Annotated in this window: 62 protein-coding genes (1 of these 62 only partly in view); 44 read left to right on the plus strand and 18 right to left on the minus strand. The window is 46.7% G+C overall.

Going from position 1 to position 57,671, the window contains the following annotated elements; genetic code table 11:
* Window positions 1-267: 267 nt before the first annotated feature.
* Together OLM33_05840 and OLM33_05845 are read left to right on the plus strand one after the other, a co-directional pair.
* Window positions 268-513: a glutathione S-transferase N-terminal domain-containing protein gene (locus tag OLM33_05840; protein MCW1713191.1), complete on the plus strand. Its 246-nt coding sequence runs from the start codon at window positions 268-270 to the stop codon at window positions 511-513.
* Between the two features lie 32 nt (window positions 514-545).
* On the plus strand, window positions 546-1,904 hold the full coding sequence (locus OLM33_05845; protein ID MCW1713192.1) for a glucose-6-phosphate isomerase: 1,359 nt from the start codon (window positions 546-548) through the stop codon (window positions 1,902-1,904).
* 133 nt (window positions 1,905-2,037) lie between these two features.
* Here the strand turns inward: OLM33_05845 and OLM33_05850 are convergent, their stop codons facing one another.
* Window positions 2,038-2,226 (minus strand): hypothetical protein, encoded by a 189-nt coding sequence (locus tag OLM33_05850; protein MCW1713193.1) that lies wholly within the window; start codon window positions 2,224-2,226, stop codon window positions 2,038-2,040.
* 240 nt (window positions 2,227-2,466) lie between these two features.
* On the opposite strand from OLM33_05850, the gene OLM33_05855 reads away from it, so the two are divergent.
* From OLM33_05855 to OLM33_05895, 9 genes are all read left to right on the plus strand, one after another.
* Window positions 2,467-3,930, plus strand: a complete 1,464-nt coding sequence (locus OLM33_05855) for a sodium:solute symporter family protein (GenBank protein MCW1713194.1) — start codon at window positions 2,467-2,469, stop codon at window positions 3,928-3,930.
* Window positions 3,908-5,278: an ATP-binding protein gene (locus OLM33_05860; protein ID MCW1713195.1), complete on the plus strand. Its 1,371-nt coding sequence runs from the start codon at window positions 3,908-3,910 to the stop codon at window positions 5,276-5,278. Before OLM33_05855 ends, OLM33_05860 begins: the two co-directional genes overlap by 23 nt.
* On the plus strand, window positions 5,259-6,614 hold the full coding sequence (locus OLM33_05865) for a sigma-54 dependent transcriptional regulator (protein MCW1713196.1): 1,356 nt from the start codon (window positions 5,259-5,261) through the stop codon (window positions 6,612-6,614). Before OLM33_05860 ends, OLM33_05865 begins: the two co-directional genes overlap by 20 nt.
* A complete protein-coding gene (locus OLM33_05870) occupies window positions 6,607-7,848 on the plus strand; it encodes a hypothetical protein (protein MCW1713197.1) in 1,242 nt (413 codons plus the stop codon). Before OLM33_05865 ends, OLM33_05870 begins: the two co-directional genes overlap by 8 nt.
* 283 nt (window positions 7,849-8,131) lie before the next feature.
* Window positions 8,132-9,337 (plus strand): divalent metal cation transporter, encoded by a 1,206-nt coding sequence (locus OLM33_05875; protein ID MCW1713198.1) that lies wholly within the window; start codon window positions 8,132-8,134, stop codon window positions 9,335-9,337.
* Window positions 9,338-9,401: 64 nt separating this feature from the next.
* On the plus strand, window positions 9,402-10,139 hold the full coding sequence (gene pxpB / locus OLM33_05880; protein ID MCW1713199.1) for a 5-oxoprolinase subunit PxpB: 738 nt from the start codon (window positions 9,402-9,404) through the stop codon (window positions 10,137-10,139).
* A 2-nt stretch (window positions 10,140-10,141) separates the two neighbouring features.
* Entirely contained in the window at window positions 10,142-11,212 is a 1,071-nt protein-coding gene (locus OLM33_05885; protein ID MCW1713200.1) for a biotin-dependent carboxyltransferase family protein, read from the plus strand.
* A 16-nt stretch (window positions 11,213-11,228) separates the two neighbouring features.
* Window positions 11,229-12,002 (plus strand): LamB/YcsF family protein, encoded by a 774-nt coding sequence (locus OLM33_05890; protein MCW1713201.1) that lies wholly within the window; start codon window positions 11,229-11,231, stop codon window positions 12,000-12,002.
* Complete coding sequence (locus OLM33_05895) at window positions 11,999-12,808, plus strand: putative hydro-lyase (GenBank protein MCW1713202.1); 810 nt, start codon at window positions 11,999-12,001, stop codon at window positions 12,806-12,808. The genes OLM33_05890 and OLM33_05895 overlap by 4 nt, the downstream gene beginning before the upstream one ends.
* An 86-nt stretch (window positions 12,809-12,894) precedes the next feature.
* On the opposite strand, the gene OLM33_05900 is transcribed toward OLM33_05895, so the two are convergent.
* From OLM33_05900 to OLM33_05910, 3 genes are read right to left on the minus strand one after another with little or no spacing between them, the layout of a single operon-like run.
* The gene (locus OLM33_05900; protein ID MCW1713203.1) at window positions 12,895-13,455 is read right to left on the minus strand and encodes a hypothetical protein; all 561 of its coding nucleotides are present in this window, start codon (window positions 13,453-13,455) and stop codon (window positions 12,895-12,897) included.
* Window positions 13,452-14,642 (minus strand): knotted carbamoyltransferase YgeW, encoded by a 1,191-nt coding sequence (ygeW, locus tag OLM33_05905; protein ID MCW1713204.1) that lies wholly within the window; start codon window positions 14,640-14,642, stop codon window positions 13,452-13,454. Before ygeW ends, OLM33_05900 begins: the two co-directional genes overlap by 4 nt.
* A gap of 44 nt (window positions 14,643-14,686) precedes the next feature.
* Complete coding sequence (locus OLM33_05910; GenBank protein ID MCW1713205.1) at window positions 14,687-15,889, minus strand: YgeY family selenium metabolism-linked hydrolase; 1,203 nt, start codon at window positions 15,887-15,889, stop codon at window positions 14,687-14,689.
* Between the two features lie 686 nt (window positions 15,890-16,575).
* Between OLM33_05910 and ygfK the strand changes: the two genes are divergently transcribed.
* Window positions 16,576-19,563, plus strand: a complete 2,988-nt coding sequence (gene ygfK, locus OLM33_05915) for a putative selenate reductase subunit YgfK (protein MCW1713206.1) — start codon at window positions 16,576-16,578, stop codon at window positions 19,561-19,563.
* A 12-nt stretch (window positions 19,564-19,575) separates the two neighbouring features.
* Window positions 19,576-22,134: a selenium-dependent xanthine dehydrogenase gene (gene xdh / locus OLM33_05920; protein MCW1713207.1), complete on the plus strand. Its 2,559-nt coding sequence runs from the start codon at window positions 19,576-19,578 to the stop codon at window positions 22,132-22,134.
* A gap of 96 nt (window positions 22,135-22,230) precedes the next feature.
* Here the strand turns inward: xdh and OLM33_05925 are convergent, their stop codons facing one another.
* The 4 genes from OLM33_05925 to OLM33_05940 all read right to left on the minus strand — a co-directional run bounded on the left by OLM33_05925 (window position 22,231) and on the right by OLM33_05940 (window position 25,884).
* Window positions 22,231-23,445 (minus strand): hypothetical protein, encoded by a 1,215-nt coding sequence (locus tag OLM33_05925; GenBank protein MCW1713208.1) that lies wholly within the window; start codon window positions 23,443-23,445, stop codon window positions 22,231-22,233.
* Window positions 23,446-23,468: 23 nt separating this feature from the next.
* The gene (locus tag OLM33_05930; protein ID MCW1713209.1) at window positions 23,469-23,915 is read right to left on the minus strand and encodes a hypothetical protein; all 447 of its coding nucleotides are present in this window, start codon (window positions 23,913-23,915) and stop codon (window positions 23,469-23,471) included.
* Window positions 23,916-24,216: 301 nt separating this feature from the next.
* Window positions 24,217-25,422 carry a hypothetical protein gene (locus tag OLM33_05935; GenBank protein ID MCW1713210.1) on the minus strand — a complete coding sequence of 402 codons (1,206 nt, stop codon included), beginning with the start codon at window positions 25,420-25,422 and terminating at the stop codon, window positions 24,217-24,219.
* 21 nt (window positions 25,423-25,443) lie between these two features.
* The gene (locus tag OLM33_05940; GenBank protein MCW1713211.1) at window positions 25,444-25,884 is read right to left on the minus strand and encodes a hypothetical protein; all 441 of its coding nucleotides are present in this window, start codon (window positions 25,882-25,884) and stop codon (window positions 25,444-25,446) included.
* A 164-nt stretch (window positions 25,885-26,048) separates the two neighbouring features.
* On the opposite strand from OLM33_05940, the gene OLM33_05945 reads away from it, so the two are divergent.
* The gene (locus OLM33_05945; protein MCW1713212.1) at window positions 26,049-26,945 is read left to right on the plus strand and encodes a proline iminopeptidase-family hydrolase; all 897 of its coding nucleotides are present in this window, start codon (window positions 26,049-26,051) and stop codon (window positions 26,943-26,945) included.
* A gap of 41 nt (window positions 26,946-26,986) precedes the next feature.
* Here the strand turns inward: OLM33_05945 and OLM33_05950 are convergent, their stop codons facing one another.
* The 9 genes from OLM33_05950 to OLM33_05990 form a co-directional block, all read right to left on the minus strand.
* The gene (locus OLM33_05950) at window positions 26,987-28,153 is read right to left on the minus strand and encodes a GGDEF domain-containing protein (protein MCW1713213.1); all 1,167 of its coding nucleotides are present in this window, start codon (window positions 28,151-28,153) and stop codon (window positions 26,987-26,989) included.
* A 344-nt stretch (window positions 28,154-28,497) separates the two neighbouring features.
* Window positions 28,498-29,520: a hypothetical protein gene (locus tag OLM33_05955; GenBank protein MCW1713214.1), complete on the minus strand. Its 1,023-nt coding sequence runs from the start codon at window positions 29,518-29,520 to the stop codon at window positions 28,498-28,500.
* The gene (locus OLM33_05960) at window positions 29,517-30,068 is read right to left on the minus strand and encodes a hypothetical protein (GenBank protein ID MCW1713215.1); all 552 of its coding nucleotides are present in this window, start codon (window positions 30,066-30,068) and stop codon (window positions 29,517-29,519) included. The genes OLM33_05955 and OLM33_05960 overlap by 4 nt, the downstream gene beginning before the upstream one ends.
* 179 nt (window positions 30,069-30,247) lie before the next feature.
* Window positions 30,248-30,436 carry a hypothetical protein gene (locus tag OLM33_05965; GenBank protein MCW1713216.1) on the minus strand — a complete coding sequence of 63 codons (189 nt, stop codon included), beginning with the start codon at window positions 30,434-30,436 and terminating at the stop codon, window positions 30,248-30,250.
* Window positions 30,437-30,499: 63 nt separating this feature from the next.
* Window positions 30,500-30,799, minus strand: a complete 300-nt coding sequence (locus tag OLM33_05970) for a hypothetical protein (protein MCW1713217.1) — start codon at window positions 30,797-30,799, stop codon at window positions 30,500-30,502.
* A 14-nt stretch (window positions 30,800-30,813) separates the two neighbouring features.
* Entirely contained in the window at window positions 30,814-31,965 is a 1,152-nt protein-coding gene (locus OLM33_05975; protein ID MCW1713218.1) for a DUF4236 domain-containing protein, read from the minus strand.
* A gap of 14 nt (window positions 31,966-31,979) precedes the next feature.
* Window positions 31,980-32,234, minus strand: a complete 255-nt coding sequence (locus tag OLM33_05980; protein MCW1713219.1) for a hypothetical protein — start codon at window positions 32,232-32,234, stop codon at window positions 31,980-31,982.
* Between the two features lie 38 nt (window positions 32,235-32,272).
* Window positions 32,273-33,181 carry a hypothetical protein gene (locus OLM33_05985; GenBank protein ID MCW1713220.1) on the minus strand — a complete coding sequence of 303 codons (909 nt, stop codon included), beginning with the start codon at window positions 33,179-33,181 and terminating at the stop codon, window positions 32,273-32,275.
* 47 nt (window positions 33,182-33,228) lie between these two features.
* Window positions 33,229-33,783 (minus strand): S24 family peptidase, encoded by a 555-nt coding sequence (locus tag OLM33_05990; GenBank protein MCW1713221.1) that lies wholly within the window; start codon window positions 33,781-33,783, stop codon window positions 33,229-33,231.
* 309 nt (window positions 33,784-34,092) lie between these two features.
* On the opposite strand from OLM33_05990, the gene OLM33_05995 reads away from it, so the two are divergent.
* Window positions 34,093-34,344: a helix-turn-helix transcriptional regulator gene (locus OLM33_05995; protein ID MCW1713222.1), complete on the plus strand. Its 252-nt coding sequence runs from the start codon at window positions 34,093-34,095 to the stop codon at window positions 34,342-34,344.
* Window positions 34,345-34,385: 41 nt separating this feature from the next.
* The gene (locus OLM33_06000) at window positions 34,386-34,565 is read left to right on the plus strand and encodes a hypothetical protein (GenBank protein MCW1713223.1); all 180 of its coding nucleotides are present in this window, start codon (window positions 34,386-34,388) and stop codon (window positions 34,563-34,565) included.
* A 215-nt stretch (window positions 34,566-34,780) separates the two neighbouring features.
* Here the strand turns inward: OLM33_06000 and OLM33_06005 are convergent, their stop codons facing one another.
* The gene (locus tag OLM33_06005) at window positions 34,781-35,797 is read right to left on the minus strand and encodes a hypothetical protein (GenBank protein MCW1713224.1); all 1,017 of its coding nucleotides are present in this window, start codon (window positions 35,795-35,797) and stop codon (window positions 34,781-34,783) included.
* 134 nt (window positions 35,798-35,931) lie between these two features.
* On the opposite strand from OLM33_06005, the gene OLM33_06010 reads away from it, so the two are divergent.
* From OLM33_06010 to OLM33_06145, 28 genes are all read left to right on the plus strand, one after another.
* Entirely contained in the window at window positions 35,932-36,672 is a 741-nt protein-coding gene (locus OLM33_06010; GenBank protein MCW1713225.1) for a phage regulatory protein/antirepressor Ant, read from the plus strand.
* A gap of 32 nt (window positions 36,673-36,704) precedes the next feature.
* The gene (locus OLM33_06015) at window positions 36,705-36,977 is read left to right on the plus strand and encodes a hypothetical protein (GenBank protein ID MCW1713226.1); all 273 of its coding nucleotides are present in this window, start codon (window positions 36,705-36,707) and stop codon (window positions 36,975-36,977) included.
* Complete coding sequence (locus OLM33_06020; GenBank protein ID MCW1713227.1) at window positions 36,978-37,103, plus strand: hypothetical protein; 126 nt, start codon at window positions 36,978-36,980, stop codon at window positions 37,101-37,103.
* On the plus strand, window positions 37,103-37,252 hold the full coding sequence (locus tag OLM33_06025) for a hypothetical protein (protein ID MCW1713228.1): 150 nt from the start codon (window positions 37,103-37,105) through the stop codon (window positions 37,250-37,252). Before OLM33_06020 ends, OLM33_06025 begins: the two co-directional genes overlap by 1 nt.
* A complete protein-coding gene (locus tag OLM33_06030) occupies window positions 37,242-37,526 on the plus strand; it encodes a hypothetical protein (protein MCW1713229.1) in 285 nt (94 codons plus the stop codon). Before OLM33_06025 ends, OLM33_06030 begins: the two co-directional genes overlap by 11 nt.
* 2 nt (window positions 37,527-37,528) lie before the next feature.
* Window positions 37,529-37,726: a hypothetical protein gene (locus OLM33_06035; GenBank protein ID MCW1713230.1), complete on the plus strand. Its 198-nt coding sequence runs from the start codon at window positions 37,529-37,531 to the stop codon at window positions 37,724-37,726.
* 318 nt (window positions 37,727-38,044) lie between these two features.
* Window positions 38,045-38,425 carry a DUF5664 domain-containing protein gene (locus tag OLM33_06040; GenBank protein ID MCW1713231.1) on the plus strand — a complete coding sequence of 127 codons (381 nt, stop codon included), beginning with the start codon at window positions 38,045-38,047 and terminating at the stop codon, window positions 38,423-38,425.
* Entirely contained in the window at window positions 38,403-39,278 is an 876-nt protein-coding gene (locus OLM33_06045; protein MCW1713232.1) for a helix-turn-helix domain-containing protein, read from the plus strand. The genes OLM33_06040 and OLM33_06045 overlap by 23 nt, the downstream gene beginning before the upstream one ends.
* A gap of 172 nt (window positions 39,279-39,450) precedes the next feature.
* Window positions 39,451-39,987, plus strand: a complete 537-nt coding sequence (locus tag OLM33_06050; GenBank protein ID MCW1713233.1) for a hypothetical protein — start codon at window positions 39,451-39,453, stop codon at window positions 39,985-39,987.
* A 13-nt stretch (window positions 39,988-40,000) separates the two neighbouring features.
* Complete coding sequence (locus OLM33_06055; GenBank protein ID MCW1713234.1) at window positions 40,001-40,513, plus strand: hypothetical protein; 513 nt, start codon at window positions 40,001-40,003, stop codon at window positions 40,511-40,513.
* Window positions 40,514-40,725: 212 nt separating this feature from the next.
* The gene (locus OLM33_06060; protein MCW1713235.1) at window positions 40,726-41,565 is read left to right on the plus strand and encodes a DUF4747 family protein; all 840 of its coding nucleotides are present in this window, start codon (window positions 40,726-40,728) and stop codon (window positions 41,563-41,565) included.
* Window positions 41,566-41,625: 60 nt separating this feature from the next.
* A complete protein-coding gene (locus OLM33_06065) occupies window positions 41,626-42,159 on the plus strand; it encodes a hypothetical protein (protein ID MCW1713236.1) in 534 nt (177 codons plus the stop codon).
* Between the two features lie 186 nt (window positions 42,160-42,345).
* A complete protein-coding gene (locus OLM33_06070; GenBank protein ID MCW1713237.1) occupies window positions 42,346-43,161 on the plus strand; it encodes a site-specific DNA-methyltransferase in 816 nt (271 codons plus the stop codon).
* On the plus strand, window positions 43,091-43,717 hold the full coding sequence (locus OLM33_06075) for a tyrosine-type recombinase/integrase (GenBank protein MCW1713238.1): 627 nt from the start codon (window positions 43,091-43,093) through the stop codon (window positions 43,715-43,717). Before OLM33_06070 ends, OLM33_06075 begins: the two co-directional genes overlap by 71 nt.
* Window positions 43,718-44,049: 332 nt before the next feature.
* A complete protein-coding gene (locus OLM33_06080) occupies window positions 44,050-44,655 on the plus strand; it encodes a hypothetical protein (GenBank protein MCW1713239.1) in 606 nt (201 codons plus the stop codon).
* Window positions 44,624-46,381 (plus strand): phage terminase large subunit family protein, encoded by a 1,758-nt coding sequence (locus OLM33_06085; GenBank protein ID MCW1713240.1) that lies wholly within the window; start codon window positions 44,624-44,626, stop codon window positions 46,379-46,381. The genes OLM33_06080 and OLM33_06085 overlap by 32 nt, the downstream gene beginning before the upstream one ends.
* Window positions 46,382-46,403: 22 nt before the next feature.
* Complete coding sequence (locus OLM33_06090; GenBank protein MCW1713241.1) at window positions 46,404-46,613, plus strand: hypothetical protein; 210 nt, start codon at window positions 46,404-46,406, stop codon at window positions 46,611-46,613.
* A complete protein-coding gene (locus OLM33_06095) occupies window positions 46,610-48,070 on the plus strand; it encodes a phage portal protein (protein ID MCW1713242.1) in 1,461 nt (486 codons plus the stop codon). The genes OLM33_06090 and OLM33_06095 overlap by 4 nt, the downstream gene beginning before the upstream one ends.
* On the plus strand, window positions 48,042-50,117 hold the full coding sequence (locus OLM33_06100; protein MCW1713243.1) for an HK97 family phage prohead protease: 2,076 nt from the start codon (window positions 48,042-48,044) through the stop codon (window positions 50,115-50,117). The genes OLM33_06095 and OLM33_06100 overlap by 29 nt, the downstream gene beginning before the upstream one ends.
* Window positions 50,118-50,132: 15 nt before the next feature.
* Window positions 50,133-50,639, plus strand: a complete 507-nt coding sequence (locus OLM33_06105; protein ID MCW1713244.1) for a DUF2190 family protein — start codon at window positions 50,133-50,135, stop codon at window positions 50,637-50,639.
* A gap of 21 nt (window positions 50,640-50,660) precedes the next feature.
* The gene (locus OLM33_06110) at window positions 50,661-51,287 is read left to right on the plus strand and encodes a hypothetical protein (GenBank protein MCW1713245.1); all 627 of its coding nucleotides are present in this window, start codon (window positions 50,661-50,663) and stop codon (window positions 51,285-51,287) included.
* Window positions 51,280-51,687, plus strand: a complete 408-nt coding sequence (locus tag OLM33_06115) for an HK97 gp10 family phage protein (protein MCW1713246.1) — start codon at window positions 51,280-51,282, stop codon at window positions 51,685-51,687. The genes OLM33_06110 and OLM33_06115 overlap by 8 nt, the downstream gene beginning before the upstream one ends.
* Window positions 51,684-52,049, plus strand: a complete 366-nt coding sequence (locus OLM33_06120; protein ID MCW1713247.1) for a hypothetical protein — start codon at window positions 51,684-51,686, stop codon at window positions 52,047-52,049. Before OLM33_06115 ends, OLM33_06120 begins: the two co-directional genes overlap by 4 nt.
* Window positions 52,050-52,066: 17 nt before the next feature.
* Window positions 52,067-52,816 (plus strand): phage tail protein, encoded by a 750-nt coding sequence (locus OLM33_06125; GenBank protein ID MCW1713248.1) that lies wholly within the window; start codon window positions 52,067-52,069, stop codon window positions 52,814-52,816.
* Between the two features lie 2 nt (window positions 52,817-52,818).
* The gene (locus OLM33_06130) at window positions 52,819-53,172 is read left to right on the plus strand and encodes a hypothetical protein (GenBank protein ID MCW1713249.1); all 354 of its coding nucleotides are present in this window, start codon (window positions 52,819-52,821) and stop codon (window positions 53,170-53,172) included.
* Window positions 53,173-53,551: 379 nt separating this feature from the next.
* The gene (locus tag OLM33_06135) at window positions 53,552-56,155 is read left to right on the plus strand and encodes a phage tail tape measure protein (protein MCW1713250.1); all 2,604 of its coding nucleotides are present in this window, start codon (window positions 53,552-53,554) and stop codon (window positions 56,153-56,155) included.
* A complete protein-coding gene (locus tag OLM33_06140) occupies window positions 56,152-56,556 on the plus strand; it encodes a hypothetical protein (GenBank protein MCW1713251.1) in 405 nt (134 codons plus the stop codon). Before OLM33_06135 ends, OLM33_06140 begins: the two co-directional genes overlap by 4 nt.
* Before the next feature lie 2 nt (window positions 56,557-56,558).
* A protein-coding gene (locus OLM33_06145; protein MCW1713252.1) for a hypothetical protein crosses the window boundary here: on the plus strand, window positions 56,559-57,671 show its 5' end (the start). The gene runs 1,836 nt beyond the window's last position; 1,113 of the gene's 2,949 nt are visible here — the first part of the coding sequence; it begins with the start codon at window positions 56,559-56,561; its stop codon lies beyond the right edge, outside the window.

The raw sequence follows: 57,671 nt of genomic DNA on the forward strand, positions 1-57,671 counted from the left end.
ACGTACCTCCTCTAAAGTTTCTTTAAAAAAACTCTATTTTGTAAATTTATAAACAGACGCCGTTAAATCTATCTCAATTTGTGAATAATTGCAACATCTAAAAGCGGACAAAAACAAACCACCCAAAAGAGAAATAATGCAACAATGGTTCGGGATAATCTTCGGGGAAGGATTAAATTACCTTCCTCTTCTAAATAATCGGTGAGATTGGCGTTATAATTATTTGTAACGCTTTGGGGGCTAATATAAGAGAGGAAGTGTGAGAACATGGAAGTGAAAGTATTCTCTACAAATACCTGTCCTTGGTGTGATAAGGCGAAGGAGTATCTTTCGTCGCTCAACGTCGAATATGATGTGATAAACGTGGCCGGTGACAAGGCTGCCGCGATGGAGCTCGTCAAAAAGACGAGACAGATGGGAGTTCCTGTGATACAGGTCGGAGAAAAGTACATAGTAGGTTTTGATCAGCTTAAGATCAACGATGCGCTTAAAGAAGCCGGGCTGCTGAAATAAAGACAATACTGGCCCCAAAAGGGAGTGCTTTCATGGAAAAGCTGTCGATATCGTATAATTTCGGAGGGGCTTTGGGCTGCTGCGGCCCCTCTTTTGAGGATTTCAAAAAGAGAAACGAAGGAGCCTGTGCCGAAGCCGCCGAATGGCTTAAAGTGACCCCTTCAGTAACTGAAGGTCATGGATGGATGGACCTTCCGGAGACAGATACGACAGAGATCAAAAAAACTGCAGAATGGCTGAAAGGCTATGACTCGATCATCCATGTCGGCATAGGCGGCTCTGCACTGGGAAACCTGATGCTGAACCAGACCCTGCTTGGCGACTATTATAACCGTGGGGGGGCGAAGCCCAAATTCCATCTTGCCGACAACCCGGACCCGACAAAGGCCCGCGCCATATGGGAAGAAGTGAAGGGCGGAAGAGTTGCACTGGTGGGGGTAAGCAAATCCGGTGCAACGGCTGAGACCATGTCCCAGTTCCTGTGGTTCAGGAATGAAATGACCATACTCAGAGGCAGGGCCGACGATGACATACTTGTGATAACCGACCCGGAAAAGGGCATATTCCGCTCGTTCGCGGGAAGCTCGGGGTGCAAGGTGATGGACCTTCCCGCCTCAGTGGGAGGAAGGTACTCTGTCCTATCCGCAGCAGGACTTATCAGCGCTGCGGCAGTTGGCATCGATATAGACGCCCTTCTGAAGGGCGCTGGCATTATGAAAAAGATACTTCTTGAAAATACCTCCATAGAGAGCAATCCGGCATGGCTGGCTTCATCTTTGCATTATTACCACGAAAAAATGGGAAGGCCCATGGCAGTAATTATGCCCTATTCCAGCAGGATGGCCTTTTTCGCGGAGTGGTTCGCCCAGCTTTGGGGCGAAAGCCTTGGAAAAGAGGGCAGGGGAACAACGCCCGTAAGAGCGCTTGGGGCGACAGACCAGCATTCACAGGTACAGCTCTACACAGAGGGCCCCGACGACAAATTTTTCACTATAATCAATATTAAAGACCACGGAGATAAGATATGTGTTCCACCGGTGGACTGCGAGGCGCTGAGTCTCCTCTCCTACCTTGACAACTCCGAGATAGGCGAAATGCTCGGACTTGAAGCAATGAGCACCGCTGCGGCCATTGTAAAGGCGGGACGTCCGCTGGTATGGATAGAAATGCGAAAGATGGATGCTCTGACACTTGGCGCCCTGATATTCTATTACGAGTTTATGACAGCAATGACCGGAAAGATGATGGATATAGACCCCTTTGACCAGCCCGGTGTCGAGCAGGGGAAGAAATACACTTACGGCCTGATGGGGCGCGGCGGGTATGAAAAGGATGCAGCAGAGGCAAAAGAGTGGTTTCGAAAGATTTCAGACTTTAGCCTTAATATCTGAAGAAGATCTTGGGGATAACACCGGACGTCCTTATCGAGATGAAAAAAGCCCGGAAATTATCCGGGCGGATTTTATTCTAACATAGCATGCATCGTTGATCTGCGTTTTGCCTGGGAAAGAGTTGGATCTTCCTTCAGTCGGATATTTTCAGTCTGATGAACTCTCCCTGGAGGTTCCAGCTCTTTTCCTGGATACTGCTGAACTCTCCGGGCTGTTTCCACGGCAGCATATTTGCAACGCCAAACGCGTCAACTACTGCAATGAACCTTGAACCGCTGTCATCGATATAAAGGTAGACGCCTTCGGGTTGTTGTTTTGCCATAATGTCACTGCCTCCGTATAAAATATCCGTTCCGAACTCCTTATATGTTACTACATTGAGGCGGTTCAGACCAGTTGACCTTTTATCAGGTTTTATAAATAGGTTTGGGAGAGGATGCTATGAGTCTCATTTTTTTTAGTTGGCTAACCTTTGTAGTGCTTGTAATTTCTCCCGGTATTATAGCGTTCCTTATTTCCGGGCGAAAGAAAAGCAGATCCTGACAGGAGCATTTTGCTGCTGATGTCGCCGCTGATATACTACCTGCTTGCTTTCGGAGCATATACGATCTCAATAATTCTGATCACGGGACAGTCTTTTGCCTGGAAAGAAACACGGCTTTCTTTTTATCTGGGGGGTCGCAGATTCTCCTCTTTCCCTACCACAGCGACCTTCTGTGCCACGTGGATGAGTCCGCTCTCTTTGGTAGGATACAGCATGTGGCTCTACAGCGATGGTTATGTTGCGTTTCTTGCCTCCGTCAACGGATGGATACTTGGGCTGCTGTTTTTCCCGTTCATAGTCAAAAGGCTCAGGCTCAAGCGTGTCCTCTCTCTTCCCGAATGGCTTGAAAAAACATACGGAGACATAAGGGTCCGGAAACTCGTTGCGCTTACGATGATATTTTTGTACACCTTATATCTGGTGATCCAGTTCAGGGCATTCGGTATAATAGTCTCATACATGCTCGATATACCTTCAGGCTTCACTTCTACTTCCCTCATATACCTCTTCGTGCTTTACACGACTTTCGGGGGATATATCTCTGTTGTTAGGAGCGATATTCTCAACCTTTTCCTAATAATCCTGGGAGTGACGGCGGCGGCGGCATTTTCCATGCCTTCGGGTTTTTCTCTGAACGCAGCGGCAGACGTTTTGTTGATGAAAGACCATCTGGATACGGTGAAATCATTGAGTTATTCTGAGATTTTTTCTGTTTTTGCCATAATGCTCTCATGGGGACTCGGAGTAGCAGGAAACCCCCAGTACGCAGTCAGAATACTGGCATGCCGCACTGAAAAGGATGCATATAAGACCATAGCTGCGTCTCCGTTCATAGTGGGATGGATATATATATGCGTGACTTTTTTCATTTTGGTTTGCAGGTCTTATTATCCCGTCATCACAAACCTTGAGGAAACCCTTTCATTCGCGAAACTGGGGCAGTTTCTGCCGCCATTTGCCAGTGCAGCCCTTCTTGTCGGGGTAATTGCCGCGGCAGTCAGTACTGCAAATTCGCAGCTTTTGCTGGCAGCCTGCTCCTTATGCTATGATCTTTTCCCGATCAAAATGGAAGAAGGCAGCACAGACAGTCTCGAATATTATGAAGACAGGTTTCTTGTGATAAACAGAATAGCCATAACAGTCATCGCTTCGGCTGCGCTGTTTCTTTCCCATGCCGGACTGCCCGGTTATCTGATGCTCGGACGTATAAGTTGGACACTTGTGGCTATCTGTTTTTTCTTTCCGCTTTTTTTACCCTCCTGGATAATAAAGGAAAAACTGTTCTTTGTTTTGAGTACAGCACTTTCGGTCCAGTGTTTTTTTGTCTTTGCCGCTGAGATCAGCCCCGAGAATGCCATGCTTGCTGTTTTGATGCTGGAGGCACTTCTCTTTAAAATGTTCAAATGCTCCTCGCTGGAAATGGACAGCGAAATTACTTATCAGGAAAGACAGGGAAGCCATGCTGAACAAATACAGCCTTGAGACCCTGATGAAATGGATCTTCATGTCACTGGCTATCTCAATGGTAGCGCTTACGCTGGGTGCCAGGCTTCACCAGAGTTATGCCGAGAAAAAAAAGACTGCCGGTGAATTCGGCAGAGAGTTATCTGTAATATACGATGAAAGGAAATATTCTCTTCCAAAAGAGATCGTGATGGGACAGCTGGGACCTTTCTGGAGGGAATCCCTGCCGGATGAAAAACCTGAGCTGGTGATCAATAACGGAGGCGAGATGCTCGGATTCAATCTCGACCTCAAAAGCATAATCATTGCTCTTGTTGAAGAGGAAAGATATCTTATGCTTGTAGGCCTGCTCGGCCTTATTGCAGCTGTGGAACTGGCAGTGCTCTTATCTTATATGCTGACCCGCCCTCTAAGGCGCCTCGCCTGGGGATGCAGGCAGATCGCACAGGGAAGCCGTGTGAAAATAAGGCACAACGCGCTGAGTCCCTACGAATTCCATGAGCTTACAGACAGCTTTAATGAGATGGCAAGTGAACTGGAAAGATGGAAAGAGGTCCAAAGGCAGGTAAGCAGGATGGACAGGCTGGCGGCGCTTGGTGAGATGATCTCGGGCCTGTCGCATGAAATAAGAAATCCTCTTGCAAGCATAAGGATACAGCTGGATCTTTTGCGCATGGAGCTGGATGTTGTTTCAGACAGCCGGGGATCGGACGCGGAAAATGATATTTCCGATGCAAAGGAATATATTTCCATACTTGACCATGAGATAGACAGGCTGAACAGGACAGTGACCCAACTCCTCTCGTTCGTAAGGCCAAGGCAGCCAATGATGGCAAAGGTCCTGCTGGACGACGTTCTCCCATGGTGCATTTCGATGCTGAAGCCTCAGGCGGAAAAAGAGGGAATAGAACTTATTACCCGTAAGTTAGACAGCGGTGTTACGGTGCAGGCTGACAACGAAATGCTGCAGCATGTGATAATGAATCTTTCCCTCAATGCTATCCAGTCCATGTCATCGCAGGAGTCCGGAGGGAAGAAGGTCCTTTCAATAGCCACCGGCTCTTCGGCAACAGGCCGAGGGACAAATAAATTTGGAATGGTAAGGGTCAGCGACACAGGCCCGGGAATACCCGCTGAAATACAGCACAGGATATTCGACCCTTTCTTTACGACCCGTCAGGATGGGACCGGATTGGGACTCAGTATCGTACAAAGGATCGTTGATGGTATTGGGGGGACACTTTCACTGGATACTTCTTCAGAGGGAACGATTTTCAATATCTTCATTCCCCTTGCAGAAGATGTGCCATGCGGTGCCGACCTTCAGCCTATGGAGGTGAGAACAGATGAACATATGGATAGTTGATGACGAGGTCAATCTTGCGAACGGGCTCAAAAAGGCTTTTGAAAAGAGCGGTTTCAGCGCGAAGGCCGTCAAATCGATAAATGAGCTCCACCATCTTCTCGCAGCCGAGATACCGGCGGTCATATTCCTGGATCAGCGCCTTCCTGACGGAAACGGGATAGAGGTTCTGCCTGCGATACTTCAGCAGTATCCGAGATGCAAGGTCATCCTGATGACGGCCTTCGGTGATTCAAGACTGGTAGTGAAAGCTATACAGGAGGGGGCATACAACTATCTGGATAAGCCTTTCCCGTTTGATGCGGCAAAAAACATGCTGGAAAGGGCAATTGAGTCGATAAGGTTCAGGAATCAGGCAGAATTTCTCCTTTCTGAAGGCCCTAACCGGCTGCTCGGCTCCTCAAACGAAATGCACAGGATCAGGGATACCATTTTGAAGATAGCCCGGCATCAGGATATTTCAGTGTTGCTGCAGGGTGAAAGCGGAACTGGCAAAGAGGTGGCTGCCAGAATGATCCATCACGCATCAAACTGCAAGGGTGATTTTGTTGCGCTCAACTGTTCTGCGATACCGGAGTCACTTCTTGAATCAGAGCTCTTCGGCTATCGGAAGGGAGCCTATACCGGAGCTGATACCGACAAGCAGGGACTTATTGAGATAGCGGACAAGGGTACACTTTTTCTGGATGAGATAGGAGACATGCCCCTCAGCCTTCAGAGCAAGCTCTTCAGGTTCCTTGACCAGAGGTCCTTCAGACCCCTTGGAAGCACAAAGGAAAAGAACGTGAGCCTCAATCTCATCTGTGCCACATGCATAGATCTCGAGAAATATGTAAGGGAAGAGAAGTTCAGGAAAGACCTTTACTTCAGGATCTCAGTCATACCCATAACGATACCTCCTCTGAGGGAGAGGGACAAAGACGTGCTTGAACTTGCCTCCTTTTATCTCGCAGAATTCTCCAAAAGGCTTGGCAAGAGCGCAGCCGCCTTTACAGATGATGTAAAAGACGTCTTTCTGAATTATTTTTGGCCGGGCAACGTAAGGGAACTCAGGAACCTTATCGAGAGGATACTCATCCTTAAGGAAAATTCAGACAGCACGGTGCGCCTTGCGGATCTTCCGGCGGAAATGCTTGAGATGCAGCAGCAAGGCACAGCAGGCATTCCTGCGGCCCATCTCTGCTGCGGATCTCTTCCCGAAACGATGGACAAGATAGAACGTGAAATGATAGAGTCCGCCCTGGCAAGGTGTATGGGAAGCCGGACCCAGACCGCAGCTGAACTGGGTATTTCAAGGTTCTCACTCCTAAGAAGGATGCAAAGGCACGGACTTGACTGACAACAGGCTTGTACAGAAGCCGAAGTTAAGTGTAAAAGGCAGGCTTGATCCAAAAGTAATGCTTGGGGCAAACCTGCTTTTTGTGCCCTTGGAAGACCTGACCGAAAAGTGCCGGAACATCCTTGGGGAAAACCCATTCTTTAGTTTTGTCCCCCCGGGATGGCAGAGCAGCGCGGTGGATATAGACGAACTGGATGAAAACGCTCTCCCTGCTCGGCAGAGCCTTGAAGAACACCTCTCCATTCAGACGGCTACATGTCCCAAAGTCGGCACCCTTCCCCATCCATTTTCGTCGGCAGGATTCTGGTCTTCGTTCCTTGACGGAAAAGGTTATTTGAACACTTCAGCGGATGAGATAGCGGTAATGATGGGTGTAAGCAGGAATCAGGCTATCGATTACATCACGTCACTTCAGGGCTATGTCGATCCGCCTGGACTCTTTGCATCGGATCTGAGGGAATGTCTGCTGATACAGCTGGAAAGGGCAGGTCTTAAGGGAAGCCTTCAGTGGTCGATACTGAAGGATGGTCATGAGCTGCTTGCAGAAGGCCGTATCTCGGAGCTTTCAAAGAAAATGGGGTGTGCCAGGGAAGAGACAGAAGAGGCGCTGGAAAGGATCAGAAAACTGGACCCATCGCCGGGATCTGGATTTTTGACCACATCTCCTGTATATCCCGAAATAGAATTTGTAATAAATAAGGGAGCCCCTCTCCCGAAACTTCTGCTGCAGAACTTGCCATCTATAAAGAACAACTTAGACGAAATGCCTATGACCATCAACAACATTCTTGAAGAAAAATGGATCTCCCCGCTCTGGTCCAGAGCAAAATACGCACTGATAAGGCTGGGGATGAGATACAGGACTCTGATCAGGATTTCCCTTCTGATCTCGGATATCCAGTCGGAGTATCTCAGAGGCGAGAAAGAGACGCCTTCCCCGCTGACTTATGAATATGCCGCGCGAAAGCTTGGACTCAATACTTCGACAGTCTTCCGTTCGATAAACAATACCAGGTGCCGTGCTTTTGGAAGGACTATAAGAATGGAGGCTTTTTTTTCCAGGGGACTCTCTTCAAGACCTGACATCAGCGTGGAGGACCTCAGGTCAATGATCAGGGACCTCAATCAAAATGGGAAAAATGACCGTATGATAGGTGAGATCCTTTCCCTGCCTACCAGGACCGTTGCATACCACAGAAAAAGAATGGGTTTGCGGAAGGCAGAGGTCAAATAGTTGAATATGCACAACAGTGAGAAATGTGTGCATTCTTTACAGATGTGCGAAAAACGCACAGAACATAGACGTTCTTCGAAACCCAGAGGATATCCACCTTCAGATATTGCTTTTCTTTCAGCGTCGAAATAAACTTTTTCCCTAATAAAACTACCCAAAATTCATTACATTAGATTTTCTTTAACTTATTTGGGTATATCCATATTTTCTGCCGGTTATGGCAACTTTTTTGCATGTAATAGGTTAGGCGTTATAGCTTACTAATCTATGGAGGTGTTCAATTATGGCAGAAAAGAAAAATGATCCGGGTTCAGCAGCAAGTGTTCTTATTGGTGCAGCATTTTTGATGGCGACTTCGGCGATAGGGCCGGGGTTTCTTACACAGACAGCTGTCTTTACGGACAAGCTTAAAGCGGCGTTTGCTTTCGCAATTTTGGTTTCGATCCTTATTGACATAATCGTGCAGATGAATATCTGGCGCATCCTTGGTGTTTCAGGCAAGCGCGCACAGGATGTAGCCAACGAAGTCCTTCCGGGACTGGGTTATTTCCTCGCCTTTCTTGTCGCGCTTGGCGGGCTTGTCTTTAACATAGGCAACGTCGGCGGAGCGGCGATGGGACTCAACGTGATGATGGGGGTGCCTCTGGTGCCCGGCGCCATAGCGAGCGCGGTCATAGCCATAGCCCTTTTCCTCAACAAAGAAATGGGCAAGGCGATGGACAACTTTACAAAGGTGCTCGGAGTGATAATGATCGCAATGGTCCTTTTCATGGTCTTCAAAACCCAGCCGCCGGTGGCAATGGCCCTTAAGGAGACGGTCCTTCCGTCAAAGATAGACTGGATGACGATCCTTACGCTTGTTGGAGGAACAGTGGGCGGATATATAACCTTTGCTGGTGCCCACCGCATTATCGATGCCGGAATAACAGGTATGGAGAATCTACCGAAGATATCTTCAGGTTCGGTTAAGGCCATCTCGATCACAGGGATCATGAGATACCTCCTCTTCCTCGCAATACTGGGTGTGGTTGCCACGGGAGCGGTACTTGACCCCAAAAACCCGCCGGCATCTGCCTTTCTCATCGGAGCCGGACAGATAGGCTACCGTATCTTTGGTCTGATCCTCTGGTGCGCGGCTATCACTTCCGTCGTTGGTGCGTCCTATACCTCAATATCATTCCTCAGGACGCTTTTTACAAAAGTAGAGCAGCATTCGCGCTACTGGATAATAGGATTCATCTGCGTTTCAACGGCTGTTTTCTCAACCATGGGAAATCCGGTAGCCCTTCTCATAGTCGCTGGCTCACTGAACGGGCTGATTCTTCCTGTATCACTTGGAGTTACACTGCTTGCAGCTTTCAACAAGAAGATCGTAGGCGTAGATTATCATCATCCGAAAGTTCTGGCAGCGCTGGGCTGGATAATGGTCGTATTCACTGCATGGATGGGCTTCAAGTCTTTGACCGGAATAGCAAAACTTTTTTCCTGAAGATGTACAATCAGATGGGAGGGGGCCCTCTCCCATCTGATTTTGAAAACAAGGGGTGGTTTAAGTGCCTGTATATATAAATGAACCTAGATACCTAACGGCTGGTGAATCCTGCGTTGTCGCGGAATTTGCCGATGAGATCGACAGGGGAGCCAATGACGCGGTTATGGATTTGAAGAGATATGTGACGGGGCAGAATGAAATTCCGATAATAGAGTGCCTTCCGACATACAGATCGCTTGCCGTCTATTTCGATCCCACTGTGGTCAGCGCGGAAGATGTTGTCAGGGTTGCCCGGAAAGCTCCAATATCAAAAAAGTCCGATGCCGGAACGGCAATGACTGAGATATCGATACCGGTCTGCTATGGCGGAGAGTATGGTCCGGATATATTAAACGTAGCGGAGCATGCGGGGATATCGGAAGAAGATGTAATAAAAAGACACAGCGCCAAGGTATGCCACTGCTACATGATAGGCTTCATGCCGGGCTTTGCCTATCTTGGCGGCATGGACGAGAGCATAGCCACGCCCAGGCTGACAAACCCGCGCACTGTTATCAAAGGAGGAAGCGTAGGGATCGCCGGAAAGCAGACCGGGATATATCCGATAGACAGCCCTGGAGGATGGCAGCTGATAGGCCGGACGCCCCTCCGTCTCTTCACTCCTGAAGCCTCGCGCGCCACTTTGATAGAGGCAGGCTATGAAGTGCGCTTTGTTCCGGTGTCGGAAGAAGAATATAAAAAAATCGAGGCCGAAGTGGCTGCAGGGACATACAAGCCCCTCATAACGGAGGCGAAATAACTATGGAACTGATCGTCAGAAAAACCGGCATGCTTACATCCGTGCAGGACCTGGGACGCTGGGGATACCAGTCGAGCGGTGTTCCTGTAGCGGGAGCGATGGACCTTCCTGCCCTCAGGCTGGGGAATACGATGCTTGGAAACCCGGAAAATGCCGCAGCTCTTGAAGTCACACTCCTGGGACCTGAGATAGAAGTCAGAGGCGATGGAGCGGCAGTCTTCGCCGGGGCGGATCTGGGATTCAGTGTGAACGGGAAGGCAGAGGGATCCTGGAACGTTGTTCTGCTGAAGGACGGAGACGTGATAACTTTTAAAGGTCTCAGGGGGAAGGGATGCCGCGGGAATCTTTGTTTTGCCGGCGGGATAGATGTGATCCCGGTGATGGGGAGCCGTTCTACGTATATGCGAGCAAAGATCGGCGGAGTAGAGGGACGGGCCCTTAAGAACGGGGATGTCATAAAAGTTGGGGAACCTTCACCTCTTTGGAAGAGGATGGGTGGTTTTCATATTCCTGAAGAACTGCATCTGACACAGGATCCGGAAGCGCCTCTTGCGTTGATCACAGGTCTCCAGGAGGACGCGTTTACTGAAGAGGGTAAAAAACTGCTGTTTGAGTCGGAATACACTATCACCGCGGAATCCGACAGGATGGGCTGCCGCCTGGAAGGTCCGAAGATCGGGCATACGGAAAAGGGTGCGGACATAGTTTCTGACGCGATACCGCTTGGAGCGGTACAGATACCCGGGCATGGGATGCCAATAATAATGCTTGCGGACCGCCAGACGACCGGGGGCTACACGAAAATAGGAGTGCTCTCACCGCTTTCTATTGAAGCCCTTGTTCAGAAGATGCCGGGAAACAGAGTCCGTTTCCGGAAGGCAGAAGTATGTGAAGGGGCCGATGAACAGAAGAGGATCAGTGATGCGGTCCGGAAGGTAAAGGAACTTCGCGCCTCACACGTTTCACGTTCTGGTACCAAGGCCGCGGTGCCTGCTTCTGCAACTCTCCCGACGCATTTTAAGCTGACGATTGACGGAAAGAGCTACGACATAACCTGTGAAGAAATATCGTGACAAGGAGTGAGCATAAATGTACAAAATAGACCTGAACAGTGACATCGGAGAGAGCTTTGGAGCATACTGCATGGGAGATGATGAGGCTGTAATGGATGCGGTAACATCCGCCAACGTTGCATGTGGTTTTCATGCCGGCGATCCTCTCGTAATGAAGAAAACGATCAAAAACTGCGCCGCAAAGGGAGTTGCAGTCGGCGCGCATCCCGGATATCCCGACCTGGTCGGTTTCGGACGCCGGAACATGAAGTGTACTCCCGAAGAGGAGTATGCGGACTGTCTCTATCAGATCGGCGCACTGAGCGCCTTCTGCCGCACTAACGGACTGGCCCTGCAGCATGTCAAACCGCACGGAGCGATGTACAACCAGGCTGCGAAGGATCCGGGACTTGCAAGGGCGATAGCCCGTGCAGTAAAGGACTCGGGTGAGAACATTATACTGATGGGACTTGCAAACTCTGAATTTGAGAACGCTGCAAAAGAGATGGGTGTGCCATTCGCCGCGGAGGCATTCGCGGACAGGGGATATATGCCTGACGGTTCTCTGGTGCCGCGTTCACAGCCGGGAGCGATCATCCACGACGTTGAAGAGGCCGCTAAACGTGTTGTGCGTATGGTCACAGAGGGAACGGTCGGGGCTGTTGACGGTACAGTCATAAACTTCCGTCCCCAGTCGATATGCATGCATGGGGATACGCCGGAGGCAGTCGATATGGCGAAGACCGTCCGCAGAGAACTTGAAGCTGCCGGCGTAAAAGTTACAAATTTGAAGGAGGTCGTTCTGGGATGACACTGCCGTTTGATATAGCACCGTACCGCCACGCATCACCGAAGGAGATGAGGGAACTCATCAGAAAAGGTGAATGGACTCACCCGACATCAGGTCTTTCGCACTGCCATGTGCAGGCCAATATGATAGTGCTGCCCAAAGACTGGGCTTACGATTTTCTGGTTTTTGCCCAAAGAAATCCCAAACCCTGTCCGATACTGGACGTAACAGAGCCCGGCGACGGCGAGGCTAAACTCATAGCTCCGGGATCAGATGTAAGGACGGATATTCCAAGATACCGTGTATGGGAAAACGGTGTACTAAAGGACGAGCCGACAGACGTCCTGAAGTACTGGAGGGATGACCTTGTCGCATTCCTGATCGGCTGTTCCTTCTCGTTCGAGGGAGCCCTTCTGGAGGCAGGTATCCCGATCAGGCACATGGAATGCGGTTGCAACGTTCCTATGTATATAACGAACATGCAGTGCCATCCGGCAGGTCGCTTAAGCGGACCAACGGTGGTAAGCATGAGGCCTGTCAAACATTCACAGGTGGTAAGGGCCGCACTTTGCACCGGACGTTTCCCGGCAGTTCATGGAGCTCCCGTGCATGTTGGAGATCCGGCAGCAATAGGAATTAAGGATATAAACAGGCCTGAGTTCGGAGACCCTGTAGAAATAAGAGAGGGTGAAGTTCCTGTATTCTGGGCTTGCGGAGTGACTCCCCAGGCCGTAGTGATGAACAGCAAACCTCCCTTTGCGATAACTCATGCTCCCGGACACATGTTCATAGCAGACCCAAAGGATTCTGACTACTCGACATTCTAGTAAGAAAAACATAGGAACTCAGACTCAGTCCACTAATATCAGACAGCATAAGATCAGACGGCCGCTAATTATCCGGCCGTCTGATCTTATGCTGAACTTATTATATGAGCAAGGTTTTTGTCCCTACATTCGTTGAATTTGTCCCGCCAGTCATAGGACCAGTGGAGGAGTCCCTGTTTTTGCCTCAGCCTTGGCTGCCACGGGTTTTTGTGTATCTGAGCGGAATGCCTGGTGCAGAACTGTCGCCAGCGCTTTATTTGGATCTCATCCTCACCGAGCCGCCTTCCCAGATAGTAATTGCAGAACCACTGAAACCAGCCAAGCTTGTCCGTCATGATCCACCCTTTTTTCTGCCACTCAGAAAGAGACATTCCCGATGATACCTTGAAAAAATTCATGGAGACATCCGGCCTGTTGCCTTTGGGCAGTACATTATCGCCTGTAAACCATTCGAAGGGCAGCTGATCCCTGACGCTGTTGAGATATGTTCCACCGAAGACCCCCATATCCAGCATCTCTTTTGGAGTATATGCGGGATAAAAGCGCGTATCCCACAGAGATCCGTTTATAAGGAGCTTTCTCGTCTCCGGAGATATTTTCCCCCCGGCTTCCTCATTCCCTTTGGTCAGGCTTGTATCCAAAATCATAAAACCTTCCTGGGTGATGACTGCTCTTCAAGGGCAGACAGGATTTTCTGAGGGTCCCTTATCTTGCTCAAAAATATCATTGAAGCGATTATGTATGGCTTGAAGCTTGCCTGTTTGAACAGAGGCACGCGGTATCTGTCAAATACAGAAGCGGCCACTTCTCCGGCCTCACAGCTGACCCCCGAGATGTCTGCAGGGAGGCAGTGCAGGTAAAGGGCTTTTCCGTCTTTAGTCATTTTCATCATATCTTCGGTGCATTCCCAGTCCTTATGGAGGGCGTTCTGTGCAAGGAGTTCCTTTTCAAGAGCCCTGATCCCGTCATGATCGCCCGCTCCGTAAAGATCTGTCCTCTTCTGCATTGCCTTGAAGGGAGCCCAGCTTTTGGGGTAGACGAAATCGGCTCCCTCAAAAGCCTCTTTCATGCTGTTTGTCTTTGTAAACCTGCCGCCTGATACCTTAGCGTTTTCATTTGCGATATCCTCAACTTCAGACATGATCTCATAGCCTTCGGGGTGGGCAAGTGCAACTTCCATGCCCATCCTTGTCATCAGACCCACCACGCCCTGGGGGACAGAGAGGGGTTTGCCGTAGGATGGGGAGTATGCCCATGTCATAGCGATCTTTTTGCCTTTAAGCTTTTCAATGCCGCCTGCCTCATGGATCATATGGAGCATGTCGGCCATTGCCTGCGTGGGATGGTCTATGTCACACTGCAGGTTGACAAGCGTCGGCCTCTGTTCGAGTATGCCGTCCCTGTGACCCTCTTTGACAGCATCGACGACCTGGTGCATGTAGGCATTGCCTTTTCCTATGTACATATCGTCCCTTATTCCTATCACATCAGCCATGAAGGAGATCATGTTGGAAGTCTCCCGTATCGTCTCGCCGTGTGCTATCTGCGACTTGCCCTCATCAAGGTCCTGGACTTCCAGCCCGAGCATGTTGCATGCAGAAGCGAAGCTGAAGCGGGTCCTCGTTGAGTTGTCGCGGAAAAGGGATATCCCGAGCCCGCTGTCAAAGACTTTCGGGGAGATGTTGTTTTCCCTGAGGCATCTGAGAGCGTCTGCCACGGTAAAGACAGCATCGAGTTCATCCCTGCTCTTTTCCCATGTAAGGAAGAAATCGTTTTCATACATATCTGAAAAATTCAGGTCGTTCAGTTTTTTAACAAAGGGATCCATTCTCATCTTGTCGATTCCTCCATTGTCGTTTCTTGATATGAGTATGTCATTTATTTATTGCTGTCGCAGTAGAGTGTCGGGAGTGCGGCATATACGGCGGCGCACTTCACCAGGTCGGCCTTCCATGTGATCTCGTTTGGTGCATGGGCCTGTGCTTCCTTGCCGGGGCCGAAGCCGATGCAGGGTATCCCGAAGCGCCCCATGACAGAGACCCCGTTTGTTGAAAAGGTCCACTTGTCGACAACAGGTACGCCGAACATTCCACTGTAAGACTGCACCATTGCCTTTGTCGCAGGGTGGTCTTCGGGGATCACCCACGTCGGGAAATAGCATTCCGTTGGATATGTAAGCTCTGTCCAGCTCGGTCTGTCGTATTTGTACATTGATACTTCTGCATTGTATTTTTTGACAGAGGGCAGGGCACGTATCTCTTCAAGTGCCATCTCCCAAGTCTCTCCGTCCGTCAGTCTGCGGTCGACCGATATAGCGGCCATGTCAGCGACAGCGCAGCGTGAGGGAGAGTTATAGAATATCTCTGATACGGCAAGAGTCCCCTTGCCAAGGAACGGATCGAAGTGCAGCCTGTCGTTAAGTGCCTGTACTTCCTTTATGATGTCAGCCATCTTGTAAATGGCGTTATCGCCTCTCTCCGGTGCCGATCCGTGACAGGATACTCCCTTGACCTCAACACGTATCTCCATCCTTCCGCGCTGTCCGCGGTAGATGTTTCCGTCAGTGGGTTCTGTTATGACAACGAATTCAGGCCTGATACCGTCCACGTTGACTATGTACTGCCAGCAGAGACCGTCGCAGTCCTCTTCCTGGACCGTTCCGGTGACCAAAACTTTGTATTTGTCCGAAAGCAGGCCAAGATCCTTCATTATCTTAGCTCCGTAGACAGAAGAGACTATGCCTCCAAGCTGGTCCGAAGCGCCCCTGCCGCCTATCTCGGTCTCGTTTTCATATCCCCTGTAAGGGTCGAATTTCCAGTTAGAGAGTTCTCCGAGCCCGACTGTGTCTATGTGTGCGTCGTATGCGATCAAAGTCTTTCCTGAGCCCATATACCCGAGGATGTTGCCCATCCCGTCTATCTTTACATCATCAAAGCCAAGTTCCTTCATCTCTTCTTCGATGCGTTTTATTACGCACTCTTCCCCGCAGCTTTCACCAGGTATAGCAATAAGGTCGCGAAGAAATTTTGTCATCTCTTTTTCATAGCCCTGTGCTGCCTTTTTGATAGCTTCAAAATCCATGCCCGAATCCCTCCGATGTGGTCGCATAAGCTGCCCTGGAGTCTATATTCCCCCATGGTCACCAATTCAATATAACACAGCAGTATACTTAGTCAACTGCCTTAAAAATACAGCTGAGCAATGGCTGAGCATGGCTGAGCAGTGGTAGGGGCCAAAGGGCAGGAGCGGGGGAATTGCGGCGTGGTTCATGCCGCGGAGAATTCGCGTCCTTCGGCCGCTGGAGAATTTGCCCGCTTCGCATCGCGGAGAATTGCGGCTAAGAGCCGCGGAAGTTCAAAAGCACCGTCATTCTTGGTCTGGGGCTAAATCTTCGTCGTTCCCGGACGCTTCTTAACGGGATACGAGCGACTTTTGTTTAAGGGCTGGAAATAGAGTCATAGCAAGGATCTAGAGACACTCTTGGTCTCCGATTAGAGCACTCGGGGAAGATGATATAAAAGATTTTTATTCCCCGCCGGATGAGTCTTCCGGTAATTTCTCCAGCGAACATTGTTCTCAGTTCGCGAATTCTCCGCAGCCAAAGGCTGCAAATTCTCCCGGCGGATGCAGTCTCCGCGCGTATTTCACGACGGCTCAGCTATTGCTAAGCAAAGTATTGAAACCGCAGCCTCACCATTGTTATAGGTGTTACTCCATATATAATATTAAGATAGTGTTGATTTAGAGACAGACAAGGGGGGCATGAAATGAGCGACCGGATGAAACCAATTCCTTTTTCGAAACTTATGGAGTGGATACTCTCTGAAAAAGAACGCAGCGGGCGCATCTTCGGCGTCAGTTCCATATACAGGCATGAGGGCGGAGTATTTCCTTTTCTTGGAGAAAAACTTGAGACCCCGTTCGGACCTGCTGCCGGCCCCCATACGCAGCTTGCTCAGAACATAATATCCGCCTACGTCGCGGGTGCAAGATTTTTTGAACTTAAGACTGTCCAGACGCTTGACGGAGAGGATCTGCCCGTATCGAAACCCTGTATCGACGCCAGGGATGAGTGCTACAACGTAGAGTGGTCGACTGAACTTACTGTCCCGGAAGCCTTTGAAGAGTATGTGAAAGCCTGGTTTGCCGTCAAGCTGATCTCAAAGGAATATAGACTTGGAGATCCGGATGGGTACATATTCAATATGAGCGTCGGCTATGATCTCCTGGGGATAAAGTCGGAAAAGATCGACAGGTTCATTGAGGGACTTAAGGATGCTTCAGTATCCTCTGTGTGGGATGAGTGCAAAAGATGGACTCATGCAAATATCACAAAATTTGAAAATATCGACGCGGGCCATATAGACAGAATATCTTCTAAGGTCTGCAGCTCGATCACGCTTTCGACACTGCACGGGTGTCCGCCGGAAGAGATAGAGCGTATCGCGTCATACCTGATAAAAGAAAAAGGACTGAACACCTTTGTCAAAATAAATCCGACCATTCTCGGATACAGGCTGGCCAGGGAAACGATGGACTCGATCGGATTCGGATTTGTTTCATTCGGCGACCTCCATTTCAGGGAGGACCTGCAGTTTGAAGATGCCGTGCCGATGATCAGACGCCTCATGGCTGCGGCAGAGAGTGCCGGTCTTTCATTCGGAGTAAAGCTTACAAATACCCTGCCTGTAGATAACCCGGGCGACATCATGTCCGGCAAAGAGATGTACATGTCCGGCAGATCCCTTTTCCCACTGACAGCGAAGACGGCAGGTCTCCTGTCAAAAGAGTTTGGAGGCAAACTGCGTATCTCCTGGTCCGGCGGAGCAGACAAGACAAATATTCAAGATCTTTTCAACGCAGGCATCTGGCCTGTCACAATGGCAACAACACTTCTGAAGCCCGGCGGCTACAACAGATTCAGGCAGATAGCGGAAACATTTGCCGGGGCGGGAAATAGGGGATTTAATGGTGTTGACCAGGTAATGTTGGATGCCCTCGTAAAAAAAGCTGAAACGGATGAATGGTACAGGAAACCGATCAAGCACCGGGACATTTTTGCTAAAGAAGATAAATTGCCTCTGACTGACTGTTTTATTGCGCCATGTACAGAAGGATGTCCTATCCATCAGGACGTGCCGGAATACATCACCCTTGTCGGGGAGAAAAAGTACGGCGAAGCACTGGAAGTGATACTGGACAAAAACCCGCTTCCCTTCATTACAGGAACGATCTGCACGCACCGATGCATGGCATTCTGCACGAGAAACCACTATGAAGAGTCAGTAGCGATCAGGGATGTGAAGCTCAAGGCAGCCGAAGAAGGTTTTAAAACAATCATTGACAAAGTCATACCGGCCAGGTGCATGACAGAAGCAAAGGCCGCAGTGGTAGGCGGAGGTCCGGCAGGTCTTGCCGCAGCATATTTCCTTCAGGGGTACGGTATCGGCACCACAATATTTGAACGGGAAAATGAGCCGGGAGGAGTAGTGCGGCATGTGATCCCAGACTTCAGGATAGGGAGCAGTGCCATCGAACGGGATATTGAGATCGTAAAGAATACCGGTGCTGAATTCATCATGGGGACAAAGATCTCCTCTGTAGATGAACTAAAGGAAAAGGGCTACAAATATATTGTAATTGCCTCAGGAGCATGGAAGCATGGGGAGCTTGATATAAAAAGCGAAAAAAGGGTCAACGCACTTGATTTCCTTGCCTCGTATAAAAAAGATGAGAAAAAAATACATTTAGGCAGGAATGTTGCCGTTATCGGCGGAGGCAATACGGCAATGGATGCCGCCCGCGCAGCCAAAAGGCTCAGGGGAGTCAAAAAGGTAAGCATAGTATACCGGCGGACAGCTATGTTCATGCCTGCAGAAGAAGAGGAACTCAGGCTGGCAATGGAAGACGGCGTGATATTCAGGGAGCTGCTTCAGCCGATCTCGCACGAGGAAGGGAAACTTCTCTGTTCCGTCATGACACTGGGTGAGAGGGACGCCTCCGGGCGCAGGTCACCGATACCCACCGGGGAAACAGTTATGATCCCGGCTGATACTCTTATAGAGGCTGTGGGAGAAAACGTTGATTCAGATCTCTTCACTGACAATAATATATTTGTGGATCACAAGGGCCGGGCAGTAACGTGCAGAAAAAGTTATGAGACAAACATCAAGGGCGTTTACGTTGCAGGCGACGCAAGATGCGGCCCCAGAACAGTGGTCGAAGCCATAGCCGATGCAAAGCGCGTTGCTGATAATATCGCATTTAGGGAAGGACTGTGCAAAAGCAATGATCTTCAAAAGAACAAGCGCGACACTGATCGTCTTCGCTTAAAAAAGGGCAAGCTTGTCTTTTGTGAGTCTCCTGAAAAAGAATCTGAGCGCTGCCTTGAATGCGGGGTCCTCTGTGAGAACTGTGTAGACGTCTGCCCGAACAGAGCCAATATTTCAGTTCATGTTGCGGGATCATCATCACCTCAGATAATACACATAGACGACCTTTGCAACGAGTGCGGCAACTGTTCAACGTTCTGTCCCTGGACGGGAGCGCCTTATAAAGACAAGTTCACATACTTCTCAAGGGAAAAGGATCTGAACGAAAGCAAAAACAGCGGTTTTTTTGACATGGGAAATGGCAGATTCAAGGTCAGGCTGGAAGGGAAAGTTTTTACATCTTCCCTTGATCCTTCAGATAAAAAGCTGCCGAAAGAAGTTGCAGAGATGATCAAAGCGGCTCGGAACAGTATTCCAATCTGAGGGGGTTTGCCTATGTATCAGTTGCATGTTAACGGAAATATCCAAATATCTGAAACAAACAAAAAACTTATAGATTTTTTAAGAGAAGACCTCGATCTGACCTCTGTGAAGAACGGGTGTAAAGAGGGTGCCTGCGGGACATGTATGGTACTTATCGACGGAAGGGCATGCAAGGCCTGCGTGCAGGAGCTGAAAAGTCTTGAGGGCAAAAATATTCTTACTGTTGAAGGCCTTAGTCAAAGGGAAAAAGATGTCTACTCTTACGCTTTTTCGGTCTCAGGAGCCGTGCAGTGCGGATTCTGCATCCCCGGAATGGTGATAAGCGCCAAGGCCCTTATCGACAAAGTACCGGAACCGACCATTAAAGAGGTAAAAGCGTCTATAAAAAATAACATATGCCGCTGCACGGGCTACAGGAAGATCGAAGAGGCGATATTGCTGGCCGCTAAAATGTTCAGGGAGGATATCCCGGTACCGAGTGAACACTATACGGGTGCAGTTGGAGAGAATATTCCACGTACAGATGCAGTATCAAAAGTATTGGGAACTGCCCAATACGCAGCTGATATCAAAATAGACGGAATGATATACGGTTCAGCGGTCAGGACAGAACATCCGAGAGCGGTGATCAGATCGATAGATATCTCTGAAGCCCTAAAACTTGACGGAGTTGTTGGGATATTTACGGCAGAGGACATTCCGGGCAAGAAAAAAATAGGTCACCTGGTAAAGGACTGGGACGTAATGATCCCCGTCGGTGGCTGCACAAGGTATGTCGGGGACGCACTTGCGCTTGTCGCGGCCGAAACCCCGGAGATAATGGAAGAAGCAAAAAAACTGATAAGAATAGAATATGAGGTCTTGACGCCGGTAACGTCGCCGACTGAAGCGCTTGCAGAGGGAGCTCCTTTAATACATGAAAACGGAAATATCATGTCAAAAGTTGACCTTAAGAGGGGCAATCCGGAAGAGGTCATCAAAAATTCAAAACACATCGTTACAAACCATTACTCTCTCCCTTTTACAGAACATGCTTTTCTTGAACCTGAGACAGCGGTCGCGCTGATGGATGACGGCGGTGTGGTAAGGATATATTCTGCTGATCAGGGAGTATACCAGACGATGAAGGAGTGTTCTGAAGCTCTGGGCCTGCCTCATGAGAAGGTAAGGGTGACTGCTGCGATCATAGGCGGCGGATTCGGAGGCAAGGAAGACATGAGTGTCCAGCATCACGCCGCGCTGCTTACGTATCTGACCAAACGTCCGGTAAAAGTTTCCCTTACAAGGGCAGAGAGCATCAAGGTCCATCCCAAAAGGCATGCGATGGAGATAGAGATGACCACAGCCTGCGATGAGGATGGAAGGCTCACTGCCATGAAAGCCATAATAGTCTCAGACACCGGCGCATACGCATCCCTTGGGGGACCGGTCCTTCAGAGAGCCTGCACTCACGCGGCAGGGCCATACAATTACCAGAACATCGACATCAGTGGAACTGCTGTATATACTAACAACCCGCCTGCCGGGGCATTCAGGGGGTTCGGCGTGACTCAGAGCTGTTTCGCGACTGAGTGCAACATAAACCTTCTTGCTGAAAAAGCCGGACTCTCTCCCTGGGAGTTCCGCTTCAAAAATGCGATCAGGCCCGGAGACGAGCTTCCAAACGGACAGATCGCAGATGATACGACAGCGCTTGAAGAAGCCCTGCTGGCTGTTAAAGATGACTATGATAAGAATCCCAAAGCCGGTATCTCATGTGCAATGAAAAATGCCGGATTGGGCGTAGGAGTTCCTGATTTCGGAAGGTGCAGGCTAAGCGTAAGGGGTGGCAGGGCCCACATAGCCACAAGCGCCTCATGCATCGGACAGGGGCTGGGCACCGTAGTCACGCAGATGGTATGTGACGTGACAGGGCTCTCTCCGGAGCTTGTCGTACACGATCCTGCCGATACATTTCTTACCCCGGATTCTGGTAATACTACCGCATCAAGGCAGACGGTCATCACAGGAGAAGCTGCGAGGAAAGCTGCCGGACAGCTGAAAAAAGATATGGAAACGGCCTCCTTTCATGAACTGGAAGGATGCGAATACTACGCAGAATTCGAAAGCGTCACAGATAAAATGGGGTCGGAAAAGCCCCATCCGGTGAGCCATATATCATATGGATATGCGGTCCATCTTGTAATTCTGGATGACTACGGCAGGATAAAAAAGATCACAGCAGCCCATGATGTCGGCAGGGCGATAAACCCCAAAAGCGTCGAGGGGCAGATCGAAGGCGGGGTCGTAATGAGCATGGGGTATGCCCTGACAGAAAATTATCCGCTCAAAGACTGCGTTCCCCAGGCCAAATTCGGGACGCTTGGGCTTTTCAGGGCCGACATGGTGCCTGATATAGAAAGCATAGTTATCGGCAAGGCAAAAGATGGTTTTGCGCGGGGGGCAAAGGGGATAGGAGAAATAGCGGCGATCCCGGGTGCTCCCGCCATCCAGCTTGCCTACTACAACAGGGACGGGATATTCAGGACCTCCCTTCCGCTGGAGTATACGCCTTATAGCAGGAAGAAATAACTGCTCATAATATGCTTATTTAGTCACAAACAGGGGCGGCCGATCGCCGCCCCTGTTTTCTTAAGTTAGGCTCACCGAGCCTATGTTTAGATCTTATCAGCCACCGCCACCGCCGCCACCGCCACCGCCACCGTCACCACCGCCTGATGATTCAGCAGCTTTTTTCACAGCTTCTGCGCCATCATTTCCCGGATTTTCAGGATCGTCCGACTCTGTCATCCAGGGGACCCAGAAATCCTTTGTCCCTTCAAGTACGGTAGTGACGCCTTCAACGACACCCTTTCCGGGATTAACTATCGTCACAGGAAGGCTGATATATTTCGAAGCTTTCTCGATCGACTCCAAGCTTTTTTCGTCAGTTTCCTTTCCCTGAACTGCGTCTACAAAACCTATCGTTGCGCTGACAAATTCAAAGCCGCCTGCAAGTATGCCGCCAATTACCATTACTCCACCTGTGACCGGAGCGGTCGAAACCAACGCCGCACCTCCGAAAATGGTTCCAAGAGTAAGTGCTGTCCCTGCAAGAAGTTTTGCTCCCGCGGCTCCTATGTGCGCTCCCCTGCTGCTCGCAAACCTCTCCCATGCGCTTGCTGTCTGAGGCATTGCCTCAGGTATCTTACCAAAGTCCGACGGACTGATGTTATTTATTCCTACATCCACAGTTGATGATTGAACGCCTACATTATTCAGGTTGGCCTCGAAACTTGCCATTGAGGAAGAAAGCGACTGTCCCTCGGCAAATGCAGGTGTTGCTGTGATATGTCTGAAGATTATCGCAAAAAAGGTACGCTCCTCATCGGACATCTCATCAAGCGCTACCCTTGCGAATGCAACGTTTCTCGCATACCTTTTCGCACTGGAATTAAGATCTTTCATCAGGAGCTGGATCTCAAAGCGCATTGCCTTTATCTGTTCCTGGCTGGGTGCCTTTTTGCCTCTTGTCGCATCATATCCGGTCTTAAAGAAATAGCGGAGTCCCATCTCGGCATCCACAGCTGCCTTACAGAAGCGTGCATGTTCCTTGTTTATCGCGTCAAGATACTTTTGGGGGAGTTTGTATGTGGTGACCTGTTCTCCGCCGGGAGCCTGCGCGGTCGTTTGGGTATTGTTTTTTACCTGCTGGCCTGTTTTTACAGTTGCTGCAGGAGCCGGTTTTGAGGGGGCGGCAGCAGGAGCTGCAGCCGCGGAATTTCCTCCTGAGGCGGGAGACTCATACTTTGAAGAAAGTGCAGCCTCGGCAAAAGAAGCAAAAGAGGTCAACGCCAGGGAAAAGATAAAAATAAACAACAGTGCTCTATGCCTGATCTTCATTTTGGGCTCACATCTCTTTCTCGTTATTTATTCTTTTCGGCAAGTACTTTGTTGACTTCGTTGATCAACGCAACTGCTACAGTTCCTTGTGTTACAGGCAGCCACTTTTTATTGCCCTCACGGTAGATCTCCTTCTCATTTGCATACACAGAGGCTAATTTAATGTTATACTTACCCTTTTTTGTGTCAAAGACGAAATAGTCCAGCCCGTACGCTACAGGTGCGTTTTGCAGTTTTTGAGGGAGCTCTTTTTTCACTAAAGCCTTTCCTGAATCCGAGTATACGCTTTTGACCCAGAAAGATATGACACCCTGGTTGCTGATGATGTCCATCCTGTTGACATACATGTCGTAACTGCTGTCCCTGTACGCGCGAACAAATTTTGTGCTCTGTGCGTCTGCTGATGCGGAAAAGAAAAGCATTGTGAATAATAAAGATAAAAAGACTGCCGCATTGATCTTGTTTTTCATCTCCCATCCCCCTTAGTAATACATGCTTGTAATTGTGATTATCTCACCACAGTTATTAGTTTGTATATATGTCAATTGTCGTTATAAGAGGAAGAAGAACTTTGCAAAGCTGACAAATCTTCAGCTGATCCTTTGTCTTAAAATCTTATGATCGTAAAATTGACTATTGTTATAATCAAAAACTCAAATTTTAAAGCATAAATCCTGTATTTATTCTGTGAACGAAACAGGGGCGGCCCCTTTTAGGACCGCCCCTGTTTAATGTTTTAATAAGGCTCACCGAGCCTAAGTTTAGATCCTATCAGCCACCGCCTCCGCCCCCACCGCTTCCACCAGAGGAGGCATTCTTTTTGGCATTTTTGACTTTGTTGACCCCGTCCTTTCCCGGACAGTCGCTCTTTTCTGTTGCTTCAAATATTGCCGGTATCCACTTTTCTTTGGTAGCATCGGCAGCATCGACAGCAACTCTCACCAATTCACTCTTCTTTGCTCCGGCTCCGACATTGATAATATTTACCGTTGAAGATATTTTTTTGAGATCCGAGGTGTCGGTCTCTTTTTCCGTTAAAGAATCAACGAACCCTATCGCAGCGTCAACTGTTTCAAGGCCGCCTCCGACGATACCTCCAACAAGTACTATGCCGCCGATGACAGCTGCACCGGTAGTTGCCGCTCCCATTGTTACCGCCGCTCCACCAATGATCGTTGCTCCCGCAAGAACGGTGGTCGTCGCCAATGAAGTTGCAGAGGCTATGACCTCTCCGGCTTTGGCGGAGTTGGCTTCAGCGTTCGCATAATCCGCTTCAGAGGAAAGACCGACGTCCGCAGTTGAGTTCGCAACACTGTTCAGGCCGGCTTCAACACCACTGAGGGATCCTGCATCCACGGCATAGGCAGGTGTGCCTATTATCTGACTAAGTATTTTCGCGAAGACGGATCTTTCTTCTTCTTCCATTTCAAGCATTGCCATTTTTGCCATTCTTATATTGCTGGCATATCTTTTTGCGCTTGAACCGAGGTCTTTCATAAGCAGGCTCAGCTCAAAGCGCATCGCTTTCAGTTCATCGGCTGTCGGAGCTTTTGCGCCCCTGTATTTTGCGTCATACTGTGTTTTATAGAAATAACGAAGTCCCATTTCGGCGTCTATAAATGCCTTGCAATAAACTGCATGTTCTTTCTTAATAAGTTCCAGCTGTTTTGCCTTCAGGTCTTTTCTTTCTATAACGGTCGCCCGGCCTGACGATGGACCGGCATCATTTGTAGGCTGATCCGCCGGTTTAGTTTTCATTGCTGCAACAGGAGTCGGCTTTGCTGCCGGAGCAGGTTTTGCAGGAGCGGCAGCTGCGGGCTGTACCGGAACTGACGGTTTGACTGCAGACGAACCTTGAGCTGCAGCTGCTGGAGAGTCGTATTTTGAGGAAAGGGCGGCCTCTACGGGAAGCGACAATGAAACAAACGCAAGAGAAAGAATAAACAAAAATAAAAAACTTTTGTATTTGATCCTCATATAGATCCTGCCTCTTCTTCTCTAATTATTCTTTTCGGCAAGAGCTTTGTTGACTTCATTGATCAACACAGCTGCTATCGTTCCATCTTTGATCGGCAGCCACTTCTTGCTGCCTTCGCGGTAGATCTCCTTGCCGTTTGAATAGACTGAGGCAAGCTTGATAATGTATTTCCCCTTTTTTGTGTCAAATACGAAGTAATCCAACCCATATTCCACAGGTGCCTTCTGGTGTTTCTTGGGGAGCTCTTTTTTGACCAGTGCTTTTCCCTGATCGGAGTAGACGCTTTTGACCCAGAAAGAAATGACACCCTGGTTCTGGATGATGTTTACCCGGTTTACATACATGTCGTAGCTGCTGTCCCTGTATGCTCTGACGAACTTGGCGCTTGCTGCCATTGCAGTGCTGCATAGCGTGATCATTGCAATAAATAAAACTGCATAAATAAGTATTCTTTTCTTCATTCCACGACCTCCTTTGTTGTGAATTTAATTAATTAAACTATTTTATAGTATAAACGATTTTTGAATATCTTTCTATGTGCGAATAAGTGTAAAATATTAACTGTAACATTTGAATATATTTCATTAAAAAACGTAAATATTACTGAAAAATGTGTGCCATCTCAATGAAAGGGGAAAAAGTAATGTTGTCGATGAAAGGTAAAGAAAGATACATCATGACCGAAAAGGGTAAGATCTGGACTGAGACTTACGGTGACGATATGCCGGGAACTCCGCTTCTTGTGCTGCACGGAGGTCCGGGATTCAAAAGCATGCCACAAACGGTTTCAGAGCTTGCTTCCGAAAGACCCGTGATATTTTATGATCAGCATGGATGCGGACGTTCAGAAAGCATGCTTATAAGTGAAGAATATTCTGTTTTCAATTATGTTAAGGAACTTGAAGATGTAATTGAAAAACTTGGTTTGAAATATTTAAATCTTATGGGACATTCGTGGGGTGCGATGTTGGCTGCGGAATATCTGATAAAAGAAAAACCTGACAATGTCAGAAGCGTGATTTTCTCAGCCCCGCTTCTGAGCGTTCCAATGTGGGAGGAAGACCAGAGAAAGTACATCAGTGAACTTTCTTGCGATGATCAAAGGACCATCGAAGAAGCGGAGCGCACGAAAAACTTTGAGGACAGCCGTTACATGGAAGTGATGATGAAATACTATTCCCTGCATGTCTGCAGGCTGGATCCATGGCCTGATCATTTTGTGAGAGCACTGGATGATATGAACCAGGATATCTATTTATCAATGTGGGGGCCGAGTGAATTCACCACCACAGGGACGCTCAAGGGTGCTGATCTTTTGCCCCTGCTTCCGCAGATAAGCATCCCGGCCCTCCTGATATGCGGTGAACACGACGAGGCCTCCCCGAAGACTGTGTTCAGGTACAGAGATGCGCTTTGCAGGGGCGAGGCAGCAGTCATACCTGATGCATCCCACTGCCACCACATTGAGAAACCGGAGATCTTCCTGGCGGTAGTGCGTAATTTTTTAAACAGGTGCGGCTGATATTCCGGAGCAGGCGCAAGCCCCGGGATATAGTGTTTCTATCAGGAAAGCATTATCCTGTCCTTTCCTTCATTCTTTGAAAGGTACATCGCCTCGTCGGCGGCCCTTATCATCTCTTCCGGGGTCATTCCGTCAGACCATCCACAGATACCGATGCTGAGTGTAGGCAGGCACCCCTCTTCACTGCCCCTTTTGTCATTGGCGATGCTTTTCTGGATGTTCCTGCAGACCGAGAGGGCCTCCTGTTTGTCAGTGCCGGGCAGGATAAGCGCGAACTCATCTCCTCCATACCTGAAAGAACAGTCGGAATACCTTGTGTTCTGCCTTATCTTATGAGCGATGTTTTTCAGTATCTCGTCACCGTGCTGATGTCCGCACCTGTCATTGATATTCTTGAAATCGTCTATGTCAAGTATAACCAGGGCAAAAGAGTTGCCGCTCCTCTTTGCCTCATCTATCGCACATGAGATCGTTTCAGCGAATCCGCGCCTGTTGATAAGCCCTGTCATAAAGTCCGTGTTCAGGGACAAATAGTGCATTTTGAAAAGATTGTGGATCGATATGTACGAAAGAACGATAAGGATGAAAAGGAAAAAGTATGTAACATATGAGACATTGCAGACTATCTTCCTGATGTGTTCTGAGGAGAAATCGACCCCGACCAGTCCGACGACTTTGCCTGAATCCTTTATCGGCGCGAAAGCGGTCAGATAGTCGCCCCATGCCTTGTCGGTGATCATGCCGGTCGCGGTGATGATGCCTTCGTCGAAAGCCCTCAGTTCCTCTTCGGACATGCCGTCCTTTGATCCTATCGGAGAAAAAAGGTCAGAATTGGGGTTCTCGCCGTCAAGGATATATTCGATCTCGCTCTCCGAGATCTTTTTTTCAGTAAAAATAAAGTCGGCACCTGTGTCTTCTTTTATCATTCGGAAGAGTCTGTTCATTTTGAGATAGTAGTTACTGTCGTAGTTTTCCTCTGAGTAATCTGCGACTTCAGACAATTTTGTGTAGTCGGAGACATTTTCTTCTATGAACCTTGCAGCAGTGGCTGCGATGCCCTTGGCTTCCGCTGCGGCTTGATTGATCACTATGTCCTTTATGTTTCCGATGAGTATGATTGCCGCCGAATAGAGTATCAAAGCCAAAAGTATCGTGGCTGCAGCTGAGGAGGCGATCACTTTTTTCCTGTTGTACTCGGCCCCTGTCATCAATTTCCCATCATCTTCTTTTCATGTCTGATTATGTTTATCTGTCATTGGGAACACCATCGAACCATTCTAACACACAGAAAAAAATACATTGGGCAAAAAGAGACGTCTCTGCACAAGTCCCAGACAGGGATAGACTTATTGATTCGATAAACGTTGACTGTGTTTTGATCAGGAAAAACATAAAAAGGGGGTCTCCGGAATTTACCGGAAACCTCCTGTATTTGCCTGGTGGGCGATATTGACACCCATGTTAAATGAACAAAACTTGTTATATCAAATGTTGGTGCTATGTTGATATAAAAAAATTATACGAAAAATTGTACAGTAAAATAGTTTGTATGTTATTTTTTGATCTCTTCCACCATTAAAAGTTCCCATTTTTCATCAATCTTCCCAGATACTGCTTTCTTGTCCATTTTATGATTAAACGTAGCTTTCACTTGCTGATCAAATAGCTGTAGTATTTTACCTTCCAACCCTTCTGGAAAAGATGCATCAATGCGGCGTCCTTTATCTCTTGCAAGCATAACCTGTCTGTTCCCAGCATAAGTGACAATGCCGCATATTCTGGCAGGAACAGTCTCTTGTTTTGGTTCTTCAACACTTGTCATCATTTTATTGAGAACAGAGTCAGCGAATTTTTTGTTTGTGTAGAAAGCGCGGTTTTCAGAATATATAGATATTGCAATGTTTTGTTCCGAAATAATACGTATGTATTTCTCATACTCATTTGCGACTTCGCTGCCCCATTTATTAAAAAGTTCCTGGAGCCTAGTTTCGTCTGACGATTTTGACAGAATCTCATAAAATGGGTCTATAACAGCATCTTTTACAATAGTGTTTAAGACTTGAGCTTGACTCGGATTCTGTTTTTTTGAAAGATCTATTGCTTGAGGAATCAGAAAATAACCGAACGAACTTTCAAATGGCAAACAGAAATCCAAATCAAATTCTATATTGCGGCGTCTGTTTTGGCGTTTATACGCAGCAAGACAGCTCCTCATAAAATCTTCAGCAGCGTTTACTATGCTTGTCAGTTGTCTGGATGGAATGCGCACGAGCTTATTTGATACAGTATCAACTGCCATAGCAACATAATTAGAAATGCCATTATCCATTGCAAAAACGTCAAGCAGCCTTGCCTGGTGAGCCATAGTAGATTCAAGTGCTATTAATAGAGCAGCATTTGCTTCCGGATGTTTGATCATTTCTTGTCTAAGGTTTCTTATCAGTTCAGCGTTTTCTTTGATCTGTTCTTTTATTGACTTAATTTTTGGAAAAAAGATGCTGCCGTCTTTATTTTTGAGAAGGCCTGTATTGAATCGTATTTTTGGTTCATTATTCATTGTTGACGATTCAGTCATGAGAACAGCACCTCCAATTTATGATACGATTTGCGGTTCAGATATACAATTAACATCCCTTTATCATAGCTATTATCCTTGCTTTTTGCCCAAAAGCCAACCGCCGTTTCAAAGATTTTTTTTGATGTATCTTTTTGGTATTCCGATGGATTTCCCCATACAGGAATACAATTAAAAGGATGTGTATGATAGTTTATTTGATTTTGACGCTGCCATATATCGTCGTTACATGTAAGATGCTTGAAACGCAAGGAATCGTTGCCAGTTAATGATCCAATAACGTTCGCATCAAAAACTATAGATACATCGATATCACAAGGATCGGGCTTTTTAGATACAAAACTGCCATTTATTATGACTGCAACTAACACATTCATTTTATGAAGAGTTTTTATATAACGGGTAAATCCGGAAAAAATCTTTCGCCTTGTGGGGTTTTCATGAAATGTTTTTACACATTGATTATATAGGGAGATAGGCCCTATTTGCTGTAACCCAGGGACAAGTGTTTCATACGGAGTTGTATTTTGATATTGAAGTTGAGACACGATCCTACCTCCTCCAAAATGGTAGAAGTTACTTGACTCCGGGTAAAAAGTTCGTAATATATAACTTTGAGCGTTGGGCACACAATATTGTCACGCAGTAAAAGCCCCCGGTAAGCGCGTTCAAGTCACCCGTTATCGCAGGGGACTTTCGTTATTAAAAATGACTTCTTCAGCAATGATTAATAACGGCCATCTCGTCCGGCTAACCCGCAATATCCTTCTTCTTTTCGGGAATCAAACCATCTCCACATCATGCAACTATCTGCTTTACATTGAGCTTTCCTATAACTTGATGAAACATTTGAGGTTTTGTCAGCAATATTGGTTAGGGGACAAAACATATTGTTCCTTGCATTTTCTGGTGTCATAAAAAATTCCCCCTTATCAACTCAGAGTTTTTAACAGTAAACTTAACATAGCAACATAAGGTTTTAAACATATTCTCTCTCCAATGCCATGATGCGCTCGTCGAGGGTTTCTTTGAGTTTTGACAAATCGGGAAAGGGCGAAGTGTTTCTTTGTTTATGTACAAAAAGCATGAGGCCGGGTTCTTCGCTGAACATAGTAAAGTTCAGATCAGAAAGCAGGTGTCTGTAACTATGGACATGTTTATTCAAACAAAGCCCAAATGAATCGGCTTTCCGGAAGTCAATTTTTGCATAGGTGGAAAAGGAGGATCTCTCGATCGCAAATACAATGTCGTTTTTAATACTGGCATACAGTGTATCCATTAATTTTCTCCTTGTTAATTTTCAAACGGCTCTATTGGTTTGAAGATCCCCGTTTTTGTCATTTTTCGCCGAATGTCAAAAGAGCCCAATACCTCTATTGGATCCAGTTGTTTAACATAGTCCAGATTAATATTCTCCCATCCAGTCCTGTCAACTTTAACGCTGTATAAATATTCGTCATTAATCTGTCCGTCTGCATTTGAAAGACGTTGTGAATACCCGGAAATCACAACAGTGTTAATCTGATCCAATGTATTAAATACCGTCCCGCATAAAAGCATTCCTATGCCATGGATATGCTTAGAATAATCCTTACGCTGCAAAGCTTCGCTCTTTTCTTCTTCAACAACAGCTTTCTTGGATCCGCGACCCTGGATGCTGTATTTTACTTTTGGCATGTCTTCAATTTCTGGCAAATCAACATCCAGCATGACCATATCGTTTACGATCTCAAATGAAATATTGGTTTCCCTTGGCCAGTCAATTATGTTAAAAACTGTCTCTAGTGCCTTGTCCGGGTCCTTGTCTGCGTCTTGTATTGCACTCTCAAATTCTTCCAGCAATTCATTCTGTTCTTCTTCGAAGGATTGTTTTTCAGCTTTCCATTGGGCAAGCTCAGTATTATTGAATATATCTTTTTGTTTGCTGATTATTCTCTTTCGGCTATACCATGCTGCAAGCCCGCATCCTGCTATCGAACCTAAAGGCCCGGCTACCGCACCCACAAAGAGAAAAGCTGTTCCCAATATAACCGGGTACCAAATGGCTGAAGGGCTAGGTTTGAATATTGGTTCGGGTACGTTAAAGGCTTCTCTCGGAAATGAAATAAGATCATCAACGGCCGGGGTTTTACATCCTATGTTAATAATATCTTCTATGCATTTATTAGCATTTTCGACCTCTGAATACGGATCAAAAGTGCTTTCAGAATCCACAGTCATGTCTGTTGCTTTCGCGGTCAATTTCGATTTTGGACTGATCGGCTTGCAAATTCTTTCTCTTACGTATAAGCCGGTCCCGGGCAGGCCAATATTGGAATATATTCCAGTATTACTAAATGTCATTCTTGCGCCGGTCGTACCAATAGAAGTACTTATACCACTTTTGCTGAAATTAAGCCGTACTCCTGGGACAACTTTCACAGATTTTCTAAATCGCAATCCCATCTCATTACCTCCTTTTATAGTCTAGGCGGTTTGCATCGTTTACAGGGCTCATACCCCTCTTCAACTGCTTCTTTAAGAGTTATCTCGATCTTGGACCTACTAAGGCTGCTGCATCCGTCACGATGGTATTTGCTTCCTGTGCGGGTAACATAAACAATCGTATCGCCTGAGACAAGGGGATCGGTGTTTGGATAGGCTATAGCAGAAACAGAAGTAAATAAAAACACTGCAAGAACAAGAAAAGTTAAAAACCACAAAGCACGTTTCATAACAAGTCCTCCCTGCAATTATAAAAAAATATAGGTGCTTAAAGTTCCCTCTTTAGTTCGTAGTATTTTAGTACTTCTTTGAGAGCCTTCTTCTGGTTCTGGGTCACAACGAATGATCTTGCTTTTTGGTCTCCGCTAAATTTAACTAGTGTTTTATTGCTGTTTGCAATAGATTGCAAAAAATCAACTTCTGCTCCTTCAACTGGCCAATCGACCCATTCTGCTATTCCATCATTAATGTCAGTTTTTCTGTCTGAGCGTGAGACTGGAAACTCTCTGAGGGAACCATCTACATTAAAAATTATACGATCCATAAACACCCAATTGTCTTGCGCAAAACCATATACGACACGTAGCCATGCCGAGCCGGACTGCTCTCCTACATAACAATAAAGAACATTGCCAGAAATGTATTTGGGGGTTAATTTTGAATGTAACCATGTTATATTTTCAACATTATCCACTTGTCTACGTAATTTTTTTCTCTGTTCGTTTATTTCGTATTTAACTTGGTTTATACGTTTTGCTTCTTTGGTTGCATCTTCCGCCATTTTCTCCACATATTTCATTCTTGCCTCTTTTATTTCCGCGTCTGTGGATGTGGCTACTGTATTTGTAATATTAGTGGTTTTTGTTACCTCAGTTTTATTATCCAAAGCATTGTTTTTGTGGTTGATTAGGAAAAATCCAACAATACAAATGACAATAAGCATCGTCAGGGAAAAAATCATATGTTTTATCTGTCTTGTTTTTGCAGAATTTTCCTTTTCTAATTTAATTTTTTCTTCGTTTAATTTATCTGCCTGCAATTTTGCACGCTGAGTTTCCATTTTTGCTTTTTCTTCTAATACTGCAAGTATCTCTTCAGTTGGACATCCACAATTTGGACATGCTGCTGCTTTATCTGAAATATCTTTTCCGCATTCAGTACATTTTATTAGAGCCATGAGATATCCTCCCTAATAAACAAAAAATACCCCCGCATCTGCAGGGGCTAAAGACCGTGTTTTACTTTTCCGGATTCCTTATAGGTGTAGGTCATGGCTTTGCCCCAAATCGCGAAGAGGTCGGGCACACAGGCATCGTCTGCGGGGACAGTGATGATGCTTCCGTCAGCGGAGATCAATTCTATGCTTCCGTCACGCATTCGCCGGAGCTTTTTCAGGACCAGGTTGTCCTTGTAGCAGACAAGGGCGATGTCGAAGTCGTGCAGTTCCTCAACAGGGTTGATCACGACCCTGCTTCCGCTTCTTATACCCCATTTTTTCATGCTCTCCCCGTCAGCGATTATTGCGAATGGCATTTTGCCGTCGCAAAGCATTCCTACTTCTTTTCGCGGGACCAGAATCTTTTCATCGTTGCCGGAAGTGATTTCCGAAAGCGGGATGCCATTTCCGCAGCATGCTGTCTGTTCCGGAGAGAGGACGGGAATAACTATCTGATCTATTGAAATGGGTTCTTCTATTTCAAGGTGGACGTTGGATTTAATTGCAGGCTGTTCTTTTTTAGCTGACTGATCAGCAGGCGTAGGATCTTCGGTTTCTCCCATAAGATATGAAAGTGGTTTATTAATTTTTTCTGAAAATGAACGCAACATAGCCATCGAGGGATTTTTTTTCCCTCGTTCCAGCTCGCTGTAATATGCTTGGGTTATGCCAAGTACCCTCGCCATTTCACCCTGTGCAGTATTACCTCGAATTTCCTTTAAAACCTCACTAAATTCTCTAATTGTCATCATATTCAGAATATAGCTATTGGTTATCGAATTGGCAAACAGCCAACAGAAATATATATAGCGAACGGCTATTGACATATTTAGCGGTTAGCTATATATTCATCTCAGGAAGGGGGTGTTTATATGGCATTTAACGGAAAAAACATCGAGTTGTGGCGCGAGGAAAACAAGCTATCACAAAGAGAATGTGCGGAGCTGTTAGGCATAACACAAGCATATCTATCAGAAATAGAGGCAAATAAAAAAGTCCCAAGTGTTTTACTGCTAGAAGCTATATCGAATAAAACGGGAAAATCCATTCAGCATTTTTTTATTTCAAACCCTACATTGGCCCCTGCCGGACCGGAAGTCTCGCAGGGGGAGAAGACAGCTTAGGTTTTGATCCAAGGGATTTTCTGCTCCGGGCTGTAGAGGTCATGGAGTCGGTCCGGGAGACAAACGAACTGGCGGATGAGCCGCACGAAATAGCACTGATCATAAAAGACTGCGCCGACGGCAAAGCCGACGAAGACATCACCAGAGACTGGATCGACAGGGTAAAAACAAACGTCAAAACCTGCCGGGAACTGTTAGAGGCAGTCGGGGTTAAGGATTAGACATCAAAAGGTTCCACGCACCATGACAATCGAATACCAGGCTTGAAAAAACAAGAGGAGGTATGTGTATGTTGACTCTTGGGGCTGAATCAATGACTGCAGAATATTTCGCCTGGGCAAGAGGTTATTTCTGGCTTGCAATGGGATTGGGAGTCTGCTATTTGATTACCAAAAAAGATGTTGTGTTTTTAATGTTTGAAGGAATAATGATCCTTTCATTTGTCTTCCGTTATATCGGCAGACTTTGCCTCTATGTCTTTACTGGCGACGTCTGATATGAGAGGGTTAAGGACATTATTTCCTATTATTATTGGGGCTTCGTAGTAGTAACGACCTCCGATAAAATAGGTGACAGCAGGAACTTGTTCATTAAATAATGGTAGGACTTGAGGTTCACAAAATGGGAAAACAGTAGCCGGCCCCTTAAAATAGGGGCTAAAGGTGGCAGCCCAAAACGATATTGCCATTGCTACGGTTGTAACAGATAAAAAAATTTTCACGATTGGGATATTTATTATACTATCAATATGCTTTTGGATAGCTTTAGTTATAGTTTTATCCAGAGGAGCTTCTGTTTTCTTATCCATCAGATAGTCTAAAGCGATATTTCCTTCAGTGCCATTCATCTCAATGATAGCTTGAGTCTGGGTTGCTCTTTCCTTATAAGCAGGCGAGGATAATATTTCGCTCCCAATTTTTTCAAAAACCAGTCTGTTATTAATAATTGCTTCGTTGATTTCAGGAACATTGTCTAGGGATATTTCTTTAATCTCTGGAAAACGCAAGTTGCTGTAGGTAGAAAAGATGCGTTGAGTTAGGGATGTATCTATAGTTGAGTTAAAGTAGTAATTATTAATATTCAGCTTTTCTGCACTTAATTGGTAGTCAAGAACAATTGGTTGGCACTGAATTTGTGCGGTTATGTTCTTTTGCAATAATTCCATCTGTTTGGCTGTTCTTTCAATTTCAATAAAGAGGGGATTATTTTTCATGGTCGAAATGACATTTTGTGCTTTAGTCATGGCATCGAGGAGTTCAGGATTAAGCTTGTATTGATTGAAGCTTTTTTGCACTCTAGACATTGTTTTAAAAAATTCTGGGTTAATCAATTTGATACTTTGAATTTTTTTTAATTCGGCTAATGGGACTGATAGTGACGAGGAACATTTCTTTAAATTAGCAAATACTTCTTTTGTTGACCCGCAGTCTCTTTCCAAATTATATTTGTCCATCCAAGTCGCCCTCCAATGGTACAAACTTGTTCAATAATAATTTAATAACCTCAAGCCCGGTATCCGACTGTCATGGTGCCGGGCATTTTTATATTCTGAAACGATTATATCAGCAATGAAAGGAGGGCAAATAAATGAACAATGAATTTGGGATCGTGATCAGGGATCGGAAGGCGGTCGTATCGAGCAGGGACGTTGCCAGAGTTTTTGAAAAACCCCACAACGATCTGCTTAAGGCTATCCGAAACCTGGAATGTTCAGAGGAATTTAGACTGGGAAATTTTTCCCAGTCCTCCTACATCAACGACCAGAACAGGGAAATGCCGGAGATCATCATGTCGAGGGACGGTTTTTCATTCCTTGCAATGGGGTTTACGGGAGTAAGAGCCGCCCGCTGGAAAGAGCTCTACATCGCGGCTTTCAACGCCATGGAAAAGAACATTGCCACATCAAGCCACATTAGTTCATTCAATATTCCCAGGACTCTCCCGGAAGCCTTAAGGCTCGCAGCGGATCTTGCAGAGAAGGTCCAGCAGGACGCACCGAAGGTTCTGTTTGCGGAGGCTGTTTCCACAAGCAAGTCTGAGATCCTGATCGGCGACCTTGCAAAGATCCTTCATCAGAACGGCATCGATATCGGACAAAAGAGGCTGTTTGAGTTCCTCCGGAACGACGGGTACCTGATGAAGTACGGATCTTCCCGAAACATGCCGACACAGAGATCAATGGAGCTTGGGATCTTCAGGGTGAAGGAGACAACGATAACAAAACCAGACGGTACAGTCCTTATATCCCACACGGTGAAAGTTACTGGCAAAGGACAGGTTTATTTCGTCAATCTATTCCTTAAAAAGAAGCTGGCCCTGGTAGCCTAAAAGGTTATATCAGCACGGAAGGAGGAATGAGCATGCAGCCATTTACGGGACAGTTTGTGATGATGCCTAAAGAAGAATATCAGGCGATCGTGGATATGACCAGCAAGGTAGACAAAATCCTGAAAGAGATTACTTCAAAGACTTTTTCACGTCCGATAACAGAAGACAATCCATGGCTAACAGCGCCTCAGTTTTGCCATAAGTATTCCATCGGGAGATCGACTCTTGTCCGGAAGGTTAGAGAAGGGAAGGTTGAGATCCTGGATCCGGAGGAACATATCAAAAAGTACAGGCGGGTGATCTGAGTGTATCGCTTTCTCTATGTCCTTTTTGTAACAGCCGCGCTTATCCTTATGGTCTGTATGTCCAACTGGGGAGTGCGGAGGGACCGGAAACAGTACAGGGAATTCCGGAACGGGAGGATCGAGTGATGGAAGATTTGGCATGCAGTGGTTTTATGCAGAGTTTTTATGGGGATATGGGTACCTGGGGTTTGGCGGCAGTTCTTCTGCTGATCGCAGGAATTTACAGGGAGCTGATAGTGCTTCCGGCAAGGAGGAAAGAACAGAATGAGCATTGAATTGCAGAAGTTTCAGAGAACAAGGGTAAGGATCAAGGCAATCCAGTATGACGGACCCAAGATGGACCATGTGCTTAGTCAGAGTTTCAAGAACGATTTCCGCTTTGCTTATGACTACATGCAGGACCGTTACCTTATCACCGAGCGCCGGGGGCTGAAAAATCCCCATACAGGCGATTGGCTGGTATTCGACGAAGGAGGAAAACACCTTATCGATGTTATGCCGGACGACCTTTTCCAGAAGACATACGAAGCAATGAAGGAGGCATCATAAAAATGGGCAGCCTGTTGATCGCGCTTGCATGTGATGCTGATCTCTGCGCCCTTTATCCGAAGATCAGGAAAATTAGGGAATCAATGACGATCGAAAGAGCGATTGAATTGCATGAAACAAATAAGCCCCTCACGAATGAGAGGCTGTTGGGAGGAACTATTGAAAAACACTTCGGGGCTGCAACCCCAAGTGAATTATAGCATCTGGCGGTGAATATCATGAGAGACGAGGTTAAATGCAAGGACTGCATATATTTTGACTTACAGGAAGGTTTTAACAGCTCCAATCTGCGCAGGTGTTCCGTTGACGGCCGCAAACACTGGAAGGGCGATGACGCGGAAAACTGTATTAATTTTGCATTCAGGGAGGCTGATCGCTGTGCAAGTTAAAGTACCTGCCTGTGACTGTTTTAACTGCGGAAATATTACAGGTGATTACTGGATCACTGACAGCGCACATATTGTTGAATGCCGGAACGGGCTGAATACAGAGCGGCGAGAATTCAAGCCACATGATAAATGCTGGTGTCCGAGATGGAAATCGCAGGAGGAAAAATCAGAATGAATTTCGCAATTAAAGCTGATGCAGAAAAAGTGCGCCTTGATCTGCTTCCTGTAAAACCATTGCTTGATGTTGGTAAAGTCCTTACTTACGGAGCAAATAAATATTCGCCTCGCAATTGGGAAAGGGGCTTTGTTTGGAGCCGTCCTTATGCTGCGGCTTTAAGACATTTATTCGCATGGTTTAGTGGTCAGACACACGATCCGGAAACAGGGTTTAACCACCTTGCTCATGCAATGTGCGAAATCATGTTTTTGATGGAGTTTTCCTACACACATCCGGAGATGGATGACAGGCCAATGAAGGAAGAAATCAATGATGGTGATGCCAATGCCTGAAGAGACGCTTCAGCTATCCGATGATCGCGGATTCTGGTTTGCAGTCGTCGATATCGAGGTAATCAAAGACAGGGTCTTGTCTCTTACAGATAAGGCCATATATGCAATACTGTGCGCTTTTGCAAGTGTCGGCGACAATCGCAGCAGCCGTCCGTCGATCGGCACCATTGCGGAAGCTGCCAACTGTTCAAAAAACACGGTGAGAACAGCGATAAAAAATTTAGTATCCAGGGGCGTAATTGAAAGAGAGGAACGCTTTTGTGACGGACGTCAAACCTCATGCCTTTATAGGATCATCGGACACAGTGTTTATTCGAGGGGTTCAAATATTGAAGGGGCAGGGGTTCAAGATTTGAAGGGGGAGGGTTCAAAATCCGATACACAGGAACTAGAACCAAGGGAACTAGAATTAAAAGATCTTCCCCCTATATCCCCCAAGTCGGAGCCTAAAGGGAAAACACCGAAATCAGATGCCGAAGAATATTCCCAGGAATTTGAGCATTTCTGGAAGCTGTACCCAAACAGCAAAGGCAAGCAGAAAGCATGGAGGATGTGGCTTACCCGACTTCGCAGCCGGGCCTCGCCGGAGTCAATGATCCGGGCTGCAAAGCGCTACGCAGAGGAATGCTCTGAAATGTGCCGTGAAACCAGATTCATTCTCCACGGTGCGACATTTCTGGGACCGGACGAGCGCTGGAAGGACTATGACAAGCCTGCGACGGTATTAGGACATGAACTGCGTGAAGTGGACATCGAAAAATATAAACTGCCGGGAGGTGGAATAGATGCAAAGGCTTATGAACGTGCGCGTAGAGGGATCAGCGATCAAAATAGGCAGCCTTCTCCAGGCTAAATGGCGGGCTCAAGAATGGGCGAAAGAGAATATCCATGAATGCCTCGACGACTGCAATGAGCATGCACTTTTGGATATAACTGAGCCTGACGGGGTGCCTGTTAACGTACAATGCCCTATTTTGTCGAAGGAGTGTCCTCGTGGCCGGAAATATCTTTCTGCAATAAATTCCTTGGCAGTAGAAAGCATGCCGCATGATATTCCCAAACTATTCCGAACAGAAGTTGAATCAGCCGATGAGACTCTTGCGGTATCGGGAGCCAGAATGTGGAGCGGGAATGGATTTTTATATCTTTACGGAGCAACAGGAACAGGGAAAAGTTTTGCTGCGGCATGGCGTGTTTATCGTGATATACGCGTAAGGCTTGAAAGGATATGGGACAGCCCAGGAGAATGGAGATCAGCTGCCGTATCGTCCGCGCGTTGGTTCAGTGCTTTCGCTGTTTGCCTCGAACGGAGCAATCTTTACGAGGCAGAAAATGCAGGGTTTCTTATCCTTGACGATCTGGGGTGTGAAATGAAAAGCCCTAGCAATGCAGCTATTCTCAATGAGCTTATCGGTGTCAGGTACAACGAAAAGCGTCCGACGATAATTACTTCCAACTGCAGCCTGGCCGAACTTGAAAGCAGATACATGTCCAGGATGTACGAACGCATAATACAGTCAAACTCGGTAATCGATGCCGGCATCACTAATAAAAGACTTTAAAAGGAGGTCCGGTATGAGCAAGGTTACGGCTAAGCAGCTCAGTGCATTTATAGATCAGATACTGAAACATGAAGACGGCCTTGCCATACTTCTTGGGACCGTTCCTCCTCCGATTGCAGCCGATCTGTGCGAACTGAAAAAAGAATATGTCCCAGATCTCGGTGTCAGGATCGACGGGGGGACAAAAACACCATATGCGGAAGCGGTATTGTTAAGCACCGAAAAAGAATCCAGGATAATCAGGGAGATCGGCGGGTGGAAGAGGATCAATCGGGCAATGCGGGAATATAAAAACACATACCCGCAGGGATGGTCGCTCTTTGAAGAACACGTCCTATTTGTCCGCCAGGGCGGGATGATCCACGACGGCAACGGTGGAATGAGCGCCGTAATTGCTGCGAAGCATGGAGGCATTACTACAAGGACATTGAGGAACAGAAGGAACGCGATATTGAACACCTTATCAAGATACGTGCTGTCATGGATGCCCGGTGATGACTTTGAATTAATCCAGTCGTGTAAATAGTTTTCCGAACTTTGGGTCTAACTTTAACTGGAAAAATGAGTATACTTATAGCATAGGATTGTTTACAGAAAAATAGATCAAAACACTAAAAACCGCCCTTTATCGGGCGGTTTTTTAATAGTGCTGCTATTTAAAACACATAAAGCCTTGCCTACATTATGATATACTTTTCGAATAAATGTATCATAAAAACAGGAAGGTGTTGTTTGTAAATGAGTAAAGATAAACGCTTAAAGTATTACATAATCAATATCAAAACTCAGCCACAACATAGCCCCGAATTATATTCCGATCTTTTTTTATATGCATTTAATAATGGACTTGAGGGTAAAATACGTGGATCAGAAAGATTAATGTTATCTGGCGTAACAAAGTACGAAGATAACACACTTACAGGATTAATCTGTCGCTTTACTAACATAGAAGAAAAATCTCGATGGTTTGACAAAATTGAGAAAAAACCGGTTGAAAATGACAATGCTCCCTATATTCCAACAAACATGAAGCCCAATCTTAGAGAAAGCAGATTTGTTTTTGATCTCCGTAAGCATTATATGTTTATACACACAGCATTATCCCCGTATTCTATTGCAACAGGTCTGATAGATTTATTTGATAAACAAGAGATAGAAGATAAATTCGGAAGTGTTGATGTTGTAGTAGTTAAGGATAGAAATTCTATAGAGCAGATAATATCCCTGCCCATGAAGCGATCTTTACAAATAAAAATAACTATTCCCAACCCGGACGATCTTGAAGAAGCAGCTATTGAAATGGAAGAGCGTTTACGTGAAGCAAATGTTCGTAAATATCAAGTCTCACAAACTGCAATGCCAGGAGAACCTCTAGGTTTAACTGAAGACATTAAAACATTGTTACAGTTGAGCATTACTGATGGACAAGCAAAGGCTGTAGGAACTATAGATGGAGAGAGAGTATCTGTCTCAACCTCTGACTATCCATTAGAACAATACTTAACGTATGACCCGAAGATAACTACAGAAACAAGCGCACTCTATAATGTTAAAGATGTATATTTCAAAAAAAGATAGTTAATAAAATCATATAATAAGCACAAGATAATAACTAATAAAATTCAGGCGGTGTTAATTATGGAGAAAATAAAAACATTTTTTAATCATAACTATAAGCCCGTCTGCAAAATATTTAATTTATATTGGAAGACATATGGCGGCTGGAAATCTGTTTTTTGTTCTTTATATTTTCATTTATCTATTTTATTAACAATCATAATCTTATGGGCAAATAGATACAATGAAAGCTTCTTACGCGAGTGGATGGGGTATATTTTATCAACCTCACCCAACCTAATAGGAATATCGCTGACAGGAATGACTGTTTTCCTTGCTATAGGTGATGATAAATTTAAGGCTGCAATACGTGGTGAGAGTCCCTCAGGAAAATCATCGCCTATGATGGTATTTATTGCATCGTTTACTCACTTTGTACTTCTTCAGACATTTTCTTTAATTAATGCAGTAATAGGAAGAGCTTGTTTATTAAATTGCAGCTTATACAAAATATTTTCAGTATTGATCTTTGTATATGCTTTACTTACCGTCATATCAACTGTAATGGCAATATATAGAATTGCAATGATCTATGATTCAGCAAAAGTAAAATAACAAGTCAAAATGCTGACTATTATACAGTGAAAAAGAGGCCGTCCCTTTATGGGGCGGTTTATCCATTCGGAGGTATTTGTAATTTATGTATACGGAGGCGGGAAGAGCAGCAACTCTTCACCGCCTTATTTTTTATCTATGTGACACGGACACATAGACAACTTATATTATATAAGAGGTGTCTATATGTCAACATATTTTGAATCAGAACTTGGCCGCTTGTATCACGGCGATTGCATGGATCATTTTGGAAAGATCCTCAACGGTTCGGTGGATATGGTCCTTTGCGATCTGCCTTACGGCATCACAGACTGCAAATGGGATGTAAAGATCCCGCTTGCGCCTCTTTGGCGTGAGTGGGGACGGGTGGTCAAGGAGAACGGGGCTGTTGTGCTTACTGCGCAGCAGCCCTTTGCTACGGAGCTTATTGTTTCATCCGGAAGGATGTTCAAGTTCCGGTACGAGCTTATATGGGAGAAAGCAAAAGCCCTGGGCTTTCTTAATGCAAACAAGATGCCTCTTCGGGCACATGAAAATATCCTGGTCTTTTACCGCCATCTGCCGACATACATACCGCAGATGACAGAAGGAACGCCGTATAAATCTAAAGATAACGGCAAACACACGTCCTTATATGCAAAATATAAACCTTTTGTTTCTGTCGATAATCCAGGCAAGCGGTACCCAAGAAGTGTGCTCCGTTTCCCACAGGAAGGGCATACAAACCATCCTACCGAGAAGCCTCAGGCAATGTTTGAATGGCTGATTAGGACATACACTCTTCCGGGTGATGTTGTCCTGGACAACTGCATGGGTTCGGGAACAACTGCTGCAGCATGCGAAGCGACAGGTCGGCGCTGGATAGGAATGGAAATGTCAGAGGAGTTCTGCTGTATGACTAAAGAACGGCTTAATAAAGCAATCCGGGAAGGTGATCAAAATAGAAAAGACGATCCCAATAAGAACACAGCCGGAGATACATTCATTCCTCCGCTGCCTTAAAAACTGGAATAAAACCTATTATATCGCTGCACTTATAGGAATTAACTGGGGGTTGAGATGTTCAGATATCCTTGCGCTCCAGGTCGGCGATGTTCTTGCCGGTTCAGGATCCAGGATACAGATAATCGACAGGCTAATGGTAGTTGAGATCAAGACAGGTAAAGAACGCCATATATTTATGACCGACAAGATGAGACAGGAACTGTATTCTCATATAAAAAACATGAAAAGCTGGACACTTGAAACTCCACTTGTCCTGTCTCAGAAAAAGGGGCCGGATGGAAAACTTAAGTCACTGAGTCGGCAGCACCTTTGGCACGTTATAACCGTGGCTGCAAATGAGGCAGGAATAAAGGGCTCGATCGGTACACATTCACTCAGGAAGACATACGCATACCAGGCATGGAGAAACGGAGTTGGTGTTGATGTCCTTCAGCGTGAATTCGGCCATGTATCCGTACAGACAACACACAGATATGCGTGCATTCCTGATGAACAGCTGGAAAACATCTACCGCAAGGTGGACTTTGGCATGTCGGGTAAATTTGTGAAATAGCCTGTTTATGCATCGTTGTGTCAGATTATATAAAAAAGCATAAAGTTTTGTGGATAACTACATCTCTCCCAGATCTCTTTTCTAATAAGTCTTGATTACAGGCAACTTCTCAGGGATCAATAAAATCTGACACAATAGTAGTTATGTCAGATTATTTAGTGATTTGGACTGATGGGCTAAAAGTCAGTTATACCAAGGCTTTAATGGGAGTTAGCGGGTCCTTCCTGAGGGGTATAGGGTCCGCGGTGCGGACGAGTGTCGGAAATTGTATGTTCGAAACTTACAATTTGCTTAGTTTCGTTTGAGGCAGGTGGAATGATAGGAGCATAAAAATGGGCGAAAAATTACTGAACTCGGACAGCAATAAAGTTTCTGTTACTGACAGTATACTTTTATATTCAACAGAAGAGATTTCTGCGCTTCTGGGGATGACCCCTCAATGGGTCCGTAAATTGTCCAAAGAGGGCGTGATTCCCCAATCGTCCAGGGGAAAGTTTGATCTGTTCCCCACGGTAAAAAGGTACATCTCATATCTTAAGGAATCACAAAAGGAACAGACAGGACCCGGCGATCAAAGAAAAATGAAGGCCAGGAAACTTAAGGCCGAAACTGAAGAGCGGGAAGCGCGCGCAAAATTGGCCGAGATCCAGCTGGACGAAAAAGCAGGGAAGTTGATAAGCAGGGAGGATGTAATTAAGGAATGGTCCGGACGCTGTGTAGAGGTCAAGGCTGCCCTCCTTGGTCTGCCGCAGGAAATAGGCTTTCTCTTCCCTGATTCTGAATACAGATACATGATAGAAGAAAGGGTGGAGCAATTTGCCTATGAGACTCTCGAACGGTACAGCAGAGATGGAATATCCACCCCTGCCCCAAGGGGTCTTATGGAGCAGCCGAGAGCTGCGCTCTTTGAGACCTCCAAGGAAGATAACGGTAAGTGACTGGGCTGATCAAAACAGGATACTCGACAAAAAGAGCAGCTCTATGCCAGGTCCCTGGAAGACATCAAGGACCCCTTATCTCAGAGAGATAATGAACAACTTCAAGTGTAGGCACGTCAGGCGGATCAGCCTTTGTTTCGGGACCCAGCTGGGCAAATCAGAGACTCTTATGAACATGATCGGTTACTGTGTTGATGAAGATCCGGGAAGCATGCTGATGGTTTATCCAACAGATGAACTGGCCAGATCAATTAGCAAGAACAGGATAGAGCCGATGATCAGAAGCTGTCCTGCTCTTGAGTCCAAATGGAACCCTACTGCATCAGAAACGCTTGAAGTCCAATTTTCGGGAATGTATCTGGCGCTGGTAGGAGCAAACAGTCCGTCCAAACTTGCAAGCCGGCCTGTCAAATATCTTCTGTTTGATGAAGTTGACAAGTTTCCTGTAAGGTCGGGAAAGGATTCTTCTCCCATAGAACTTGCAAGTGAACGAACAAAGACCTTTTCGCACAGGAAAGAGGTTCTGGCCTCCACACCCACATATTCAGACGGAGTTATATGGCACGAATTCTTAAACAGCCAGGTCAGTAAACGGTATTATGTGCCCTGCCCGCACTGTGGAACTATGCAGCAGCTCGAGCTTAAGAACATCAAATGGCCGGAAGAATTGAACAGCGATTCCAATAAACATGAGAGGGATGCCCGCGTCCTTCTTGAGAGCTGGTATGAATGTCCTGTATGTCATGAACAAATACACGACATTGAGAAGCTTCAGATGCTGAGTCGCGGGGAATGGCGTCCGGTCAGGATGGAAAGAGATTCATCAAATAAAAATATATGGATCGAAGAAAAGGACCCAAGGTCTAAACCAGAAAGCATAGCCTACAACCTTAACTCAATATATTCGCCCTGGGTAACATTCGGACAGGTAGCGCAGAAATTTCTGCGCTCGAAGGATGACCCCATCTCTTTTATGAACTTTATGAATGGCTGGCTTGCTCTTCCGTGGGAACCTTCCGCTGCCACTATGAACAGTGATGCCGTAATGAGGCTCCAACGGCCTTATGAAAGAATGACAGTACCTAAAGAAGCCGTGATCCTTACATGCGGCATAGACGTCCAGCTTGATCATTTCTGGTATGAGGTCAGGGCATGGGGGCCGAGGATAACCTCATGGCTGGTCGATTATGGCCGTCTTGAAACATGGGGTGAGGTTGAAAGGATCCTTGATAAACCATGGAGAACCGAACTGGGAGAAGAGATCCTGCTGCAGCTTGCCTTTTTGGATTCAGGATTCAGGACCGATGAAGTTTACGAGTTTTGCGCCACTCATCCGGGAGTCGCATTCCCGACCAAAGGATCCAGCCAGGCGGTCACAAGGTCACCACTTCAGGAAAGCCAGGTTGAAAAATCTGAATGGGGCGGGCTGAAGCTTTTCATAGTCGATACAAATTATTACAAGAATTTTATATCGGGGCGCATTCATCCAAGCGATGAAATGCTTCCCAGATGGTTTGTTTATGAAGGGATACACCGTGAATATGCCGAACAGATCTGCTCGGAGCATAGAGTCAAGGAGGTTGACGGAAAAGGAAGGGTAAAAGAGGTTTGGAAACCGGTCACTGAACACACGCCTAACCACCTTCTTGACTGTTCGGTCCTGGCAACTGCCGCTGCAGAACGCATGGGAGTCAGATATCTGATGCCTCCAAATGAAAATCAATGATTGTTTGAAGGGAGGAATAAGCATGACAGAAGAAGAAATCAGGGCTGAGCTTGCGGAAGTCAACGCCGCGATCCGCGCGATAAGAAACGGAGCCCAGGAATATTCAATGATGAATCGTTCTGTTAGGAAGGCAGATTATTCTATCTTGCTTAAGGAAAGAAAAGATCTTGAACATCAACTGGCCTCTGTCACAGGAGCAAGCCTTTCTTTCGGAGGATGGGTCGGCAGATGAATTATCTGGATAAAATCATCAACTATGTAAGTCCGAAATCAGCGTATGAACGTATGGTTTACAGAAAAGAGCTGGAGAGAAATTACACAGCTGCCAGGACAGACAGATATGGAAAGTGGCATCCTAGAAACCAGCCGGCAGAACTCACTGATGCACCTTATAGGAACCTGATCAAAGCAAGGGCAAGGGACCTTGAACGCAACAACGGAATAGTCCAGGGAGCGGTAGGAATAATCCTGCGCAACGTCGTAGGTCTTGGAATTAAGCCGCAGGCGGTCTGTGTGAGCAATAACGGGACAGAATTATGGAAAATCAATGACAGGATCGAAGAACTGTGGGCTGAATGGATCAACAAGGAAAACTGCGATGCTTCACGCAATCTTAATTTTTATCAGATGCAGGAAATGTTTCTGAGACGAAAGATCGTGGACGGGGACAGCCTCGTGATCATGGGATACAGTCCCAATAAAAATTCAGATTTTCCCCTGCTTCTCCAGCTGATTGAAAGCGACCTGCTGGCAGAAGATCTGATACAGCATGAAGGACGGTATGTTTATGGCGGGGTTGAGGTTGATGATTACATGGCGGCCGTAGCTTACCATTTGCGGTTTGACCCCAGAAATATCGGCCAGGTCACCAGAACAGAAGCGTCACGTGTTATTCATGGTTTTTTGAAGCTGAGGGCTCCACAGACAAGAGGAGTTTCTGCACTGGCGGGGATCATGGAAAATGTACGCGATTGCGGCGAGTTTATTGAATCTGAACTTAAAGCCGCCAGGATGGCAAGCGCTCTTACAGGAGTCGTTTCCTCAGAGCATCCCGGAAATACAATTGGGCGTCAGATGACAAGCCCGACCGGACAGAAGATAACCGAAATCGAAATAGGAACTATGTTAAGCCTGGCTCCCGGTGAGAAGGCTGAATTTGTAACTCCCGGACGGCCAAATGGCGCTGCTGCTCCTTTTGTATCCGCCATACTGAGATTTGTCGGCATGGGACTCGGGTTGTCATACGAGGCCTTGTCCAGGGATCTAAGCCAGGTAAATTATTCGTCCGCCCGCGAAGGAAGGCTGCAGGATATCAAGACCTATGAAATGATGCAGCAGGATCTGATCGATAACTTTTGCCAGCCGATATACAGGCAATGGCTGGACTCAATGGTGCTGAACGGCAAGATCAATATTCCAGGATACTGGACCAATAAAAAGAAGTATCAAAAATGCAAATGGGTCAAACCCGGATGGAAGTGGGTTGACCCTCTTAAAGAAGCCAAGGGGATAGAAACTCAGCTGGCATTAAACATGGTTACGCTGCAGGATGCCTGCGGCCAAATGGGATATGACTGGCAGGAGATAGTTGAACAGAGAGCCAGAGAAGAGGCCTATATACAAGAAGTCAGAGCGCTTAACAAAATCCAGACAGACGGAGGTGAGAACAATTCCGCACAACAGAGCTGAAACTGAACGACTAAGGGCTGAACAGGACCAAAGGTACGGCCCGGGTTACATTCACACAAGGGAAGCAAGGGTAACAATAGCTCCGCGGGACAACAGGTCCGTGGAGCTTTCGTTTTCATCGGAGGAGCCTGTACGCCGTTATGACTGGTGGGAGGACCAGTACTACAACGAAATTCTTTCGCATACAGACTCCGTGGATCTGACAAGGATTCTGGAGATAGGGGTTTTACTTTGGAACCACGATCCGGATCATCCGATAGGCAGAATTGAAAATGCCTGGATAGATGAAACGGACAAGAAGGGCAAGGCAATTGCAGTATTCGACTCGGATGAAGAAGCCGAGAAGCTGTATCAGAAGGTCTTATCAGGGACGCTTAGAGGGATATCTGTCGGATACAGGGTGTCCCGTTGGGAAAAAATCAAAGAAGGAGTGACGGTAGGTGATATAGACGGTCCTGCAATGGTGGCGCGGGAATGGATGCCATATGAAATTTCATTAGTAAGCGTTCCTGCTGATATGACGGTAGGAATCGGACGCAACATAAATATTGAGAAGAGGAGTGATGAAGGTATGAGTTTGCTTGAAAGAATGCAGGAACTTGCCGGCAGGATCCGCAAGGAAAAAGGGACTCTGGCACAGTATATGAAAGAAGCGAAGGAGATCCTTCGTGAGGCCGTCGGCGCTGACGACTACGACCAGGTCGTTGATGCAATGGAAAGGGGACTTTCGGAATTATCTTCCCTCCCCCAGGCAACAGAACCCAGGGAACCGCATGAACCAGATGACGCGGCAAGGGCAGCAGCGGTCACAGAACGCAGAAGGGTCAGTGAAATAACATCACTGTGCAGGGACTTTAACGTTGATCCTCAAAGCTATATAGACAACGGAGCGGAACTGGACGCAGTGAGAGCCCAGATCCTAGAAAGGGTCCGTGCGGCCAATGCTCCTGTCAACACCAGCAGAGCTCAGGTCACAGAGGACGAAAGGGACAAATTCCGCAGCGCAGTGGTTGATGGTCTGAGGATGAGGACAGGCATTCGCCTGGAACGATCTGCTCCGGGTGCGGAGAGCTTCAGAGGGATATCTCTTATGGATCTTGCCAGGGAATCTCTTATAAGAAGCGGAGAACGCATAGGCTATGCAGAATCCAGGATGGATGTAGCCCGCAGAGCTTTTGCCACAGACGACTTCCCTTATATCCTCGGAGGACTCGCCAGGGCGACTCTGGCGGATTCTTACAGGACTGCCCCATCAACATGGGAAGCATGGTGCGGTGTCGGCAGCCTGAGCGATTTCAAGGAACAGACGATCGTAAGGCTGAGTGAAACAACAGATCTTGAATTGGTCCCCGAAGGCGGAGAGTATAAGTTCGGACATTTTGCCGAGAACAAGGATTCGATCCGTCTCTATACCTATGGCAAAAAGTTTGCACTGACGCGTCAGGCTATCATAAACGATGATCTCCGAGCCTTTACCAGACTGCCGCAGAAGTTTGGGTCAGCGGCAAAGAGGACCATCAATAAGGCCGTCTATGCGATCCTTGTTAATAACACGGTAACAATGGCCGAGGATAACAAAGTGCTGTTCCATACCGACCACGGCAATATCGGGACCGCCGGAGCAATAAGCACAACCACGCTTTCAGAGGCAAGGAAGCTGATGCGGAAGCAGCAGGATCCGCAGAAACTGGATACCTTGAACATATATCCGAGTTTCATCCTCGTCCCGCCTGAACTTGAAACCCTGGCAGAACAGGTGCTTCTCAGCTCCGCGGATATCGCCGGTGCAAACGCTGGAGTTGTTAATCCCTTCCGTGAGAAATTCAGCATCGTATGCGATGCGCAGTTGACGGATGCAAGCGATTGGTTCCTTGCTGCAAGCCCGAGCCTGGTTGACACAATAGAGGTCGCGTTCCTCGACGGCGCTAATGCCCCTGTAATAGAACAGCAGCCGGGCTGGGACGTTGACGGGATGGAATGGAAGGTTCGCCTTGATTTCGGTGTCAAGTGCTGGGATTACCGCGGACTCTTCAAGAACGCCGGATAAGAGGGAGGTAATGTTATGAGTAGACAGGCAATGCCGGTACAGGCCGGAAGAGTAATTAACTATTTAAATCCTTCTGACGCAGCCGCTGATATCACAGTCGGAGATGTTGTAGGACTGGTCAGCATGTGCGGGATCGCGGAGACAAACATTCCTAAGGGGGCAACGGGGGCCGTTGTCCTTGAGGGAGTGTGGGAAGTCAAAGCGGTTACCAATGCCTCATTTGCTGTGGGAGATGTGGTCTTCTGGAATGCCGATAACGGTTATGTTACGAAGACCTCAACAAACAACGTATTCTTCGGGATCGTTGTTGAAGCAAAAGGCACAACCGCGGCCAAGGCTAAGGTCATGCTGGGCAGAAGTGCGATCATCAGCGTCACCGAAGAGATAACCGAGGTGACCAATCAGGTAGTCGATCTCACACAGATCCTGGAACACACCCATGACGATACTACCGGTGCGGTGACCCTTGATGTGGCCGCAACAGAGTGGGAAGTTGTGCCGGTGCCGACCGGAGGGGAATAATATCAATGGGAGGACAGTGTTATGGCTCTTAAGGACATGATCAGCAGCGACATAAATACTGTCTTCCTTAACAATTCAGAACTGGCGGGAATAATTAATTTCGGAGGACTATTGATTTCCGCGGTTAAGGAGGAAGTTTTTTCCCAGGAAGCGATGACCGGCAAGGGTACGTATGAACGTACCCTTGTTGTTTTAGTACGTGAAGAAGATATACCCAATCTGCCAATAACAGGCAGTACTTTAATGGTTGATGACCAGCGCTGGACAATCAGGTCTATCATCCCCGACTTCGGTATGCTTACAATTTCAATGAAGCAGCCAGGGGTGAATGATCATTCCCTGACAGAATCTATCAAGGTGTATCGCAAAACCTCAGCACGAACTTCCGGAGGCGGCAGAGAAGAAAGTGAAGTGTTTATTTCTGACCTTTGGGCCATTGTAACGGCGATCAGCAGCAATGATAGGTTTGTTGGAATGAAGGATACAGAACTCAGGACACATGAAATCCGCCTTGCTTTGACGGATGACGGGCCTCTGCAGTATGGCGATGTTGCTTGGTGGCGAGGCATAAAACTCGCAGTAAGAGGTCTTATTCCGGATCACGAAACCGGGCTTCTTATTGCAGAATGCGTGTATCAAAATGCCTAAGGTCATTGTCTGTAAGGGAGAGAAGGAAGCACTTGAGGAACTGAGAAGAGCTGCGGAAGGCGGAAAGTTCAGAGAGGCTGCACAAAAAGCAGTAGATGATTGCCTTGATATTGTGGCCGAAGAGGCAAGGCGCATTGTCCCTGTGGATACAGGCAGACTTAAACGGTCCATAAAAACCAAGCGAAGAAAGAATGTTACATGGGGCGAGGTTTTTTGCGATTATCCGAAACCTCAGAACCCTAAAAAAACGAAACATGGGCAAAAAGAGTATTACGCTTTTGCAGTTGAATACGGTTCAAGAACACGTATCCCAGATCCTTTTCTTCGTCCGGCAGTCGAAAAGACAGAGGATGTTGTTGAAGAGAGAATGGGAAAAGTGCTGAAAGAGGTGATGCCTTGAGCTCTCTGGACATTATCATTGAAATTGACAATGCCCTGAAAGATATTCCGGGCATTACGGAGATTTACGATCTGAAAGCGCATAAAGATGCTGTCTGTCCATATATAGTCGTCGACCAGATAAGACGGCATGAAGGGCGACTTATGGACGACACAGAAAGAAAAAGTTTTATTGACATTCATCTATGGACAGATCCAAGTTTTGTTGGGAAAAAGAAATGCTGCGAGTTTGAGGCACTGATAGAGGCAAAAATGAAGACGCTTTCAAGGGATTATTTCCTGGACGAAAGCGTCTTTATTATTGATGAAGAATCTTCTATGCCCCACCTCGTTATGACATTTCGTACCTATGACAATATTTAGAAAGGTGGTTGTAAGGAATGGCGAAAATAGCAGCAAGAGGCAGCCGGGTATATATTGAAATTGCAGGTGTGCCGACGCTCCTGCCGGCGCTTAAGGACTGGGCTCTCAATACAACGCGCGGAACGATCGATGTTTCCTCGATAGAATCTGACTGGAAGGAGTTTTTGGTTGGACAGGCTGTTGCCGATGGAAGTTGCAACGTCTTTTACGATCCGGATGATCCCGTTGCAGAGGTGCTTGAAGATGGCATCTGGGAAGGGACGCCAATCAAGTTTTACTACTACCCTCAGGGAGTCGGCAGCGGAAAGAAAGTATATTCTTTTACAGCGATGATCACGGGATGGAATTTCTCTGGTGCAACAGAAGATGCCGTAGGATCCGCTGTTACATTCCAGGGAACCGGCCCTGTATCAAGAACTGTTCAAGGCAAGTTTGCATCTCTTACCACTTCGATGGCGGGAGATAACAACGATATAACTCTTGTTGCGAAAGCAGCAGGGACTGCCGGCAATGACATCAAAATCAAACTGGTGGATCCTGCCTCAGCAAGCGCCTCGATGTCGATCAGCGTCACCAACAAGGTCATTACAGTTAATCTGGGGACAGATGCGACATCAGACATCGTAACCACAGCAGCAGGGCTGGTTATTGCCCTGAACGCGCACGCTGATGCCTCTGCGCTTGTTACCGCATCTCTCAAGACGGGAGAAACAGGGGACGGCATTGTTACGGCACTGACAGAGACTGCTTTGACCGGAGGTGAATAAGTTTGTTTATACGCCTGGCAGGAGAAGAGTATGAAGTAAGGTATCCCTTCTGGGCCTGTAAAAGGCTGGAAGAGTCCATGCCCGGACGAACGATATCATCCTTTATCAGAGACAACGGCCTCAGGGCGGCAACAGGCGACATATCATACAGCGACATTGTTTCGCTTCTTTGGGCCGGCATACTCCATAACCAGAAAAAGCAGATTCCCGGCAAAGATAAGATAGCAATGCTGCTTGATGAACCTGACACTACCCCGATCTATGAATTTCTCCCTGAAATGTTTGACGAGCTTTGCCGATCCGTACAAAGCAAAGTCAGAGTCCCGGAAGAGGAAAACGAAGAAGAAAAAAACTAACACCGGAGGACACGGAGCTGGGGTTTCAGCAGTATCTGCTGTTTGCTCTGGGTCCTCTGGAACTAAGTCATGAGGATCTTTGGCACGTCACGATCGGTGAGCTTAATGACCTGATCATCGCACGCAGATATAAAGATTATCTTGAAATGCAAAAACAAGCCCAGTTTGCACAGTGGCTGATGAGCTGCTGGGTTAAGAAAGCCCCGTCTGTACAGGACATGGTCGGAGTTTGGGATGAGAAACTCATGAGGCCATTGGGGAACCGAGAAGCTTATGAGATAGCTAAGGAAAGAATCAGAAGCAAAAAAAGAAACAGGATCAAATAGGCGCTGCCTCTATCAGGGGGCAGCGTTCGGCTTTATTTGAAGGAGGTGCGGACATGGCGGCAAAGCGCAAGCTGCAGTATGTTTTCGGTGCGGATATTTCTGAAGCTGAGAAAAATTTCAAAAAGATGGGGAATGTCATCGAGCGTACCGGAAAGAGGATGCAGAATTTATCCGGTACCATTACCAAGCTGTCTGCCCCTCTCATTGCGATCAGCGGTATAGCTACAAAAATTGCTCTGGACTATGACAACGCAGTTGACACTATTGCGGCAGGAACAGGCGCCACAGGGCAGAACTTAAAAAAACTTGAGCAGTCATTCAGATCTGTTGCTAAATCTGTTCCTCAGAGCATGGCCGAAACATCTAAGGTCATTGCCGATTTTAATACAAGGACCGGCGCAACCGGAAAAACTCTTGAGGCTCTGTCTGTGCAGGCGCTCGATGCGAGCAGGCTGCTTGGTGAAGATGTTAGTTCTGTAGTAGCAGAATCGACAAAAGCAATGAACGACTGGGGCGTTTCCCTGGACAACAGTTCGGGCTTCCTCGATAAGATTTTCCTTGCTTCACAGCAAACAGGCGTGGCAATGGGAACTCTTTCTTCTCAAATGTATAAATATGGCTCAGCGTTAAGGCAGATGGGTTTTGATGTTGACAGCACAATTGCCACACTTGCCGCATTTGAAAGGGCCGGCGTCAACACAGAACTTGTAATGGGATCGCTCAGGATAGCACTGGGGAAACTTGCGAAAGCCGGTGCGACCGATCTTCCCGGAGCATTAAAGGCAAGTATTGAAGCGATAAAAAGCGCAAAGACGGGCGGAGAAGCAGCCGCTATTGCTATTGAAACTTTCGGCAGCAGGGCGGGCGCAGATATGGCAGCCGCGATCCGTGAGGGGCGTTTCGAAGTAGACGAACTTGTAAAAGCCCTCATGTCAGCAGAAGGACAAATCGCACGAACAGCACAGGAGACCGACGGCTTTGAAGAAAAAATGGGACGCTTGAAGAATCAGGTCTCGCTAACGCTGGAACCTCTTGGAACTGCCATTTTGAAAGTTGCAGAAAAACATATGCCAAAACTGAGCAAAGCCCTGGATAACATGAACCTTGAGGTAGACCAGAGCAAAGTGGAAATAGGGCTCTTGACCGCTGGTTTTGTTGCAGGAACCTTCGCTATCGGGTCATACATTGCGATCGTGGGAAGTGCAGTCAAGGCATTAGCAGGACTTAATGCTGTCCTTGCCGTGTCTCCTGTCGGAGCAGCTCTGCTTGTCGGTGGAGCTGCGATCGGGACCGGATACATGTTCGGCAAAAACTTAAATAAATATGTCAACAGGAATAAGCCAACCTATACTCCATACGCCCCGGGGCAGGAAAACACCGGAATGGGAGATCTGCAGGAAAGAATAAAAAAAGCTGCAGCGGGTGAAGACTTAAAAGCCTTTAATCTTGATTCTTTTCTTTCGTCATTGCCGAAGACAAAAAAAGTTGAGCCCATGAGCGGATCCGGATCAAGCACGAAAAAAGGGAAATCTTCCACAGCCGATGCCGCTAAGAAGGCAAGAGAAGCTGAGGAAGCTCTTGCTAAAGCGGCCAGGAAAGCCGGTGAAGAGGTCGCTTTTGCAATAGAGCGAATGGAAGTCCAGAAACAGCTTTCTCTTGAAATAACAGATGCTGTAGCCCAGGGAGAAGCAAAATTCTACGAAGATATGGGATGGGAAAATTCCATGGGTCTGTTGGGCGATGAAGAATATTTGTCGCTTCTTAAAGACAGATTTATTGAGCTAAGGGGCGAGCTTGAAAAGATCGGCATTGACATGTCCAACATTGCCAACTGGAGCGAGCCAATGAAAGAGGCATTCGCCGAAATTCAAAACAAAGGCGGCGACATTGCCGCAAAATCCATTGATTCATTCAAGGCTCAGATGGAGGCAGGAACAATTACCGGAGCTGAGTATGAATCAATGCTTATCAATATAATGGACAAATTTGCCGAATATCCAGCGATAGTAAAAATGGCGCGTGACGAACTAGAAGCGTTCAGGCTTGGACAGGCATCGGCACTTGCAACCACCGCCAGCCAGGTTAAAGCTGCCTGGGATGACATGCGTCAGTCGATAGCCCTTGTTCCTGATGCTATCGGGGATGCTTTTGTCTCGGCGATCCGTGGATCTGAATCTCTCAGTGACGCACTAAACAAAGTGCTAGTGGACATTGGTGCTGTTATAGCAAAGGCATTTGTCATGAAAATGCTCTTCGGCTCTTCTGGTACAGGTGGAATTCTAGGCCCTATTCTTGGCGGTCTGGGTATCTTCGGCAACGGCGGAGTTTTTGATCAGACCGGGGTAACTGCGTTTGCTTCCGGAGGGATCGTCAACGGCCCTACCCTTTTCCCTCATGCCGGCGGAATTGGATTAATGGGTGAGGCCGGACCGGAAGGAGTCTTCAAACTTAAACGCAACGGCAAGGGAGAGCTTGGAGTTATTGCAAGCGGTGAATCTTCATCCCCGGTAATCATTAATGTCCTGGATAAAGGGGACCTGGAACAGGTCACATATGAGGCTATGACCAAATATCCGGGATCTCAAATCGTGACAAACCATGTATTGAGACAGAGGATCGAGCGCGGCAGCTTAGCATTTGGAGGTGTGGCACGATGACAGTTCCGGCAATTACGAAATACAACGCTGCCGAATTGGCAACGATAAGCATCCCCTCATATTCGGTTCTTGAAGTAAGCCAGGAGGACATAGCGGTGGAATTTACATCTCCATCGCGATTGTCCCAATGGCTTTTCGTTGACGCATTTCTGGGTATCTCATGGTCATTAACCATCCATGCTATGACCGGCACAGAATTAGCAACGCTGAAATCGTTCTGGGAGAATCACAAAGGCCGGGTCATTCCGTTTAAATGGGTCAACCCGACAGACGGATCAACTTATTATGTCCGTTTCAGTTCCTCCTCGCTGCTCTTCCAGCGTGTATCCAAAACATACTGGAGCTGCTCGATTCTTATCAGCGAAGCGCATCCATTAGAGATAGAGGTTTCGGGGGTGTAATAATGAACAAGAGTGATTTTATTTCTGATGCCGTTGCTTTGGATCTTGGCAAGTCGGGGGTTAAGGTTGCAGAGACTTTAGAAATTGAAGTTGGCAACGAATGGTGGAATTTAATAAACTCTGCCGATGTACCAAATAATAAAACAGTGTTTGATCTTAGGAAAGATTTTAAGGTTGTAGTTGGGGACACTATGGATGTAACGGAGTTGAGTAATAAAACCAGCACAGGCGGGGGCAGTGGGTCACAGTATTCTGCGTCCAATACATATTCTGGAAATATTTATATGGGGGGGGACAATATTGCCTATACCTTTACGGCGTTTCAGCAATATAATGCTTTTTACTTGCTGATCTTTGATAAAGATTCAGAAATATGTAACAGCCTTATGAGTAGTGGGTGGTCAGGCTATTGGGGCTTAAAGGGGGCATTTTGGGATTCGGTTAATTCTAGAATAGTAACGATATTTGCAAAGAACAGTTCTCCCAGATTCGGGGTTTTATATGCGGAAGTAAGCAGTTCTTCGCTGTCTAGTGCAACAGCAACCTTGAATCCTATAAGTTCTGGATTCTCTCAGATCAAAACCTTTCAAGAGGTCCCTGATAGTGTGTATAGCTTGTTTTGTACAAGTAATAATATTTACGTTAAAAAAACAGAAATGTCAAGAGATCAAGCTCCATTGATAACGGCAACAAGTGTTGTATCTTCAAGCGGTTCGGTGCGGATTGCTTCTGCAATCTACAGGTCTGCCTCAGAAGTACATTTGTTTTTTTCTCGTAAATATAATTCTGCTGGTGTTATGTGGATAGACCAGACAGACAATAACCTTTACTACGCTCTTGAATCTGACGGATGGCAAACCATGCGTTTTTTGTTGAATATAAACAGTGGATTCTCCTTAAAGACCGTAGGGAATTTTGTTATACCAGAGGCACTTGAACACGGCGGTGAATATTTGATTGCGGGAACGGAAAAAAAAATAACTGGCACGATAACGAAACCGTCAGGCTACGCTTATCCAGAAAATCTTATAATCACAGGAGTTTGTTCATGTTCAGATAATAGTTTTAAGATTTTTGGTACTGTCGGGTCTTTGTGGTATATCTACACCGTATCT

The sequence above is a fragment of the Synergistaceae bacterium DZ-S4 genome, from assembly GCA_025943965.1.
GTDB classification, from domain to species: domain Bacteria; phylum Synergistota; class Synergistia; order Synergistales; family Synergistaceae; genus Caenicola; species Caenicola nitritireducens.

Coding starts and splice junctions, on each gene's coding strand:
- OLM33_06025 (MCW1713228.1), top strand. CDS start 37,103: ATGGAAGATTTGGCATGCAGTGGTTTTATGCAGAGTTTTTATGGGGAT.
- OLM33_06090 (MCW1713241.1), top strand. CDS start 46,404: ATGACAGAAGAAGAAATCAGGGCTGAGCTTGCGGAAGTCAACGCCGCG.
- OLM33_05910 (MCW1713205.1), bottom strand. CDS start 15,889: ATGGATTTTGAAGCTATCAAAAAGGCAGCACAGGGCTATGAAAAAGAG.
- OLM33_05860 (MCW1713195.1), top strand. CDS start 3,908: ATGCTGAACAAATACAGCCTTGAGACCCTGATGAAATGGATCTTCATG.
- OLM33_06110 (MCW1713245.1), top strand. CDS start 50,661: ATGGCTCTTAAGGACATGATCAGCAGCGACATAAATACTGTCTTCCTT.
- OLM33_05995 (MCW1713222.1), top strand. CDS start 34,093: ATGGCATTTAACGGAAAAAACATCGAGTTGTGGCGCGAGGAAAACAAG.
- OLM33_06105 (MCW1713244.1), top strand. CDS start 50,133: ATGAGTAGACAGGCAATGCCGGTACAGGCCGGAAGAGTAATTAACTAT.
- OLM33_06010 (MCW1713225.1), top strand. CDS start 35,932: ATGAACAATGAATTTGGGATCGTGATCAGGGATCGGAAGGCGGTCGTA.
- OLM33_05855 (MCW1713194.1), top strand. CDS start 2,467: ATGTCGCCGCTGATATACTACCTGCTTGCTTTCGGAGCATATACGATC.
- OLM33_06005 (MCW1713224.1), bottom strand. CDS start 35,797: ATGGACAAATATAATTTGGAAAGAGACTGCGGGTCAACAAAAGAAGTA.
- OLM33_06125 (MCW1713248.1), top strand. CDS start 52,067: ATGGCGAAAATAGCAGCAAGAGGCAGCCGGGTATATATTGAAATTGCA.
- OLM33_05935 (MCW1713210.1), bottom strand. CDS start 25,422: ATGAGGATCAAATACAAAAGTTTTTTATTTTTGTTTATTCTTTCTCTT.
- OLM33_05965 (MCW1713216.1), bottom strand. CDS start 30,436: ATGACACCAGAAAATGCAAGGAACAATATGTTTTGTCCCCTAACCAAT.
- OLM33_06065 (MCW1713236.1), top strand. CDS start 41,626: ATGGAGAAAATAAAAACATTTTTTAATCATAACTATAAGCCCGTCTGC.
- OLM33_05970 (MCW1713217.1), bottom strand. CDS start 30,799: ATGGATACACTGTATGCCAGTATTAAAAACGACATTGTATTTGCGATC.
- OLM33_06015 (MCW1713226.1), top strand. CDS start 36,705: ATGCAGCCATTTACGGGACAGTTTGTGATGATGCCTAAAGAAGAATAT.
- OLM33_05890 (MCW1713201.1), top strand. CDS start 11,229: ATGTACAAAATAGACCTGAACAGTGACATCGGAGAGAGCTTTGGAGCA.
- ygfK (MCW1713206.1), top strand. CDS start 16,576: ATGAGCGACCGGATGAAACCAATTCCTTTTTCGAAACTTATGGAGTGG.
- OLM33_06000 (MCW1713223.1), top strand. CDS start 34,386: ATGGAGTCGGTCCGGGAGACAAACGAACTGGCGGATGAGCCGCACGAA.
- OLM33_06095 (MCW1713242.1), top strand. CDS start 46,610: ATGAATTATCTGGATAAAATCATCAACTATGTAAGTCCGAAATCAGCG.
- OLM33_05950 (MCW1713213.1), bottom strand. CDS start 28,153: ATGACAGGGGCCGAGTACAACAGGAAAAAAGTGATCGCCTCCTCAGCT.
- OLM33_06115 (MCW1713246.1), top strand. CDS start 51,280: ATGCCTAAGGTCATTGTCTGTAAGGGAGAGAAGGAAGCACTTGAGGAA.
- OLM33_05990 (MCW1713221.1), bottom strand. CDS start 33,783: ATGGGAGAAACCGAAGATCCTACGCCTGCTGATCAGTCAGCTAAAAAA.
- OLM33_05875 (MCW1713198.1), top strand. CDS start 8,132: ATGGCAGAAAAGAAAAATGATCCGGGTTCAGCAGCAAGTGTTCTTATT.
- OLM33_06030 (MCW1713229.1), top strand. CDS start 37,242: ATGAGCATTGAATTGCAGAAGTTTCAGAGAACAAGGGTAAGGATCAAG.
- OLM33_06055 (MCW1713234.1), top strand. CDS start 40,001: ATGAGCAAGGTTACGGCTAAGCAGCTCAGTGCATTTATAGATCAGATA.
- OLM33_05895 (MCW1713202.1), top strand. CDS start 11,999: ATGACACTGCCGTTTGATATAGCACCGTACCGCCACGCATCACCGAAG.
- OLM33_05975 (MCW1713218.1), bottom strand. CDS start 31,965: ATGGGATTGCGATTTAGAAAATCTGTGAAAGTTGTCCCAGGAGTACGG.
- OLM33_05845 (MCW1713192.1), top strand. CDS start 546: ATGGAAAAGCTGTCGATATCGTATAATTTCGGAGGGGCTTTGGGCTGC.
- OLM33_05980 (MCW1713219.1), bottom strand. CDS start 32,234: ATGAAACGTGCTTTGTGGTTTTTAACTTTTCTTGTTCTTGCAGTGTTT.
- ygeW (MCW1713204.1), bottom strand. CDS start 14,642: ATGAGAATGGATCCCTTTGTTAAAAAACTGAACGACCTGAATTTTTCA.
- OLM33_06080 (MCW1713239.1), top strand. CDS start 44,050: ATGGGCGAAAAATTACTGAACTCGGACAGCAATAAAGTTTCTGTTACT.
- xdh (MCW1713207.1), top strand. CDS start 19,576: ATGTATCAGTTGCATGTTAACGGAAATATCCAAATATCTGAAACAAAC.
- OLM33_05985 (MCW1713220.1), bottom strand. CDS start 33,181: ATGGCTCTAATAAAATGTACTGAATGCGGAAAAGATATTTCAGATAAA.
- OLM33_06070 (MCW1713237.1), top strand. CDS start 42,346: ATGTCAACATATTTTGAATCAGAACTTGGCCGCTTGTATCACGGCGAT.
- OLM33_05865 (MCW1713196.1), top strand. CDS start 5,259: ATGAACATATGGATAGTTGATGACGAGGTCAATCTTGCGAACGGGCTC.
- OLM33_05885 (MCW1713200.1), top strand. CDS start 10,142: ATGGAACTGATCGTCAGAAAAACCGGCATGCTTACATCCGTGCAGGAC.
- OLM33_05930 (MCW1713209.1), bottom strand. CDS start 23,915: ATGAAAAACAAGATCAATGCGGCAGTCTTTTTATCTTTATTATTCACA.
- OLM33_05945 (MCW1713212.1), top strand. CDS start 26,049: ATGAAAGGGGAAAAAGTAATGTTGTCGATGAAAGGTAAAGAAAGATAC.
- OLM33_05925 (MCW1713208.1), bottom strand. CDS start 23,445: ATGAAGATCAGGCATAGAGCACTGTTGTTTATTTTTATCTTTTCCCTG.
- OLM33_05955 (MCW1713214.1), bottom strand. CDS start 29,520: ATGACTGAATCGTCAACAATGAATAATGAACCAAAAATACGATTCAAT.
- OLM33_06040 (MCW1713231.1), top strand. CDS start 38,045: ATGCTGGTGTCCGAGATGGAAATCGCAGGAGGAAAAATCAGAATGAAT.
- OLM33_06035 (MCW1713230.1), top strand. CDS start 37,529: ATGGGCAGCCTGTTGATCGCGCTTGCATGTGATGCTGATCTCTGCGCC.
- OLM33_05940 (MCW1713211.1), bottom strand. CDS start 25,884: ATGAAGAAAAGAATACTTATTTATGCAGTTTTATTTATTGCAATGATC.
- OLM33_06045 (MCW1713232.1), top strand. CDS start 38,403: ATGATGGTGATGCCAATGCCTGAAGAGACGCTTCAGCTATCCGATGAT.
- OLM33_05850 (MCW1713193.1), bottom strand. CDS start 2,226: ATGGCAAAACAACAACCCGAAGGCGTCTACCTTTATATCGATGACAGC.
- OLM33_05900 (MCW1713203.1), bottom strand. CDS start 13,455: ATGATTTTGGATACAAGCCTGACCAAAGGGAATGAGGAAGCCGGGGGG.
- OLM33_06135 (MCW1713250.1), top strand. CDS start 53,552: ATGGCGGCAAAGCGCAAGCTGCAGTATGTTTTCGGTGCGGATATTTCT.
- OLM33_06060 (MCW1713235.1), top strand. CDS start 40,726: ATGAGTAAAGATAAACGCTTAAAGTATTACATAATCAATATCAAAACT.
- OLM33_05840 (MCW1713191.1), top strand. CDS start 268: ATGGAAGTGAAAGTATTCTCTACAAATACCTGTCCTTGGTGTGATAAG.
- OLM33_06140 (MCW1713251.1), top strand. CDS start 56,152: ATGACAGTTCCGGCAATTACGAAATACAACGCTGCCGAATTGGCAACG.